54 protein-coding genes, 1 pseudogene and 1 riboswitch (2 of these 56 only partly in view) are annotated in these 55,579 nt (G+C 69.7%); of the genes and pseudogenes, 34 read left to right on the top strand and 21 right to left on the bottom strand.

Features of this window, described 5'->3' with window-relative positions; genetic code table 11:
* The 3 genes in view from FV242_RS05375 to FV242_RS05365 are tightly spaced (each overlapping or abutting the next) and all read left to right on the top strand, a layout consistent with a single transcriptional unit that may run on beyond the window.
* A protein-coding gene (locus FV242_RS05375; protein ID WP_147938179.1) for a M81 family metallopeptidase crosses the window boundary here: on the top strand, positions 1–1,411 show its 3' portion. 59 nt of this gene lie to the left of the window's left edge; the window shows 1,411 of its 1,470 coding nt (coding positions 60–1,470); the start codon falls outside the window, past its left edge; its stop codon occupies positions 1,409–1,411.
* Positions 1,408–2,550 (top strand): M20/M25/M40 family metallo-hydrolase, encoded by a 1,143-nt coding sequence (locus FV242_RS05370; protein ID WP_147938178.1) that lies wholly within the window; start codon positions 1,408–1,410, stop codon positions 2,548–2,550. The genes FV242_RS05375 and FV242_RS05370 overlap by 4 nt, the downstream gene beginning before the upstream one ends.
* Positions 2,547–3,464 carry an NmrA family NAD(P)-binding protein gene (locus FV242_RS05365; RefSeq protein WP_246692606.1) on the top strand — a complete coding sequence of 306 codons (918 nt, stop codon included), beginning with the start codon at positions 2,547–2,549 and terminating at the stop codon, positions 3,462–3,464. Before FV242_RS05370 ends, FV242_RS05365 begins: the two co-directional genes overlap by 4 nt.
* Positions 3,465–3,481: 17 nt before the next feature.
* Here FV242_RS05365 and FV242_RS34345 read toward each other — a convergent pair whose 3' ends face one another.
* Both FV242_RS34345 and FV242_RS05360 read right to left on the bottom strand, forming a co-directional pair.
* Complete coding sequence (locus tag FV242_RS34345) at positions 3,482–3,658, bottom strand: hypothetical protein (protein WP_187193755.1); 177 nt, start codon at positions 3,656–3,658, stop codon at positions 3,482–3,484.
* A gap of 64 nt (positions 3,659–3,722) precedes the next feature.
* On the bottom strand, positions 3,723–5,117 hold the full coding sequence (locus FV242_RS05360) for an amidase family protein (RefSeq protein WP_147938210.1): 1,395 nt from the start codon (positions 5,115–5,117) through the stop codon (positions 3,723–3,725).
* A 319-nt stretch (positions 5,118–5,436) separates the two neighbouring features.
* Between FV242_RS05360 and FV242_RS34340 the strand changes: the two genes are divergently transcribed.
* Positions 5,437–5,598, top strand: a complete 162-nt coding sequence (locus FV242_RS34340; protein WP_187193651.1) for a hypothetical protein — start codon at positions 5,437–5,439, stop codon at positions 5,596–5,598.
* A 66-nt stretch (positions 5,599–5,664) separates the two neighbouring features.
* On the opposite strand, the gene FV242_RS05355 is transcribed toward FV242_RS34340, so the two are convergent.
* On the bottom strand, positions 5,665–6,570 hold the full coding sequence (locus FV242_RS05355; protein ID WP_147938209.1) for a metallophosphoesterase: 906 nt from the start codon (positions 6,568–6,570) through the stop codon (positions 5,665–5,667).
* A gap of 68 nt (positions 6,571–6,638) precedes the next feature.
* Positions 6,639–7,130: pseudogene (locus FV242_RS05350) on the bottom strand (VIT1/CCC1 transporter family protein); the annotation flags it as partial.
* A 287-nt stretch (positions 7,131–7,417) separates the two neighbouring features.
* On the opposite strand from FV242_RS05350, the gene FV242_RS05345 reads away from it, so the two are divergent.
* The 3 genes from FV242_RS05345 to lpxK are packed head-to-tail and all read left to right on the top strand — an operon-like array spanning position 7,418 to position 10,502.
* Entirely contained in the window at positions 7,418–8,203 is a 786-nt protein-coding gene (locus FV242_RS05345; protein ID WP_147938177.1) for a lysophospholipid acyltransferase family protein, read from the top strand.
* Positions 8,200–9,531 (top strand): 3-deoxy-D-manno-octulosonic acid transferase, encoded by a 1,332-nt coding sequence (locus FV242_RS05340; protein ID WP_147938176.1) that lies wholly within the window; start codon positions 8,200–8,202, stop codon positions 9,529–9,531. The genes FV242_RS05345 and FV242_RS05340 overlap by 4 nt, the downstream gene beginning before the upstream one ends.
* Positions 9,531–10,502 (top strand): tetraacyldisaccharide 4'-kinase, encoded by a 972-nt coding sequence (lpxK, locus tag FV242_RS05335; protein WP_147938175.1) that lies wholly within the window; start codon positions 9,531–9,533, stop codon positions 10,500–10,502. Before FV242_RS05340 ends, lpxK begins: the two co-directional genes overlap by 1 nt.
* A gap of 2 nt (positions 10,503–10,504) precedes the next feature.
* On the opposite strand, the gene FV242_RS05330 is transcribed toward lpxK, so the two are convergent.
* Both FV242_RS05330 and FV242_RS05325 read right to left on the bottom strand, forming a co-directional pair.
* The gene (locus FV242_RS05330; protein WP_147938174.1) at positions 10,505–10,723 is read right to left on the bottom strand and encodes a DUF2093 domain-containing protein; all 219 of its coding nucleotides are present in this window, start codon (positions 10,721–10,723) and stop codon (positions 10,505–10,507) included.
* A 129-nt stretch (positions 10,724–10,852) separates the two neighbouring features.
* Complete coding sequence (locus FV242_RS05325) at positions 10,853–11,839, bottom strand: bifunctional riboflavin kinase/FAD synthetase (protein WP_147938173.1); 987 nt, start codon at positions 11,837–11,839, stop codon at positions 10,853–10,855.
* A 296-nt stretch (positions 11,840–12,135) separates the two neighbouring features.
* Here FV242_RS05325 and FV242_RS05320 point away from each other — a divergent pair, with 296 nt between their 5' ends.
* The 6 genes from FV242_RS05320 to FV242_RS05295 all read left to right on the top strand — a co-directional run bounded on the left by FV242_RS05320 (position 12,136) and on the right by FV242_RS05295 (position 16,215).
* The gene (locus FV242_RS05320) at positions 12,136–12,519 is read left to right on the top strand and encodes a response regulator (protein WP_007560016.1); all 384 of its coding nucleotides are present in this window, start codon (positions 12,136–12,138) and stop codon (positions 12,517–12,519) included.
* Between the two features lie 110 nt (positions 12,520–12,629).
* Positions 12,630–13,163: a protein phosphatase CheZ gene (locus FV242_RS05315; protein WP_147907305.1), complete on the top strand. Its 534-nt coding sequence runs from the start codon at positions 12,630–12,632 to the stop codon at positions 13,161–13,163.
* Positions 13,164–13,284: 121 nt separating this feature from the next.
* The gene (locus FV242_RS05310; protein WP_147938172.1) at positions 13,285–14,070 is read left to right on the top strand and encodes a creatininase family protein; all 786 of its coding nucleotides are present in this window, start codon (positions 13,285–13,287) and stop codon (positions 14,068–14,070) included.
* 71 nt (positions 14,071–14,141) lie between these two features.
* Entirely contained in the window at positions 14,142–14,858 is a 717-nt protein-coding gene (locus FV242_RS05305; RefSeq protein ID WP_147938171.1) for a thioredoxin family protein, read from the top strand.
* Between the two features lie 107 nt (positions 14,859–14,965).
* A complete protein-coding gene (locus tag FV242_RS05300; protein ID WP_147907342.1) occupies positions 14,966–15,523 on the top strand; it encodes an RNA polymerase sigma factor in 558 nt (185 codons plus the stop codon).
* Positions 15,523–16,215 carry an NrsF family protein gene (locus FV242_RS05295; RefSeq protein ID WP_147938170.1) on the top strand — a complete coding sequence of 231 codons (693 nt, stop codon included), beginning with the start codon at positions 15,523–15,525 and terminating at the stop codon, positions 16,213–16,215. The genes FV242_RS05300 and FV242_RS05295 overlap by 1 nt, the downstream gene beginning before the upstream one ends.
* Before the next feature lie 3 nt (positions 16,216–16,218).
* On the opposite strand, the gene FV242_RS05290 is transcribed toward FV242_RS05295, so the two are convergent.
* Positions 16,219–16,710, bottom strand: coding sequence for a YcgN family cysteine cluster protein (locus FV242_RS05290; protein WP_147907301.1), 492 nt, complete (start codon positions 16,708–16,710; stop codon positions 16,219–16,221).
* Positions 16,711–16,937: 227 nt separating this feature from the next.
* Between FV242_RS05290 and FV242_RS05285 the strand changes: the two genes are divergently transcribed.
* From FV242_RS05285 to FV242_RS05275, 3 genes are read left to right on the top strand one after another with little or no spacing between them, the layout of a single operon-like run.
* Positions 16,938–19,241, top strand: a complete 2,304-nt coding sequence (locus FV242_RS05285; RefSeq protein ID WP_147907300.1) for a transglycosylase domain-containing protein — start codon at positions 16,938–16,940, stop codon at positions 19,239–19,241.
* A gap of 4 nt (positions 19,242–19,245) precedes the next feature.
* Complete coding sequence (locus FV242_RS05280) at positions 19,246–19,950, top strand: DUF1214 domain-containing protein (protein ID WP_147907299.1); 705 nt, start codon at positions 19,246–19,248, stop codon at positions 19,948–19,950.
* On the top strand, positions 19,938–20,564 hold the full coding sequence (locus FV242_RS05275; RefSeq protein ID WP_147938169.1) for a hypothetical protein: 627 nt from the start codon (positions 19,938–19,940) through the stop codon (positions 20,562–20,564). Before FV242_RS05280 ends, FV242_RS05275 begins: the two co-directional genes overlap by 13 nt.
* Before the next feature lie 12 nt (positions 20,565–20,576).
* On the opposite strand, the gene FV242_RS05270 is transcribed toward FV242_RS05275, so the two are convergent.
* Together FV242_RS05270 and FV242_RS05265 are read right to left on the bottom strand one after the other, a co-directional pair.
* Entirely contained in the window at positions 20,577–21,422 is an 846-nt protein-coding gene (locus FV242_RS05270; RefSeq protein ID WP_246692605.1) for a hypothetical protein, read from the bottom strand.
* A 55-nt stretch (positions 21,423–21,477) separates the two neighbouring features.
* Entirely contained in the window at positions 21,478–21,690 is a 213-nt protein-coding gene (locus FV242_RS05265) for a hypothetical protein (protein WP_147907297.1), read from the bottom strand.
* A gap of 424 nt (positions 21,691–22,114) precedes the next feature.
* Here FV242_RS05265 and FV242_RS05260 point away from each other — a divergent pair, with 424 nt between their 5' ends.
* Together FV242_RS05260 and gshB are read left to right on the top strand one after the other, a co-directional pair.
* Positions 22,115–22,408, top strand: coding sequence for a hypothetical protein (locus FV242_RS05260; protein ID WP_147907296.1), 294 nt, complete (start codon positions 22,115–22,117; stop codon positions 22,406–22,408).
* Positions 22,409–22,454: 46 nt separating this feature from the next.
* A complete protein-coding gene (gshB, locus tag FV242_RS05255; protein WP_147938168.1) occupies positions 22,455–23,411 on the top strand; it encodes a glutathione synthase in 957 nt (318 codons plus the stop codon).
* Positions 23,412–23,436: 25 nt separating this feature from the next.
* Here gshB and FV242_RS05250 read toward each other — a convergent pair whose 3' ends face one another.
* Complete coding sequence (locus FV242_RS05250; protein ID WP_147907294.1) at positions 23,437–24,972, bottom strand: sodium:proton antiporter; 1,536 nt, start codon at positions 24,970–24,972, stop codon at positions 23,437–23,439.
* Positions 24,973–25,017: 45 nt separating this feature from the next.
* A complete protein-coding gene (locus FV242_RS05245; protein WP_147938207.1) occupies positions 25,018–26,469 on the bottom strand; it encodes a carbohydrate porin in 1,452 nt (483 codons plus the stop codon).
* A gap of 121 nt (positions 26,470–26,590) precedes the next feature.
* Here FV242_RS05245 and FV242_RS05240 point away from each other — a divergent pair, with 121 nt between their 5' ends.
* Complete coding sequence (locus FV242_RS05240; protein WP_147938167.1) at positions 26,591–28,186, top strand: gamma-glutamyltransferase family protein; 1,596 nt, start codon at positions 26,591–26,593, stop codon at positions 28,184–28,186.
* A gap of 231 nt (positions 28,187–28,417) precedes the next feature.
* On the opposite strand, the gene FV242_RS05235 is transcribed toward FV242_RS05240, so the two are convergent.
* The 3 genes from FV242_RS05235 to FV242_RS05225 form a co-directional block, all read right to left on the bottom strand.
* Positions 28,418–29,275 (bottom strand): class I SAM-dependent methyltransferase, encoded by an 858-nt coding sequence (locus FV242_RS05235; protein ID WP_147938166.1) that lies wholly within the window; start codon positions 29,273–29,275, stop codon positions 28,418–28,420.
* Between the two features lie 12 nt (positions 29,276–29,287).
* Positions 29,288–29,797: an OsmC family protein gene (locus FV242_RS05230; protein ID WP_147938165.1), complete on the bottom strand. Its 510-nt coding sequence runs from the start codon at positions 29,795–29,797 to the stop codon at positions 29,288–29,290.
* A gap of 79 nt (positions 29,798–29,876) precedes the next feature.
* Entirely contained in the window at positions 29,877–31,010 is a 1,134-nt protein-coding gene (locus FV242_RS05225) for an aminotransferase class I/II-fold pyridoxal phosphate-dependent enzyme (RefSeq protein WP_147938164.1), read from the bottom strand.
* A 241-nt stretch (positions 31,011–31,251) separates the two neighbouring features.
* On the opposite strand from FV242_RS05225, the gene FV242_RS05220 reads away from it, so the two are divergent.
* The 3 genes from FV242_RS05220 to FV242_RS05210 all read left to right on the top strand — a co-directional run bounded on the left by FV242_RS05220 (position 31,252) and on the right by FV242_RS05210 (position 33,760).
* Positions 31,252–32,520, top strand: coding sequence for an adenosylmethionine--8-amino-7-oxononanoate transaminase (locus FV242_RS05220; protein WP_147938163.1), 1,269 nt, complete (start codon positions 31,252–31,254; stop codon positions 32,518–32,520).
* 132 nt (positions 32,521–32,652) lie between these two features.
* Positions 32,653–33,042, top strand: coding sequence for a response regulator (locus FV242_RS05215; protein ID WP_147853788.1), 390 nt, complete (start codon positions 32,653–32,655; stop codon positions 33,040–33,042).
* An 85-nt stretch (positions 33,043–33,127) separates the two neighbouring features.
* A complete protein-coding gene (locus FV242_RS05210; protein ID WP_147938162.1) occupies positions 33,128–33,760 on the top strand; it encodes a MarR family winged helix-turn-helix transcriptional regulator in 633 nt (210 codons plus the stop codon).
* 12 nt (positions 33,761–33,772) lie between these two features.
* On the opposite strand, the gene zigA is transcribed toward FV242_RS05210, so the two are convergent.
* Positions 33,773–34,990: a zinc metallochaperone GTPase ZigA gene (gene zigA, locus FV242_RS05205; protein WP_147938161.1), complete on the bottom strand. Its 1,218-nt coding sequence runs from the start codon at positions 34,988–34,990 to the stop codon at positions 33,773–33,775.
* A 184-nt stretch (positions 34,991–35,174) separates the two neighbouring features.
* Here zigA and FV242_RS05200 point away from each other — a divergent pair, with 184 nt between their 5' ends.
* Complete coding sequence (locus FV242_RS05200; RefSeq protein ID WP_187278333.1) at positions 35,175–37,316, top strand: TonB-dependent receptor; 2,142 nt, start codon at positions 35,175–35,177, stop codon at positions 37,314–37,316.
* A 282-nt stretch (positions 37,317–37,598) separates the two neighbouring features.
* Positions 37,599–38,702 (top strand): oxidoreductase, encoded by a 1,104-nt coding sequence (locus FV242_RS05195; protein WP_147938160.1) that lies wholly within the window; start codon positions 37,599–37,601, stop codon positions 38,700–38,702.
* A gap of 166 nt (positions 38,703–38,868) precedes the next feature.
* Here FV242_RS05195 and FV242_RS05190 read toward each other — a convergent pair whose 3' ends face one another.
* Together FV242_RS05190 and FV242_RS05185 are read right to left on the bottom strand one after the other, a co-directional pair.
* A complete protein-coding gene (locus FV242_RS05190) occupies positions 38,869–40,218 on the bottom strand; it encodes a PepSY domain-containing protein (RefSeq protein ID WP_306440288.1) in 1,350 nt (449 codons plus the stop codon).
* Positions 40,219–40,325: 107 nt separating this feature from the next.
* Positions 40,326–42,455: a TonB-dependent siderophore receptor gene (locus tag FV242_RS05185; protein ID WP_246692604.1), complete on the bottom strand. Its 2,130-nt coding sequence runs from the start codon at positions 42,453–42,455 to the stop codon at positions 40,326–40,328.
* A 345-nt stretch (positions 42,456–42,800) separates the two neighbouring features.
* A riboswitch (cobalamin riboswitch) is annotated at positions 42,801–42,997 on the bottom strand.
* Between the two features lie 399 nt (positions 42,998–43,396).
* Between FV242_RS05185 and FV242_RS05180 the strand changes: the two genes are divergently transcribed.
* From FV242_RS05180 to FV242_RS05160, 5 genes are all read left to right on the top strand, one after another.
* Positions 43,397–43,756, top strand: a complete 360-nt coding sequence (locus FV242_RS05180) for a HigA family addiction module antitoxin (protein ID WP_147938158.1) — start codon at positions 43,397–43,399, stop codon at positions 43,754–43,756.
* 542 nt (positions 43,757–44,298) lie between these two features.
* Positions 44,299–44,793, top strand: coding sequence for a HigA family addiction module antitoxin (locus tag FV242_RS05175; RefSeq protein ID WP_246692603.1), 495 nt, complete (start codon positions 44,299–44,301; stop codon positions 44,791–44,793).
* A gap of 487 nt (positions 44,794–45,280) precedes the next feature.
* The gene (locus FV242_RS05170; protein WP_187278332.1) at positions 45,281–45,709 is read left to right on the top strand and encodes an NUDIX hydrolase; all 429 of its coding nucleotides are present in this window, start codon (positions 45,281–45,283) and stop codon (positions 45,707–45,709) included.
* A 96-nt stretch (positions 45,710–45,805) separates the two neighbouring features.
* Positions 45,806–46,741, top strand: a complete 936-nt coding sequence (locus FV242_RS05165; RefSeq protein ID WP_246692602.1) for a PLP-dependent cysteine synthase family protein — start codon at positions 45,806–45,808, stop codon at positions 46,739–46,741.
* Between the two features lie 147 nt (positions 46,742–46,888).
* On the top strand, positions 46,889–48,334 hold the full coding sequence (locus tag FV242_RS05160) for an RluA family pseudouridine synthase (protein ID WP_147938157.1): 1,446 nt from the start codon (positions 46,889–46,891) through the stop codon (positions 48,332–48,334).
* On the opposite strand, the gene FV242_RS05155 is transcribed toward FV242_RS05160, so the two are convergent.
* Entirely contained in the window at positions 48,301–49,014 is a 714-nt protein-coding gene (locus FV242_RS05155; protein WP_147938203.1) for an alpha/beta fold hydrolase, read from the bottom strand. The genes FV242_RS05160 and FV242_RS05155 overlap by 34 nt on opposite strands.
* 218 nt (positions 49,015–49,232) lie before the next feature.
* On the opposite strand from FV242_RS05155, the gene FV242_RS05150 reads away from it, so the two are divergent.
* The 4 genes from FV242_RS05150 to FV242_RS05135 all read left to right on the top strand — a co-directional run bounded on the left by FV242_RS05150 (position 49,233) and on the right by FV242_RS05135 (position 51,637).
* On the top strand, positions 49,233–49,679 hold the full coding sequence (locus FV242_RS05150) for a hypothetical protein (protein WP_147910095.1): 447 nt from the start codon (positions 49,233–49,235) through the stop codon (positions 49,677–49,679).
* A gap of 31 nt (positions 49,680–49,710) precedes the next feature.
* Entirely contained in the window at positions 49,711–50,367 is a 657-nt protein-coding gene (locus tag FV242_RS05145; protein WP_147938156.1) for an HAD-IA family hydrolase, read from the top strand.
* Between the two features lie 49 nt (positions 50,368–50,416).
* Positions 50,417–51,205: an ATP12 family chaperone protein gene (locus tag FV242_RS05140; protein WP_147938155.1), complete on the top strand. Its 789-nt coding sequence runs from the start codon at positions 50,417–50,419 to the stop codon at positions 51,203–51,205.
* Between the two features lie 132 nt (positions 51,206–51,337).
* Complete coding sequence (locus FV242_RS05135; RefSeq protein ID WP_147910092.1) at positions 51,338–51,637, top strand: hypothetical protein; 300 nt, start codon at positions 51,338–51,340, stop codon at positions 51,635–51,637.
* Positions 51,638–51,918: 281 nt separating this feature from the next.
* Here the strand turns inward: FV242_RS05135 and FV242_RS05130 are convergent, their stop codons facing one another.
* Positions 51,919–52,413 (bottom strand): glutathione peroxidase, encoded by a 495-nt coding sequence (locus FV242_RS05130; RefSeq protein WP_147910091.1) that lies wholly within the window; start codon positions 52,411–52,413, stop codon positions 51,919–51,921.
* Between the two features lie 40 nt (positions 52,414–52,453).
* The gene (locus FV242_RS05125; RefSeq protein WP_147910090.1) at positions 52,454–53,014 is read right to left on the bottom strand and encodes a hypothetical protein; all 561 of its coding nucleotides are present in this window, start codon (positions 53,012–53,014) and stop codon (positions 52,454–52,456) included.
* Between the two features lie 133 nt (positions 53,015–53,147).
* On the opposite strand from FV242_RS05125, the gene FV242_RS05120 reads away from it, so the two are divergent.
* Positions 53,148–54,533: an aminotransferase gene (locus FV242_RS05120; RefSeq protein WP_147938202.1), complete on the top strand. Its 1,386-nt coding sequence runs from the start codon at positions 53,148–53,150 to the stop codon at positions 54,531–54,533.
* A 210-nt stretch (positions 54,534–54,743) separates the two neighbouring features.
* On the opposite strand, the gene FV242_RS05115 is transcribed toward FV242_RS05120, so the two are convergent.
* A protein-coding gene (locus tag FV242_RS05115) for an HlyC/CorC family transporter (protein ID WP_147910089.1) crosses the window boundary here: on the bottom strand, positions 54,744–55,579 show its 3' portion. 487 nt of this gene lie beyond the right edge of the window; the window shows 836 of its 1,323 coding nt (coding positions 488–1,323); its start codon lies beyond the right edge, outside the window; its stop codon occupies positions 54,744–54,746.

Below are 55,579 nucleotides of genomic sequence, written 5' to 3'. Positions count from 1 at the left end.
TGGCCGGGCGGCCTTTTTGGCCGATTATGCCCGCCGCGACGGCAGCAAAAACCCGCCCCGCCTCAGCAATATCGGCCTCAAGGCCTGGCGCGAGCTGGCCGAGGCGGACGGGCACGAGGTGGTCGAGAGCGTCTCGACCTTCGCGCAGCCGGGGGGGATCACCCTGCGCGCCGTTTACGAGGAGCTGCGCGACGCGCTGCTGGACGATCTCCGGACCGCGATGCCGGTGGATGCCGTTCTCTTGTTCATGCACGGCGCCATGGTCGCCGAGGGCTATGACGATTGCGAGGGCGACACCCTGGAGCGGGTCCGCGCCATCGTCGGGCCCGACGTCACGATCGGCCTCGAGCTGGACCTGCACTGCCACCTGACCGAGACGATGCGGCGGAGCGCCGACATCATCGTGATCTACAAGGAATACCCCCACACCGACATCGTGGACCGCGCCCGCGACCTCTACCCGCTGGTGATGCGCACGGTGGCGAAGAACATCCGCCCGGTGATGGCGTATGCCGATTGCCGGATGGTCAACATGTGGCGCACCACCCGCGAGCCGGTCGCGGGCTTCGTGCGCCGGATGGAGGCCCTGGAGGGCCGGGACGGCATCCTGTCGGTCTCCTTCGGGCACGGCTTCCCATGGGGCGACGTGCCGGATGTCGGCGCCAAGATGCTGGTCGTCGCCGACGGCGATGCCGCCAAGGCGCAGGCGCTCGCGAACGAACTCGCCGGCGCAGTCTGGGCGATGCGCGAGGCGGCGGCGAGCCGCTGCGATACGATCGATGCCGCCATCGACGCCGCGCTCGCCTCCGGCGATCCGCGCCCGATGGTGCTGGCCGACTTCGCGGATAATGCCGGCGCCGGAGCGCCCTCGGACAACACCGCGATCCTGGCGCGGCTGGCCGAGCGCGGTATCAAAGATGTGGCACTCGGGCTGATCTGGGATCCGGGCGCGGTCGGGATCTGCCACGAGGCCGGGCTCGGCGCGTCCTTCGTGCTGCGCATCGGCGGCAAGTGCGGCGTGACCTCGGGCGATCCCGTGGACCTGCGCATCACCGTGCGCGGCCTCTCCGAGGATCACAGCCAGGGCGGCCTCAGCGGCGGCCGGGCCCACCTCGGCCCCGCCGCCTGGGTCGAGGCCGACGGGATCCACGTGGTCCTGACCAATATCCGCCAGCAGGCCTTCGCGCCCGACGCCTTCACGGGGCTGGGGCTGACCCTCGACGACAAGCGGATCGTGGTGGTGAAATCGATGCAGCATTTCTATGCCGCCTTCGCACCGATCGCGAGCGAGGTCCGCTATGTCGCGGCCCGTGGCGCGGTCCCGCCCGATTACGGTGCGATTCCCTACACCAAGCGCTCGGACCGCTACTGGCCCAAGGTTGCCGATCCCTTCGCCGAGGGCGCCCGATGACCCCGGACCTGTCTTTCGATGCCAACGCGATCCTGGCGACGCTGCGTCCTTGGGTGGAATGCGAGAGCCCGACCCACGACGCGGCCGCGGTCAACCGCATGATGGGCCTGGCCGCGCGCGACCTCGCGGTCGCCGGGGCCGCGGTCGAGACCATTCCTGGATCGATGGGCTTGAGCGATTGCGTCCGCGCCCGGTTCCCGCACAGGCATCCTGACCGGCCCGGCATCCTGGTGCTCGGGCATCTCGACACCGTGCATCCCGTCGGCACCCTCGGGAGCCTGCCCTGGCGGATCGAGGGCAACCGTGCCTATGGGCCGGGCATCCTCGACATGAAGGGCGGCAACGTGATCGCGCTCGCGGCGATCCGGGCCCTGGCGGCGTCCCGGATCGAGACGCCGTTGCCGGTGACGTTCCTGTTCACCGGCGACGAGGAGGTCGGCAGCCCCTCGACCCGGGACCTGATCGAGGCCGAGGCTGCCCGCCACGCAATCGTGCTGGTGCCCGAGCCCGGCCAAGCCGACAACGGCGTCGTCACCGGGCGCTACGCCATCGCGCGCTTCGACCTCGAAGCGTTCGGCCGCCCGAGCCATGCTGGCGCGTCCCCGCTTGAGGGCCGCTCGGCGATCCGCGCCATGGCGCGGATGATCCTGGCGATCGACGCCATGTCGGACGCCGACTGTACCTTCTCCACTGGGATCGTCTCGGGCGGGCAATGGGTCAATTGCGTCCCGACCCTGTGCCGCGGCCAAGCGCTGAGCATGGCCAAGCGCCAGGTGGACCTCGACCGGGGGGTCGAGCGGATGCTGGCGCTGACGGGCGAGCAGGACGGCGTCCACTTCTCGGTCACCCGGGGCGTCACCCGGCCGGTCTGGGAGCCGGATGCCGGCTGCATGGCCCTCTACGAGCAGGCGCGTACCTTGAGCGAATCTCTCGGCCAGACCCTGCCCCACCGCAGCGCCGGAGGCGGCTCCGACGGCAACTTCACGGGCGCCAACGGCATCCCGACTCTCGACGGTCTCGGGCCGCTCGGCCAGGGCTACCACACCCTCGACGAGCATGTGCTGATCGAGACGCTGCCCCGGCGGGCGCGCCTGTTCGCGGCTCTGCTGGCCAATCTCGGCGCCGTGGGACAGCCGTGAGCGCGGACCCCGTGACGGTCGTCGTCGCCGGCGCGACCGGCGACCTCGGACTGCGGATCGTGCGGGCCCTTCGGCGCGAGGGTGCGCCTGTGACCGCCATCGTCCGGCCCGGGACCGATCTCGCCCGGACGGCACCGCTCACGGCCCTCGGCGCGCGCATCGTGGAGGCCGGCCCCGGACGCCCGGGCAGCTGGCAGGCAGCCTGCGTTGGCGCCGGCTGCGTGGTTTCGGCGCTCAATGGTCTGAGCGGCACGGTGATCGACGCGCAGACCGCCCTGCTCGAGGGCGCGGTCCGGGCCGGCGTCCCGCGCTTCATCCCGTCCGACTTCGCGATCGATTATGCGAAAACCGCGCCCGGCGGAAACCGCAACCTCGACCTCCGCCGAGCCTTTCAGGCCCGGCTCGACGCCGCGCCGATCCAGGCCACCTCGGTGCTCAGCGGCGCATTCATGGAACTGCTCGACGGGCAGGCCCCGCTGATCCTCCATCGTCCGCACCGGGTGCTCTGCTGGGGCAGCGCCGACCAGATCCTCGATTTCACCACGAAGGACGACACCGCCGCCTTCACGGCCCGGGCAGCCCTGGACCCCGAGGCGCCGCGCTGGCTGCGCGTCGCCGGCGACAGCCTCAGCGCCCGCACGTTGGCCGAGACGGCGGGCGATGTTTTCGGCACCCGCTACCGGCCCCTGCGCGCCGGTGGGCTCGGGACCTTGAGCTTGATGATCCGGGTCGCCCGCACCCTGGCGCCGGGGCGGGGCACGGTGTTCCCGCCCTGGCAGGGCATGCAGTACCTGCGCGACATGTTCGAGGGGCGGGCGCGGCTCACGCCGCTCGACAACGCCCGCTACCCGGACCTGCGCTGGACCACGGTCCAGGCCTTTTTGACGGAGGCCGCGCGGCGACGGGGCCGGTAGCCGACGCCGCGTCGCGGTCAGGCGCGGCCCCAGCCCAGGGTGGCCACCGCCACGGCGCCGATCATCCCCCCGATCGTGCCGCCCCCGAAGAAGCCCGCCATGGCCAGCAGCGGACCCGAGGGCGCCGCCAGCGCGAAGACCAGGGAGCTTCCGACGCAGCCTGCGGTGGCGATCACGGACATCGGGAACCTCATGCAACTATCGGTTGTATAACCGGGGCTGTTTCCATCAGGTTCCCGCCTGCGGGGAGGCGCTGGGTCAGACTGGGTCGACGGGCATCTCCGGAACGCCGGCAGCCTCGATGGCCGCACCTGCCGCGAGGCAGAGATCCTCCCGGTAGCGCGCGGCGACGAGCTGGACGCCGACGGGCGTGCGCCCGACCAGCCCGGTTGTGACGGTGAGCGCCGGAACTCCGATCGGCGCCAGGCCGACCTGCAGGAGGTTCGCCTCGAAGGCGCGTGCGATCCCGACCTCGCCGGTCCGGTCGAGCCCGTCCGGGAACGGCAGCTCGGCGGAGACCGGCACCAGCAACACGGAATGCTCGGCGAGGAACAACGACCAGTCGCGCACGAGCGTCGCGCGACGCGTCAGTGCCTTGGCGATGGCGTCGGGGGCCATCGCTTCCGCGCGCGTACGGAAGTGTTCCAGCAGGTCGATGGCTGCCGGGTCGCCTTCGCGCTCGGCCGCCGCCCGGGCCGCCTCGTAGCCGTCGCCGAGCCAGAGCTGAAGCTGCAAGGCGCTCGCCTCACGGATCGGCGGCATGTCGGCGATCTCGGTCACCGCCCACCCGGCCTCGGCTAGGCGCCGGGCGGCCTCGCGCAGCGCGGCCTCGACCTCGGGCACCACCGCGAGGCCGCCGGGCCGCACGCAGAGCGCAGCCCGGCGCGGCACCGCGGGACCCTCCAGCGGCGCCGGCACCCACCAAGGATCGCGCGGGTCCGGGGCCGCCATCGCGTGGAAAGCGAGGCGCACATCCGCGATGCTGCGGGCCAGCGGACCCGACACCGCCATCAATTGCGGCCCGATCCCGCGCTCCGGCGACGAGGCGTTCCAGGCTGGGATCCGCCCCAGGCTCGGACGGAGCCCGTGAACGCCGCAGGCATAGGCTGGGTAGCGGACGGAGCCGGCGATGTCGGTCCCGTGGGCGACGGCCCCGATCCCGGCCGCCACGGCTGCGCCTGCGCCGCCGGACGAGCCCCCCGGCGTCAAGCCGGGATCGCGGGGATTCCTGGTCTCGCCGTGCAACTGATTGGTGGTGAACCAGCGCAGCGAGAAGGCGGGCGTGTTGGTGCGTCCGAGCAGCACCGCTCCGGCACGCCGGAAATTCGCCACGACGGGGTTGTCGTCGGTAGCCATGAGATCGCGCTGGAGGCGCAGGCCGTTCGTGGTCGCGAAGCCCCGCTGGTCGACATTGACCTTGATCGTCACCGGCACGCCCGCGAGCAGCCCGAGCGTATCGCCTCGAGCGCGGGCGGCGTCGACCGCATCGGCCTGCGACAGCACCTCGTCGGGGCGATGCTCGACCACGGCGTTGATCCGCCCATTGACCGCGTCGAGGCGATCGAGGGCGGCCTGTGCGACCTCCCGGGCCGAGACCTGGCCGCTGCGAATCAGAGCCGACAGGTCGGTCGCGGTCAGACGCCAGAGCTGCATGTGATGTCCCTTTGCCGAGCCCCGCAGGGCGAGATTCGCTTCGGACACGCGCCGAGTCGAGGCGCGACACCGTCCGTCACGGCCTTATTCATTATGCAAGCGCGCGGCCGTTTTTTTAAGCATTGGCCGATCGCGAGTATCGGCAACGGCTTGCCGCATCGCAGCAGAGGAACCTAAGCATTTCGCGGTAGCCGACCCTTGCCAAGCATGGACTGATTGATAACCTCGCCAGCGTTCGCCCGTTCAACCGGCCAAATCTGCGGGAAGGATCAATCTCCTCCGACGAAGACAGACAACCTCCAGAGCAAGGCAGGCTTCCATGGCAGAGATGATTCGCGTCAAGCCGACTCACGACGGCACCTATACGGTCTATCGCGGGACTCTCGCGTTGATCAGCGGGCTGACCCGCCTACAGGCGGAGCGCTATGAGGCCAGTATCAGCCAACAGCGACGGTCCGAGCTCGCCGCTGCGAGCCATTGATGGCCTGGGCCGAGGCCGGCCGCCAGACGGACAGGCCGGTCTCGGTTTCGACGACGCCCCGGGCGTTCAGGTCAAGCTGATCGGTCCGAGGTCGCAGACAGCACCAGCTGCGTCCAGGCCGCGCCGCCGCGCGCTGACCGCGAAACCTTCGCCCGAGCGTGCGATCTCGTACATCAGATAGGACGCCCGCCGCGCCGCGAGCCCGCCATGCCCATCCGGGCGCGCGGACGCCGATGGCGCGCCGATTACCGGTACGGAACGGCCGTCCGGCCCCGGTACAAGGGCGCAGGTGGTGGTGTGGTTGTGGCCGTGGAGGATCAGGTCGGCGCCCGCCCGCGCGATCATCGCCGTGAAGGCGGCGGCGTCCTTCAACTCCCGCCCCGACGACGCGCCCCCCGGTTGGGGCGGGTGGTGGATCATCACCACCCGGAACGGTTTGCCCGGTTCGGTCGCCAGCGCGCGCAATAAAGCTTCGGCCGCGGCGAGTTGCGGCGGTCCGAGGCGGCCGGTGGCCACGAACGGCTTCGTGGGGATCGCGCTCGAGAGGCCGATCAGGGCCACGGGGCCGCGCCGCCTCAGGTAGGGAAAGCGTCCCGACGAGCCTGAATCGTCCCCGGTGTAGCCATGGCAGGCCGCCAGCAACCCCTCCAGGGAGCCACGCACGTAGGCGTCGTGATTCCCCGGCACGAAGCTCACGGTCTCGGGGGGCCCCAGGGCCTCCAGGAAGGTGCGCGCCGTCTCCCACTCGCTCGGCAGGCCGATGTTGCACAGGTCGCCGGTGCAGGCGACATGCGCGGCACCCTGCTGCTTCAGGTCGGCCACCAGGGTTTCGAGCACGGTCATGTCGTGGCTGCGCGAGCGACCACGCCGCCAGTTGGCGTAGCCGGTAGCGCGCTTGCCGATGAGCTGGTGCAGGCGCACGCGGCCCAGTGGGCCGACATGGGGGTCACTGAGATGGGCCAGGCGGAAGATCAAGGCCGACGATCAACGCTGAAGGAGGGCACGGAACGCGCCCGGCATCGCGGTCGCGGGCTCCCGCGTCAAGCGCTGCCGATCAGCATCCCGGCGGCCAGCACCAGCGCGCCGCCCAGCATCACCTGGAGTGCCGCGCGCCAGAACGGCGTCGCCATGAAGCGCGTCCGGATCGCCGCGATGGCGACCAGCTCGACGATCACGACCACGACGGCGAGGCTCGTGGCGAGCAGGAACGGGTTCGGCCAGCCGGGCGGCAGCCGGTCCGGGATCGCGTAGGGCAGCGTATGGCCGAGGCCCCCCAGCGTCGTCATGACCCCGCAGACCAGGCCGCGCATCCACGGGTCGCCCCGTCCGGTGACGCTGCCGTCGTCCGACAGCGCCTCCGTGAAGCCCATGCTGATGCCCGCCCCCACGGAGGCCGCCAGCCCGACCAGGAAGGTCGCGCCGTTATGGCCGGTGGCGAAGGCGGCGGCGAAGATCGGCGCGAGGGTCGAGACCGAACCGTCGATCAGGCCGGCGAGCCCAGGCTGGACGTAGCGCAGCGCGAAATTCCGCCGCGCTTCGGCGGCGTCGATCACGGATTCGAAGGCGGCAGCCATGCTCGGAACTCCTGTTTGGATTTGTTCTAATCTACTGTTTAGAATTGATATAAACAAGCGCGCGGACGGATTTTCGCTGCGATGGCCGCGCTTTCGCCTGGGCCGCTCCGGTGCCGGGCGTGCGATCGCGCCTGTCCGATGGCCGATCGAGTTGCGTTGGCCGAGGCGCGGGGACTAGACCATGGCCGGACTAATCCGCGCTCGCCCCAATCGGGCTGCGCCGCTCCGGCCGCCAAAAGCGTTTCATGAGTCCCGGCAAGCGCATCCTACGCCATCCCGTCGTTCAGCGCGCCCTCGGGCGCCTCGCGGCCGGCTATCTGCGGCTCGTGCAGGCGACGAATCGCTTCGAGGTGCAGGCCGGCGCGGCGGCAAACGGGAGCTCCGACGAATGGATCGGCGCACATGTGCCGCTCATCGCCGGCATGTGGCACGGGCAGCATATCATGATGCCGTTCATGCGACGGCCGAGCGATCGGGTCGCGACGATCATCTCCAAGAATCCGGACGGCAACATCAACACCATCGCGCTGGAGCATCTCGGCGTGCGCGTGATCCGGGCGTCCGGCGCTCGCGGCCGGGACCGGGCGACCGACCTGCGCGCCAAGGGCGGTGCGGAAGGGTTGCGGGCGATGCTGCGGGCCCTGAAGGCCGGCGAGTCGGTGGCGTTCAGCGCCGACGTACCGAAAGTGTCCAGGCGTTGCGATGCCGGGATCCTGACCCTCGCGCGGTTCTCCGGACGCCCGATCGTCCCGGCTGCCGTGGTCACGAGCCGGCATCTGCGCTTCGGATCCTGGGACAGGGCCTGTCTCGGGCTGCCCTTCGGCCGGGGCGCGGTGGTGCTCGGCGAGCCGATCTACGTCGCCCGCGACTGCGCCGGCGAGGAGTTCGAATCGCTCCGGCGCCACCTCGAAGCCGAGATGGACCGCGTGCACGCCCGGGCCTACGCGCTGGTCGGGCGTGCCGACCGGGCGGCGCTCTATCGCAACGGGTCTCCGGCCGCGGCGGCCGCCCCGGTGGGAGACCCCGCGTGAAGCTGCCGTCCGTGACCCTGCCGCTGCTGGCCTACCGGGCCGGCCTGCGCGTCGGTGAGCCGGCGCTGGCCGGGCTCCTCGCGTGGCGCGCGCAGCACGGCAAGGAGGATCCGCTGCGGCTGCCCGAGCGGCGCGGGCTGCCCGGCCGGGCTCGCCCAGTCGGACCGCTCGCCTGGATGCACGGCGCCAGCGTCGGCGAAGTCCTGTCGCTGATCGGGCTTGTCGAGGGCATGATCGCCCGCGGCTTCTCGGTGCTGGTGACCACGGGGACGCGTTCGGCCGCCGAATTGATCGGTGCCCGCCTGCCTCCGGGTGCCGTGCACCAATACGTGCCGCTCGATGCGCCGCGCTGGGTCGCGCGGTTCCTGGACCATTGGCAGCCCGATCTCGCCATCGTGGCCGAATCCGAGATCTGGCCGAACACGATCTTGGAATTGGACGCCCGCGAGATCCCGCTCATCCTGGTCAACGGCCGGATGTCGGAGCGCTCGTTCAAGGGTTGGGAGCGGTGCCCGCGCACCGCCAAGGCGCTGCTCTCCCGGATCGCAATCTGCCTGACGCAGACCCAGGAGGACGGCACGCGCTACGCCAAGCTCGGCGCACCCCGGGTCAGCGTCGCCGGCAACCTGAAATTCGACTCCCAGGTGCCGCCGGTCGATCGCCAGCAACTGGCTTATCTCGACGGCATGGTCGCCGACCGACCGGTCTGGGTCGCTGCGAGCACCCATGAGGGCGAGGACAGCATCGTCGCCTACGCCCATGCCGTGCTGAAGTCGCGATTTCCGAGACTCCTGACGATCCTCGCACCCCGGCATCCGAGCCGCGGCACGGATGCGGCCGAAGCCGCGGCCACCTACGGCCTGCGTAGCGCCCGGCGCTCCAGCGGCGGACGTCCGCATCCGTCCGTCGAAGTGTACGTCGCCGACACGATCGGTGAGATGGGCTTGTTCTACCGCCTCGCCCCGCTGGCGTTCCTCGGCGGCTCCCTGGTTCCGCATGGCGGCCAGAACCCCATCGAGCCGGTTCGCCTCGATACGGCGATCCTGCACGGCGCACACACCGCCAATTTCGATGTGGTCTATCGCGCCCTCGACCGTGCCGGCGCCGCCCTGCCGGTGCGGGACGGGGTCGAGTTGGCCGTCCTGGTCGGCGAACTCTTGGGGGATCCGGCGCGTCTGGCCGGCATGGTGCAGGCCGGCCCCCGGGCGTTGGAGCCGTTCGAGGGTGCGGTCGGCCGAACGCTGGCGGTGCTGGAGCCGTTCGTGGCGCAGATGAAGCTTCAGCGGCTCGACCGCGGCGACCTCGCGCGCCCGCTCATGCGTGCCTGATGAGGCCACCGCGCTTCTGGACGGCGGGAGCCGACCATCCAGCCGCGCGCGCCCTCGCGCCGCTCGGCGCGGCCTATGGAGCGCTGAGCGCCCGGCGCATGAACCGCCCCGGCATCCAGGCGGGCTGCCCGGTCCTGTGCCTCGGGAATTTCACGCTCGGCGGAGCCGGCAAGACGCCTGCCGCGATCGCGGTCGCGACCCTGCTCATCGAACTCGGCCTCAGGCCGGCCTTCCTGTCCCGGGGCTATGGCGGGCGCCTGGCTGGGCCCGTCCGGGTCGATCCGACCAGCCACGGGGCCGCGGATGTCGGCGACGAACCGCTGCTCCTGGCCCGTCATGCGCCGACGGTCGTGTCCCGGGACCGCCCCGCCGGAGCATCGCTGTGCCTGTCGCTCGGTGCCGATGTGATCGTGATGGATGACGGGTTGCAGAATCCGACCCTCGCCAAGGACCTCGCCTGGGCGGTGATCGATGGGGGTGCCGGCATCGGCAACGGCCGGCCGTTCCCGGCGGGGCCCCTGCGCGCACCGCTCGAAGGACAATGGTCCCATGTCGCCGGTCTGATCCTGGTCGGAGACGGGGCTCCCGGCGTCGCGATGGCGCTGGCCGCGGAGCGGCGGGGGCTGCCGGTCCACCGGGCGCGGCTGGTTCCGGATCCGGTCGGCCTGACCGGCCGGCGTTGTCTCGCCTTCGCGGGAATCGGTCGGCCTGAGAAATTCTTCGCGACGCTGCGCGGGACCGGGGCCGTCATCGCGGCTGCTCGGCCGTTTCCGGATCATCATCCCTACCGCGAGGCGGAACTCGCCGCCCTGGCGGCCGAGGCGGACTGTCTCGGTGCGGAACTCGTGACCACCGAGAAGGACGCGGTCCGCCTGCCCGGCGCGTTCGTGGCGCGGGTCCACGTCCAGCCCGTGCGCCTCGTGCCGGACGATCCCGAGGCCCTGCGCGAGCAGATCCGCCGGGCCCTGTGACGCTACGGGCGCCCGGTTTCCTTGAGCCGCGACAGGATCGCCTCGGGTGATACGTAGGCCTCTTGCCGGGCGGCGCTCCAGTAGCGCAATTCGTCCAGCGGGATCGGGTCGCCTGTGACCGCGCAGCGCACGAAGCTGCCCGGCTTGACCACCCGCATCGTGCCGTCCCCATACTGGACGACCGCCTCGCCGTTATGTCCGCGCTCGTAGCGACCCAGCACATCCGCCTCCTGATCGATCCTGCCGCCCTAGATATCGGATCCGCGACAGGGGTCTAGCGGTCTGATCCGCATCACATTTTCCCGAACGCCGGCAAGCATCGCCCGGAATGGTGCACGCTGGCCGCGGATTCAGGTCAGCATCGACGGGGCGGTATCGGTGGCCAGCAGGGCCCGCGCCGCGTCGGAATCGACGTGCATGCGCGCGATCAACGCGTCGGCGCTGTCGAAGCGCTCCTCGCCGCGGATGTAGCCGACGCATTCGATGGCGATCTCCCGTCCGTAGAGGTCCCCGGCGAAATCGAACACGTAGACTTCCAGAAGCGGTGCGCCGTCGTCGAAGGTCGGACGGCGCCCGTAGCTCGCCACGCCGTCGCGGATCTCGCCGGGGCCGAGGCGGACGCGCACCGCGTAGATGCCGTGGGCCAGCCCGCAATCCGGAAGCATCACGTTGGCGGTCGGGAAGCCGAGCTGGCGCCCACGCTTGTCGCCGTGACGGACCTGGCCGAGCACGAACCAGCGGTAGCCGAGCAGCGCGTTGGCCCGGGCGACGTCGCCGGCGGCCAGGGCAGCCCGGATCGCGCTGGACGAGACCGGCTCGGTCTCGCCCGCCAGGGCGACGGGCTCGACGATCCGGCAGCCCAGGCCGGCCTCGCCACAGAGTTCGGCCAGGATCGCCGGCGTGCCCTCGCGGTTGCGTCCGAAATGGAAATCGTGCCCGACCACCACGCCGGACAGCCCCAGAGACCCTCTCAGGAAGTCGAACACGAAGGCGCGGGCGCCCGTGGCGGCAAGCGCCCCGTCGAAGCGGCGCACGACCAACCCGTCGAGGCCGAGATGCGCGAACACGATCTCCTTGGCCGCCAGCGCGGTGAGGCGGAACATCGGCGCATCGGGCGCGAAATAGGCGCGCGGATGCGGCTCGAAGGTCAGCACCGCGGACGGCCGGCCCACCTCGCGCGCCGCCGCCCGGACGTTCTCGACCAGCACGCGGTGGCCACGATGGACGCCGTCGAAATTGCCGATCGCCGCGACCGCTCCGGCGAGGGCCGGTGGGATCGGCGTATCGATGCCGCAAATCGTGAAAGGCCGCATGGCCGGTTTGTCGCCTGAGGCCATCGATTCGGGGTCGGAGACTCGGAAGGGTCGGATGAGAAAGAGGCGCCTGCGCGGTTCGCGTCAGGCCCGACAGCGCCGGACCCTGCCGAAAGCCGTCCGGAGGGTCAAGCGACCTCCCCGCCCTGTAACGACGCAGGGGCGGTCTGCGAAAGACACACCCGCAGATTAACGGCTTCGCAATGCGGCGGCCCTATTTTAAATGCTGTGCAGCGCGGCTATTTTGCGGCGTTAGTGAAGCGTTCATCTTTCCGGGAGCCGCCGCGGCTTCCCGCCGGGCAATACGGAGCAGTTGGTCTATGGCTCTCGATCTGAGCATGCCGATCCTCGTTGTCGACGATTACCAGACGATGGTCCGAATCATTCGTAATCTATTGAAGCAGCTTGGCTTCGAAGAGGTCGATGACGCATCGGATGGTACGGCGGCACTGGCTCGCCTCAAGGACCGCAAGTACGGCCTGGTCATCTCCGACTGGAACATGGAGCCAATGACCGGCTACGAGCTGCTCCGGCACGTGCGGGCCGACGAAAATCTTCGGACGACGCCGTTCATCATGGTGACCGCCGAATCGAAGACTGAGAACGTCATCGCCGCCAAGAAGGCTGGCGTGAACAATTATATCGTCAAGCCGTTCAATGCGGCGACGCTCAAGTCCAAGATCGAGGCGGTCTGCGGGAACTGATGATTTCCGTGGCACGTCCAACGCGCCCTCCGGCAAAGCCGCCGGCACGCCGGAAGGCGCCCAAAAGCGATGCCGCCGGCATCGCTGCTCGCCGATCCCAGGAGGAGAGCATGTCGTCAGCCGCCGCGCGACAGCCCGATATGCGGTTCCGTGAACCGCACGCCGTGATCTCCGAGTTAATCGAGATCGCGGATTACATCGCCCATTTGCGCGAAGAGATCGGTGCGCTCCGGGCGAACGAGATGAGCCGCGACCGGATTCCCATGGCGCATGAGGAACTCGGCAGCGTCGTGGTCGCGACCGCCGGGGCCACCAACACGATCATGGAGGCCGCGGAGGCGATGCTCGGCCTCCCGGACGGGCCTGGCTACCGGGATGCCGTCGAAGAGCGAATCAACACGATCTTCGAAGCCTGCGCCTTCCAGGACATCACCGGCCAGCGCATCGCCAAGGTCGTGGAGGCCCTGCGGCTGTTCGAACAGCGGCTCGCCCGCTTTGTCGGCGCCGTGAAGGCCCGGGATGCATCCTCCACCGACCCGGCCGAAACGGCTCGCCGCGCCCGCGCGGAGGACCTCCTTCTCAACGGCCCCCAGGCCGTCGAGGAAACTCCGTCCCAGAACGACATCGACGCCCTGTTCGCCTGACCGGCTCCGGCTCCGGCCCCGGTCGGTCCGGCGCCCATCGACGCGAGTCGGTTGGGCGGGTTAGATCGCCCTCGGCAACCTGATGCCGAGGGCGGTGTCGAAGGAAAGTTCCGGCCAAGGCATGGCGGCGCAAAACTGGTCTGAGCTGACGACGGACGACCTCAACCGGCGCGACATGCGGCGGGTGATCGCGGTGCTGCCGGTGGCCGCCATCGAGCAGCATGGGCCGCACCTCCCGCTCGGCACCGACGCGATCATCGCCGACGGCTACCTCGACCGTGTGCGCACGCGTGTGCCGCACGACCTCGACGTGCTGCTGCTGCCGGTGCAGGTCATCGGCAAGTCCGATGAACACGACGCGTTTCCCGGCACGCTCTCGCTCGATACCGGGACGGCCCTGGCGGCCTGGACCGGGATCGGCACCGCCATCCATCGCGCCGGCTGCCGCAAGCTGGTGATCGTCACGAGCCACGGCGGCAACAGCGCCCTCATTGATCTCGTGACCAGTGATCTGCGCGCGCGATTCGCCATGGTCGCGGTCACGACGTCCTGGGCCCGGTTCGGCTATCCCGACGGCCTGTTTCCCGCTGACGAGATCGCCCACGGCATCCATGCCGGTGGCATCGAGACCGCACTGATGTTGGCGCTGCGGCCGGATCTGGTGCGGACTGACCGGATCGCGGATTTTCCACCTCGCAGCCGCGCGATGATCCGGGATTTCACCCATCTCCGCGCCGGCCGGCCAGCCGCCTTCGCCTGGAAGGCAGGCGACCTGCACCCGTCCGGAGCCATGGGGGATGCCCGGCTCGGCAGTGCCGAGGCCGGTCACGTTGCCCTCGATCACGGCGCCGCCGCTTTCGTGGAACTACTGCGGGACGTGGCGCGGTTCGAGCTGGATCCGGCGTAACCGGCGCGGACGTGCCGCCGAAAGGTCCGTTACGCGCCGTGCAGCATATGCCGGCGCCGAGAGGCCCGGCCATGAAAGTCGTCGCGTTGATCTCCGTCGCCCTGTTGCTCGCCGCCGGACGTCCGGCCGCGGCGCTCGAGCGGCCCGTCGTCGTCGAACTCTTCACCTCGCAGAGCTGCTCCTCCTGCCCGCCCGCCGAAGCGCTGATCGGGCGGCTCGCGCATGAAGGTGCGGACGTGCTGCCGCTGGCCTTCCACATCACCTACTGGAACCACCTCGACTGGCGCGATCCCTACTCCCTGCCCGTCGCCACCGAGCGGCAGGCTGATTACGCAGCCCGGTTGGGCAGTTCGAACTACACCCCGCAGGCCGTCATCGACGGACGCACGGCCGTTGTCGGCTCCGACGAGGCCGGCCTGCGGGCCGCCGTGGCACAGGCCCGGCGTGCCGGGATGGCGGTCGGAGTTACGCTGTCCCGCGACGGTGCCGGCCTCGCCGCCCGGGTCGGAGCCGGAAGCGGAACAGGCCGGGTCCTGCTAATTGGCTTCGATCCGAGCCATACCAGCCGGGTCTTGCGCGGCGAGAATGCCGGCCGCACGCTCGAACAGGCGAACGTCGTCCGCTCGATCCGGGATCTCGGAGCGTGGTCCGGCGCCGCCATGATGTTCGAGGCCGCTGCACCTGCGGGTGAGACGGCGGCCCTTTTGCTGCAGGCGACCGACGGCCGTATCCTGGGCGCGGCCCGCCTGGGCGAACGCGTCGCCAGCGCCGCGGAGATGCCGCAATGATGCTGGCGATGCCCGGCGTCGCGGGATGCGGATGGGCCCTGGCGCCCGCCTCCAACCCCGCGCTAGACTCCGGCCGTGCCGGGGAATGGATCGGCGGCGGAGCCCGGATGGCGCTCGAAGGTGAATTGGCCGCTCTGATGGCGGCGGCGCAGGGTGGCGACGCGGCCGCATATCGCGCCTTGCTCAAGGCGTGCCTGCCGGTGGTCTCGTCGATCGCCCGTGCGCAGGGCGTGCGCGGCGAGGCCGTGGACGACGTCGTCCAGGACACGCTGATGACCGTGCATCGGGCTCGGGCCAGCTACGATCCCGCGCGGCCGTTCCTGCCGTGGCTGCGCGCCATCACCCAGCGCCGGGCGATCGATCGCCTGCGCCGGACCGGGCGCCGGCCCCGCGAGGTTCACGATCCGATCGCCTACGAGGCGGAGGCCGATCCCGGTCCCGCGCCGGGCCAGGGTCTGGAGGCGCGCGACCGCGCCGCCGCCCTTGCGCGTGCGGTCGCCTCGCTGCCGGACGGGCAACGGCAGGCCGTGGAACATCTCGGCCTGCGGGAGCTGTCGTTGGATGAGACCGCGGCCCTGACCGGGCGCAGCAAGGGCGCGCTCAAGGTCAACCTTCACCGGGCGCTCAAGGCCCTGCGCGCCAACCTGATGCAGGAGCGGCGCTGATGGCCGACTTGGCCGGCCATGACCCGGGTCCGCAGGCCTTCAGCCGCCACGATCGTCTGGTCGAGGATCTCGCTTTCGGCCTGGAGCCGGTGCGGCCGCTGCCCTCCCCGGCCCTGCGTGCAGCCCTGTGGCTGGGTGCGGCGCTGATCGTCGGGCTGGTCCTGGCGAGCCGGATCGATAGCACCGGCTTCATGCAGCGGATGCAGGTGCCGGATCTCGTCTGCGCCGCACTCGGGGCGGTGCTGACGGCGGTCGGCGCCGCCTTCGCGGCCTTCGCCACGAGCGTGCCGGGCCGCTCCCGGGCTTGGGCGTTGATGCCGCTCCCGGCCCTGGCCCTCTGGATCGGGGCGAGCGGTTTCGGCTGCCTGCGTGATTGGATCGCCCCCGGCGCCGACCGGCCGAATCCCCAGGAGGTCGCCGGCTGCTTCAGTTTCCTCGTCTGCGTCTCGGTCCCGCTGTCCGTGCTGATCGTCGTGATGCTGCGCCGCGCCTGCCCGCTGCGGCCGAACCTGACGGCAGCGCTCGGCGGACTCGCGGCCGCAGCGGCGGCGGCGGCATTGCTGATGCCGTTCCATCCGCACGACGCCACCGCGTCGGATCTGCTGATCCACGCCGTCGCCGTGCTCGGTGTGATCGGGCTCAATGGCCTCGCGGGCGGCCGGCTGCTCGGCAGCCGGGTCAACTCGAGCTGAGCGTCAGCGCTCGTCCGGATCCGCCCCCGGCCAAGCCACGATCCGGTCCGGCAACTCGTCGTCGGAGAACTCCTCCTCGTTGCCGGCGAGCCGGCCGCGGATGGAGATGCCGGCCTCGTGCACGCTCGAGGCCCGGCCTGAGACAAGGGGATGCCACGGATAGAGTGGTTCGCCGTCGCGCACGAGCCGATAGCCGCAGGTCGGCGGCAGCCACGGGATCGTCCGCACCGCCTCCGGGGTGAGGCGGACGCAGTCGGGCACGCGCTTCTGCCGGCGGGCATAATCGCGGCAGCGGCAGGTCAGGCCGTCGAGCAGGGTGCAGCCGATATCGGTATGATGGACCTCGCCGGTCTCGTCATCCTCGAGCTTGATCAGGCAGCACCGACCGCACCCGTCGCACAGGCTCTCCCACTCGGACGGCGTCATGGCTTCGAGGGTCTTGGTCCGCCAGAACGGCTCGGCGACCCCGTGGCGCAGCGCCTCGGGCTTGGACATCGGTCAATCTCGCGATCGGGAAGTGTCTGTCTCTGCCCGAGCTGGTGCCGCGGGGCAAGGCGCTGCACCTGCGGCGAATCACGGGACCGCGCAGAGCCTCGCCGACCGTTCCGGATCCTGCTAAGGATGGATACGCCGCGCGGTGTCTCGGCCGCGCGGTGCCATGCCCGCGGCGCGGGCGCTCGATCCTCCGCCGCGAAGGCGCTCGACAAGCCGGGTCCGACAACGTGCGCCTGCCGACGCTCACCGAGATCAAGATCCGCATCGAGCGCGCCGCGCTGGCGTTCGATGCCTGGGTCAATGCCGGCCTCTACGACAGCGGTCGCTCGACCGGCGCGGCCTACGAACGCTTCCAGCGGGTCATGGGCCGGTTCGCCGTCCACGGCTGGAAGCGGATCGCCCTCGACCTGACCAGCGAGGCCGTCACCCTGGGGGCCGGTGGCGCGGTTCTGCTGCTCGCCTTCGCGCAGCCCGCGTTCCAGCTGACCAGCGAGAACTGGCTGAAGCAGCAGGACCTCGCCGTCACGTTCCTGGACCGGTACGGCACCGAGGTCGGCCGGCGCGGCATCAAGCACGACGACTCGCTCAAGCTCGACGAGTTTCCCGACATCATGATCAAGGCGCTGGTCTCCACCGAGGACCGGCGCTTCTACGAGCACTGGGGCATCGACCCGATCGGCACCCTGCGAGCCCTGGTCAACAACTCGCGCGGCGGCGGCGGCACGCAGGGCGGCTCCTCGATCACGCAGCAGCTGGCCAAGAACCTGTTTCTGACCAACGAGCGGTCGCTGGAGCGCAAGATCAACGAGGCATTCCTGGCCCTGTGGCTGGAGAGCCACCTGACCAAGAACGAGATCCTGAAGCTCTACCTCGACCGGGCCTACATGGGCGGCGGGACGTTCGGCGCCGTGGCGGCGGCGGATTACTATTTCGGCAAGCCGTTGAAAGACATCAGCCTGGCCGAGGCGGCCATGCTGGCGGGATTGTTCAAGGCGCCGACGAAATACGCCCCGCACGTCAACCTGCCCGCCGCCCGCGCCCGCGCCGCGGACGTGCTCCACAACATGGTGGAAGCCGGCTTCGTCACGGAAGGGCAGATCCAGACCGCCCTCCGCAACCCGGCGACCCCGGTGACTCGCACCCGCGACATCACCGCCGATTATTACCTCGATTGGGCATTCGGCGAGATCAAGGCCATGGCCGATGCGGGCAAGCTCCGCAACGACCGCGTCCTGACGGTCAAGACACCCCTCGACCTCGCGATCCAGAAGCGGGCCGACGAGGCTGTGGCCGACATCCTGCGCAAGTCCGGCGACGCCTTCGACGTCGACGAGGCCGCCATGGTCATCCTTGATCCCGACGGGGCACTGCGCGCCATGGTTGGCGGCGCCGATTACGGCGAGAGCCAGTTCAATCGCGCCACCGACGCGCTGCGCCAGCCCGGCTCGTCGTTCAAGCCCTACGTCTACTCCGCTGCCCTCCTATCGGGGCTGTTCAAGCCAGAGACCACGGTGGTCGACAGCCCGGTCTGCATCGGCAACTGGTGCCCACAGAATTACGGCCGGTCCTATGCCGGCCGGGTGCCGATGTGGCTCGCCGTGGCGAAATCGATCAACACGATCCCGATCAAGATCTCGATCTCGCTCGGCAAGGCCATGGGTATCAGCCATGAGGCGCGCGCCGCGAAGGCCGGCCGCGCGAAGATCACCGATTTGGCCCACAAGATGGGCATCACCTCGAACCTGATCGACACGGTCTCGATGCCGATCGGCTCCGACGAGGTGACGGTGATCGACCAGGCCGCCGGCTACGCGGTGTTCGCCAACGGCGGCTACAAGGCCAAGCCCTACGCCGCCATGGAGGTCAAGAACTCGTCCGGCGAGGTGATCTACCGCCACGCCGACGAGGCGCCCGATCGGGTGCTCCCGCCCCAGGTCGTCGCCGACATGAACTTCATGCTCAACAAGGTGGTCGAGGAGGGGACCGGCAAGCGCGCTCAGCTCGAGGGCGTGAAGGTCGCCGGTAAGTCCGGCACCACGAACGCCTACCGGGATGCGTGGTTCGTCGGCTACACCGGCAATTACGTCGGCGCGGTCTGGTTCGGGAACGACGACCACACCTCGACCAACAAGCTGACCGGCGGTTCGCTCCCCGCCCAGCTCTGGCACGACGTGATGGAGCCGGCCCACCAGGGCATCGAGATCAAGGGTTTGCCCGGCCTGAAGGAAAGCCCGCGGGCCGCCCAGCAGCAGGCGTCCGGCGGTCCGACCGCACCGATCGATCCGAATGCCAGTGCCTACGGCAAGCTCTCGCGTCGCTCCTTCGAGGTGATCGGCGGCTTGAACGGCCTGTTCCGCACCGTCGAGCGCCCGCCCGCGGGCGACGCGCGGCCGGATGCCGCTGGTGGCGTCGACAAGGCGACCCAGAAGACCGACCGGAAGCCCGGCGACCGGGCCGCGGCACCCCCGGCCCAGCCGCGCGAGGTCGCCGAGGGCGCACGGTCCGTCGGCGGCCGCATCGAGCTGCGGTGACCCAATGAGGTTCGCAATCCCCGCTAGCCCCGGCCGCAGCGCTGCGGCTGGAGAACCCCGTCCCGCGCCGAAGGTCCGGTCCCTCGGCGGCGCCGGCCGGTTCCTCGCCCGTGTCTGGCGCAAGAGCTCGGTCGCCGGCCTCGCGGTCTACGCCCTGGCGCTCGGCGGGGTGCTCGGCCTCGCCAGCGCCGATTGGGCGACGCGGGGCGGCTATCCGTTCGGCGGCGTGCCGGTCGGCGCCTGGACGGCCTGGCCCCGGGCGGGGGCCGGGAATGCCGATCCCTATACCCGTGCCGTCAACGCCCGCCGGGGGGAGATCCCCCTGGCTGTGGGTGAGGGCCTGCTGCTGACCGCGGCGGCCGACGACCAGGGCCAGGCGCTCGACGCGACCTGCGCCTATCGCATCGGCGGCGGGACGCCGCCGGCCAGGGCCTGGACCCTCACGGTCGCGGGTCGCGGTGCGCGCGATCCCGGGCGTCCGGCCATGCGCGAGGGTTTCACCTCCACGGAGGTCCTGCGCTCGGCCGACGGGCGGTTCTCGGTGATCCTCGCCCCCGACGTCCAGCCCGGGAACTGGTTGCCGAGCCCCCGGGACAGCGGGCCTGTGCGCCTGGCCCTGCGCCTTTACGACACGCCGGTCGCCGCCAGCGTCGGATCCCTCGACCGAGCCTCGGTGCCGGCCATCACCCGCCTGGGATGCGCCTCGTGAGTCCGCGCTTCGTCTTCGCCACGCTGATCGGCTTGGTGCTCGCCGGGATCGTGCACATCGCGGCGGTGCTGGCGATCCCGCGTCTGTCCGAGACGGACGCCGTCTCGCGCGCCCGGACCAGCGAGAACCTCGACCACCCGCAGCCGATCTACACGGTCGCCACCGGCGACGACCCCTCTCCGCCCGAGGCGTGGCTGCCGATCCCGGATCCGGCCGTGGCGGTGGGCGTCTGCGCTTACGATCTCGCCGACGGGCCGATGCGCGTCTCTGCGCGGACCGGGCCGCTGTCGTTGTCGCTCGCCGCGCATGCCCGGCGGGGGGCCTTCTACGCGGTGACCGATCAGGCCGCCGTGCGCGGCGCCCTCGATCTCGTGATCCTCACCCGGGCACAGTACGACGAGGCTCTGGCCGACGACGACGAGAATGACCCGAGCCGTGACGTGCGCATCGTCGCGCCGGACACGCGGGGCGTCGTGGTCGTGCGGGTGATCGCCGGCCTGCCGAGCCAGCGACCCGGCGCTAACGCCGCCGTCCAAGCCGTCTCGTGCACCACCGACATGCCTGCGGATGAGTCCGGCGGCAAGGATGCCGGCGGTAAGCCCGCTGGGCGGTAACGCCGGGTCAACTCAATATTTGACGACCAGTGGCGGCGCCTCGGCGACCGGCACGATGGCGGCTTCGAGGCCGCATCGGGCCGCGGCGTCCGCTGGCAGCAGCGGGTCGAGCAGGTTGCGGCGCGCGGCGAGCATGGCCAGCGAGCGCTCGGCCGCGACCGACTCCTTGGCCGGAGCCTGGGCGAAGAGATGCTCCAGGGCATAGCGGTAGCGCGCCAGCCGCAGGCCGGCCTCGATCCGCACCCAGGCGATCAGGCAGCGGTTCTCGGCGACATGCTGGGCTGCGAGGCGGATATCCGCGTCGTCGAGGGTTTTGGCAAAGGGCAAGCTGCGCAGCCGCGCGGCATCCGCGTCGATCACCCGCGCGGCGAGCGCCGTGAAGATCGGGATCAGGCGGGCATCGGCCGTGGCGTCGTCGGCGAGCTGGCGGTAGCGGGAGACCGGGGAGCGCGACGGCTCTGCGGTCAGCGTGTCGTAATAGGCGCCGACCTCGTCGAACCGCCAAGTCGGCGTCGCGTGCGCGCTGGCCAGTCCGAAGAGGGCATCCTGGAATGCCGTGAGGGTGCTGGCCGGCTGGACGAAGCGCCAGGCGCGGTCGCGCAGCGCCTGCTCGTCGTCGGTCAGGCCGGAATCGAGGATCAGCCGGCCGCGATCCCGCGACGAGAAGCTGCCGGTGGTGTCGATCAGTCCATTCCAAACGCCGGTGCGGGGGCGGCCGAAATCGCCGCTCTGCGTGCAGGCGGCGAGCAGCGCCAGCGCGGTGCCGGCGGCCAGGACGATGGTGGCCCTGTGCGCGCGGCTCGCGCGCCTGTGTCCAACGGGTGCGACGCTCGGCCGATGGCGGTCCGGAACAGGCATGATCAAACCGTCGGAAACGTCGCCTGGCCGGGCCGGTCGGCGGCTATCGCTGCGTTCAGGAGGCAAGGCGCTCGTAACGGACGCCCAGGAAGAACAGGATCTCGCCGCGCTGCTCGTCGGTGCGCGGCAATTGGCGGGTCCGGCGCGCGTCGGGCCCGGGGAACGGCAGCAGGACCGCGGGCGGATCCCGCCGAGCGTCGCGTGCCGCATCGTTGGCGGGCATCGGCAGGCGGGTCTGGCCAGTCACCTGCGGCTTGAATGGGGTCATGGTCTCCGGCTCCTGTCGGCGGCTCGAGCGGCAGTGCCCGGGCCCTGCAGAGGGGGTCGGCAAGGGCTACAGAACCCATTCACCATGACGTGGTTAACGGAGTCTTGCCGGATCCCGGCCCGGATCGGGGCGGCATTTTGGCTGGTCTGGCGCGCGAATTGCGATGCGGGTTTCGCCCATGGCGGGCGTTTCCTCCCTTTGACTGGGGCCCTGTCCGTTCTTGGACGGGGCCCTTTTTCTTGGCCGACGATGCGGCCCGGGCGCCACACAGCGGCGAAGCGTGGGCGCGGCGTTGCGCGCGGGGAACCCATGCAGAGCCGTGCCGCTTGCCTACCGCCCAGCGCGACCGATATGCCGGGCGCAAGCGGACGAGCTGACCGCCGCACCGATTTTCCGCGCGACCGAGATTTGAGGACACCGCTGAATGCGACTCGTTCCGGAACGATTCCTGCGCTCCAACCGCCGCTGCGGCCTGGCGACGGGTGCGCTCGTGCTGTTCGCGCTCGCCACCGGCCCGGCCTACGCCCAGCGTGAGGACCAGGGCCTGCAACTCGGCTGCGCCAACGACTATTTCCGTCTCTGCGCCGGCGTCGATCCGAACAGCCAGGACGCCGACCGGTGCATGACGCGCAACCGCAAGCGCCTGTCGCCCGAGTGCCGCTCGGCGATCGGCGACTACGACAAGCGCACCGGCAGCAAGTCGCTGTCGGACGATTGAGCATTTCACCGGTCCAGATACGCGCCGCAGGCGAAGGGCATTTTCGATGGGCCTGACTGTCGCCGTCCAGATGGACCCGATCCAGAACATCCGGATCGCCGGGGACACGACCTTCGCTCTGCTGCTCGAGGCGCAGCGGCGGGGTCATGACCTGATCTACTACACGCCCGACCGGCTCTCGATGCAGGGCCGGCGGGTCACGGCTCGGGTCGAGCGTCTGACGGTCCAGGACGTCGAGGGCGCGCATTTCACGCTCACGCCGCCGGAGCGGATCGACCTCGCCGAGGCGGACGTGGTGCTGATGCGCCAGGATCCGCCGTTCGACATGGCCTACATCACGGCCACCCACATGCTGCAGCGGATCCATCCGGAGACGCTGGTGGTCAACGATCCCTTCGAGGTGCGCAATGCGCCCGAGAAGCTGTTCGTGCTTGATTTTCCCGAGCTGATGCCCCCGACCCTGATCAGCCGCGACAAGGCCGAGATCGAGGCCTTCCGGTTGGAGCACGGCACCGTCGCGATGAAGCCGTTGCACGGGCACGGTGGCGCTGCCGTCTTCAAGGTCACCGAGACGGACCCGAACTTCGGCTCGATGTTCGACCTGTTCGCCACCACCTTCCGGGAGGCTTGGGTGATCCAGCGCTACCTCGACCGGGTGACCGAGGGCGACAAGCGCATCATCCTGGTGGACGGCGTGGCGATGGGCGCGGTCAACCGGGTGCCGGCGGCCAACGACATCCGGTCGAACATGGTGCGCGGCGGGGCCGCCTCGGCTTCGGAGCTGACCGAGCGCGAGCGCGAGATCTGCGCGACGATCGGTCCGGAGCTAGCCCGGCGCGGCCTGATCCTTGTCGGAATCGACGTGATCGACGGACATCTCACCGAGATCAACGTCACCTCCCCCACCGGCATCCGGGCCATCCAGCGGCTCGGCGGCCCGGACCTCTCGGTGGCAGTCTGGGACGCGATCGAATCCCGGGTCGCAGCGCGCAAGGGTGTCTGAAGGGGTGCCGTAGGAAGGCTGTGACTCAGGTCTCCGCCTTCGGCGTGGCGTTGAGTTCGGCCCAGTCGAACTCCTCCTCCAGCAGGAAATAGGCGTCGTCTCCGATGCGGCCCTGCCGCCGCAGCGAGAGAACCGCATTGCGCGCGGCCGCCACCGACCGGCGGCGGGCGGCATCCGAGGGGAGACTCTCGGGAGCAAGGCCCTCCTCGTGGGCCTCGGCCTCTTCGAGGGCCGAGCGGAACTCGGCGCGCAGGGAATCGATCGCCGGCTCGTCACCGGATTCGGCCAAGCTCTCGAGGGCCGCCTTGTAGGCGGCGGCGCGCGCCCAGCCCACTTCCCGGCCAACCGGATCGTCGTCCTCCAGCTTCAGGTGCGCGAGCAGCGGACGCAGGGTCAGGCCCTGAACGATCAGCGTGCCCAAAACCGTGAAAAAGGCGGTGAACACCACGAGGTCCCGGTGCGGGAACTCCATCGGCAGCGCCAGGGCGGCCGCGACCGTGACGATGCCGCGCATCCCGGCCCAGGACAGAGCGAGCCCCGGCCCGAACTTCGCGCGGGCACCGGCCTGACGCAGGCCGAGGCCCTTGAGGCCGGTCGTGGGCAGGACCCAGGCCAGACGGGTCACCACGACGGTGGCGAAGATCGCGGCGGCGAGGAACATCGCCTGCCAGGAATCTGCACCGGTCAGGCGGTCCTGGATCGGATCGATCTGAATGCCGATCAGGATGAAGGCCAGGACGTTGAGGACGAATACCGCCGTGTCCCAGACCGCGTAGGAGATCACCCGGGTGCGCGGGGCCGTGATGCCGGGCGCCCGGCGGGCGACCGTGACCGCGAAGGTGACGATGGTCAGCACCCCCGACATCTCCAGACGCTCCGCGGCGAGCCAGATCCCGAACGCCGCGACGAACTGCATCACGATGGTGCTCGCCGGGTCGGTCACGCGCTTCGTCAGTGCGACGAAGGCCAGGCCCAGGCAGGGTCCGGCGGCCAAACTGGCCACCACGCCGAGCATGAAGGCCGGGGCGACCTCGGCCGGATGAAAGCCGTCCGCCATCGCAGCCGTCACCGCCAGGCGGTAGATGATTAGCGATGCGGCGTCGTTCAGAAGGCTCTCGCCGCGCAGGATCGTGGCGAGCCGGTGTGGCATCGGCGCGTGCTTCAGCACCGCCAGGGCCGCCACGGCGTCGGGCGGCGCGACCACGGCGCCAAGCACGATGCAGGCCGCGATCGGCATGTCGGGCACGATGAGATGGGCCACGAGCGCGACGGCGAGCGTCGTGACCGCCACCGCGCCCACCGCCAACCCGAACACCGCGCGCCAGTTCTCGCGCATGTCCCGCAGGGACGCGTCGAAGCCGGCATCGAGCAGGACGGGGGCGAGGAACAGGGCGAGCGCCAGTTCGGGATCGAGCCGCAGGTTCGGTACCCCGGGCACGAAGGCCAGCGCGACGCCGCCAAGCGCCAGGAACGCCGGGTAAGGCGCACCCAGCCGACGCGCCAGCGCGGCCAAAAGGACGGCGCCGAACAGGACGCCGACAACCCACTCGAAGATTACCATAGCCCTGAAAGAGGGCAGGTCCGCGCCCGTTCCAGGCCGGACGGCTCAGTACTGCACGCTGGCGCGCACCCCGAGCACCACCGCGTTGCGCAAGCGGCGTCCATCCGGGCCGGCTATGCCGGCACCCGGATGGAAGACGTATTGGAGGTCGGGCTGCACCGTGAAGCCCGGAACCACCACGGCTTGGTAGGTCGCCTCCAGCACCGTCTCGGCCCGTCGCCGCGGCGTCGGGACGCCGGTGTAGAGGATCGTGTCCCGGTCGGCCCGGTGGGCGTCGTCGCTGATCCGGGCATGAGCGAGGCTGACCCCGACGGTGTCGTCGTCGCGGCCGTCGAACAGGCCCTTGTAGGCGAGGCCGGCATCGACGTAGGCGTCGATCAGGCTTGAGCGGGTCGGCGAGTAGGCGGTGCGCACGAAGAAGCCGAGGCCCTCGTCGTCCTTGCCGGATTCCCGGTACAGGGTCTGGTCGTAGATGCCGTAGAATCCGGCATTGCCGCGCAGGGGGCGGCCGATGCCGGTGGCGTTCGGGTCGGCCAGCGGCACCCCGGTGATGTCAAAGCGCAGGCTGTCGAACCGGCCGAAATGCTGCCAGCCGCCGAACGTGATGTCGCCGGGCAGGCCTTTGGCTCCCGGCTCGATATTGAACGCGTAGGTCGCCTCGGCGACGATCAGGGCCGGGTCGTTGGTCCGGAAGTTCGTGCCGGTACGGTTCAGTCGCTGCGCCTCCGGATCCGGGCCTGGCCGGTTCGCCCCCGCGGGATCGCCATCGTAGAGCCCGACCTGAAGGGAGAAACCATTGCCCGGCGCGTACTTCGCGCGGATCGCGGGCGCCGAGAGCGGATAAGCCGGACCGCCGCTCGGCAGGTCGAGCCCGGTGATGGCCGGCCAGCCGAAGGTGGAGTTCACGAACAAAGTCGCGGTCTGGCTGACGAAGAACTCGGTGTCGGCCGCCTGCTGGCCGATCCGGAGGCCGAGCTGCCCGTCCATCAGGCTCTGATCGAACCACAGCACGTACAGCCGGCTCGACGGCAGCGCCTCGATCACGCTCGTGGTGAGCAGGTCGCCGACATAGTAGCGCGACAAGCCGGTGCCGTGGATGAAGTAGGCGTTGGCGTGGATCGTCGCGCCCTCCCAGCCGGCCAGCCGGTCGAGATCGAGGTTGAGCCGCAGGTTCAGGCGATCCTCGACGATCGCCCCCTGACGAAGACCGCCGGTCGGGTTGCCCAATAGGTCGGCGATGTAGGTGACACTGTACTCGATGCCACGCGCTTTCAGCACCGGGCGCAGCCCCAGGGGATCGCCAAGCGCGCCCAGCGACGGCTCGATCGACCGGACATAGCCGCCGGACGCCTGGCTGGTGCTCTCCGGCTGCGAGACCGAGATCCGCGGATCGGCGCCCGCACCCTCGTAGACGGTCCGCACCCGCTGCTGCGCCGCGGCCGGCAGGGTGGCCAAGGTGAGGCCGAGGGCCAACGGAGGCAAAATCTTGAACGACATCGGCCGCTTCTGCGCGATGGGCATCGGCGTTCCTAGCATGGGACGGGCGTGGCGAACCGTGGTCCCTTGCAGCGGCCGCAGACTTGCCTAACGCTGCGGCTGGAACACCACAGGATCTTCGATGCTCGAGACCCCCGTCTTCTCCGACAGCGCTGTTGCGGCCCCTCACCATCTCGCGGCCTCGGCCGGCCGGACCGTGCTGGCACAGGGCGGCAACGCCATCGAGGCGATGGTGGCGATGGCGGCCTCGATCGCCGTGGTCTACCCGCACATGAACAGCATCGGCGGCGATGGATTCTGGCTGGTTCGCGAGCGCGGCGGCCGGGTGCGCGGCATCGAGGCATGCGGGCCTGCCGGGCGCCTCGCGACGATCCAGCGCTACCGTGAAAAGGGCTACGATACGATCCCGTCGCGCGGCCCCGACGCCATGGTGACGGTGGCCGGCGCGGTCGGCGGCTGGGACCTCGCTCTGGCGCTGTCCAAGGCGCTCGGCGGCCGCCTGCCCCTGGACGTGTTGCTCGCCGACGCGATCACCCAGGCCCGCGACGGTGTCCCGGTCTCACCTAGCGAGGAGCGCTACAAGCCGCAACCGGGCGACACCTTGCATGAGGCCCCGGACTTCGCCGCGACCTTTCTTAACGACGGCAAGCCCTACCGGGCGGGCGAGATCCGCAAGCTCTCGGCCCTCGGGGCGACCCTCGAGCAGCTCGCACATGCCGGGCTGGACGACTTTTATCGAGGCGATGTCGCCCACGAGATCGGCGCCGACCTGGAACGCCTCGACGCGCCGGTGACCCGGGCCGACCTCAAGGCCTACCAGGCGGTCGAGCGCAGGCCCTTGGCGATGCGTCGGCGCGACGCCACGCTGTTCAACTTCCCGCCCCCGACCCAGGGGCTCGCGGCCTTGATCATCCTCGGCCTGTTCGACCGCCTGAATGTCGCCACCCCGGAGAGCACGGCGCATTATCACGGGCTGATCGAGGCGACGAAGCGCGCCTTCGCGATCCGCGACCGGGTGGTGACCGATTTCGGCCGCCTGCGGCACGACATGGAGGAGTTCCTGGTGCCGGCTTTCCTCGCCACGGAAGCCGCGCGTATCGACATGAAGCGCGCCGCAACGGTTCCCTTGCGCGATTCCCCCGGCGACACCGTCTGGATGGGGGCGATCGACCGCGACGGGCTGGCGGTCTCGTACATCCAGTCGGTCTACTGGGAATACGGTTCCGGGGTGGTTCTGCCGCGCACCGGCATCGACTGGCTCAACCGGGGCGTCTCGTTCTCCCTCGACCCGGACGCCGTGAACCCGCTGGAGCCCGGGCGGCGCCCGTTCCACACCCTGATCCCGGCGCTGGCCTGTTTCGATGACGGCCGGGTCATGGCCTACGGAGCGATGGGCGGCGACGGCCAACCGCAATTTCAGGCGCAGATCTTCTGCCGCTACGCCGATTACGGGTTTTCCGTCGCCGATGCGGTCGATGCCCCCCGGCTGCTCTACGGCCGGACCTGGGGCGCGCCCTCGCTCAGCGTGAAGGTGGAGGATCGGTTCGATCCGGCGATCCTGTCGGCTCTGGAGCGCATGGGCCACCAGATCGAGCCGGTCGGCGTACCCTACAGCGACACGCTGGGCCATGCCGGCATGCTCGTCCGCCGGGCCCGCGATGGGCGGATCGAGGCGATGCACGACCCGCGTTCCGACGGCGGGGCGTTGGGGTTCTGAATCGAAACCGATTCTGCGGCAGCGAACTGCGACCCGGGATCCAGCACGCGGTGACGCGAAGCGGCCGAGGGTTAGCGCGTCGTTTCGCGATTGGACCGCTCCGCGGCTCTGGCTCCCGGATCACCGTCCGCTGACATTCCGGGCGGCCCGGAAAAGGGGCGCGCTTCATCCGGGGACGGTGCAGGCCGCCGCAGGCACTCCGACAGGAAGCCCGTGTGATCGTGCAGGTCGTCAGCTTGCCTGGACCAGCCAGCAGGAGGCGCGCAGACTGACGATACCGCCCTCCGCGTGCGGGTGCAGGGCCGCGGTGACGGCGGCCTCGGCCCGGGCACGCAGATCTGGCTCGGCCTCGCGGAGGAGACGCGCGGTCGGCCCGAGATTGAGCGCGACATGGGCGGCGGCCTCCGCCGCCTCTGTTTCGCTGGCGCCGCGGCCGAGCACCACGTCCCGGTCGATCGCGTCACAGGTCACGGTCCCGAAACCTGCGCCGCGCAGCAGCGCGACCAGCCGCTCATGGTCGGCGAAGCGGAACGGACCGGGCGTATCCGGTTGCGGCGGCGGCGGGATCTCGGGCAGGAGCGGCAGCACCGCATCGCGCGGCACCGTCACCCAAAGGTTCTCCGGCAGCGCCCGCCAGCACAGGAAGGTCAGCCGTCCCTCGGGCTGGAGCATCCGGCGGATGTTGGCGAAGGCGTGGGCCGACTCCGGAAAGAACATCACGCCGAACCGTGACAAGGCCTGCTGATAGGTTCCGAGAGCGGCGTTCTCCACGTCCGCCTCGACGAACCGGATCGGCGCGGCACCGGGTGGTTCCGCCTCGGCCCGGTCCTGGGCGACCGCGAGCAGCGGCGCCGAGATGTCCGCGCCGGTCACGCTCCCTTGCGGACCGACCCGGCGGGCGGCCTCCAGCGTCGTGGTGCCCGAGCCGCAGCCGATATCGAGCACGGATTGCCCCGGCTGGAGCGTCAGGCGCGCGAACAGCGCCTCGGTGAGCGGTGCGAACACCGCGTCGAGCACCGCCTGATTGCGGGCCCAGCGGGTGCCGACCTCGCCGTTCCAGTATTCCGTCTGGGTGATGTCGCCGGCCATCGTCGTGTTCCCTCAGGCCGACGTGACGGCGACCGACAACGCGGGTTTGTGGTTCAGGGTCTGGAACACGACGCAGTAGCGCTCGGTCAGCTTGAGCAGGTCTGCGAGTTTGTCCTCCGAGGCGTCGGTATCCAGAATGAAGAACAGCCGAATGCTACGGAAGCCCACAGGCGCATCCTTATCGACGCCGAGCGTTCCGCGAAAATCGAGGTCGCCCTCCGCATGAACGGTGCCGGAGCGCAGCGGAATCGCGAGCGCCGTCGCCACTGCCTTGAGGGTCACGCCCGCGCACGCGACCAGCGCTTCGAGCAGCATGTCCCCGGAGCACAGTTCGAGGCCGGAGCCGCCGGTCGCCGGGTGGAGCCCGGCTTCCGCGATGGCGCGGCCGGTCTCGACCTTGCAGGCGATCTTGGTGTCGTCGAGGGTACCCCGCGCCTTCAGGGTGATCACCGCCGAATCCGGCGCCGTGCGGTACTGGTCCTTGATCGGAGCCTGGAGGGCTCGCAGAGCGGTGGCGTCCATGGCGTCGTCCTCAGGGTTGATCTGTGCCGGCCGGCTCCTCTTGTGCGGGAGCGTCGGCGACGAGGTATAGGGTCGGCGCTCAGGGACGGGAAGCGCGGCCGGTCAGCGCCGCTACCGCGTCGGCCAGGGCGTCGACCTGCGCATCCGTGTGGGCCGCCGAGAACGCGACCCGCAGCCGCGCGGTCCCGGCCGGTACGGTCGGGGGGCGGATGGCCACGACCAGGAAGCCGGCAGCCTCCAGGGCCGTAGAGATTTCGAGCGCCGCCTGCGCGTCGCCGACCAGGACCGGCACCACGGCGCTCTCGGCTTCGGGCAAGCCGAGGCGGGCGGTGAAGCGTTGGGCCAGCGCCAGCGGCCGGGCGCGCCGGGCCGGTTCCTCCTCCAGGATCGCCAGCGCTTCCAGGGCTGCAGCGGCCGAGGCCGGGGGTAGGCCGGTGGTGTAGACGAAGCTCCGGGCGCGGCTCGTCATCAGGTCGATCACCGGCCGCGAGGCGCAGAGATAGCCGCCGTAAGAGCCGAGCGCCTTCGACAGCGTGCCCATTTCCATTGGTGCCCGCGGCCCGTCCTCGACCACCCCGATCCCGTGGGCGTCGTCGACCAGCGTCCAGGCGTCGAAGGCTTCCGCGACACCCAGCAGATCGCCGAGCGGCGCCCGGTCGCCATCCATGCTGAACACCCGCTCGGTCAAGACGAGGGCGCGGGCGTGGTGCGGGCGGTGCGCCGCGAGCTTGTCCGCGAGGTCGGCCGGATCGTTGTGTCGAAAGGTCAGCACTGCGGCGCCCGACAGCCGCGCCCCCGCCCACATGCAGGCATGGGAGAGTTCATCAAGCACCACGACGTCGCCGCGCCCAGCCAGCGCCGGGGTGATGCCGAGATTGGCGAGATAGCCGCTGCCGAACACCAGGGCGGCTTCGGCGCCCTTGTGGCGGGCGAGTCCCTCTTCCAGGGCGCCCAGATAGGGGTGGTCGCCGGTGACGAGGCGCGAGCCGCCCGCCCCGGCCCCATAGCGGCCGGCCGCCTCTTGCGCGGCGGCGATCACCCGCGGGTGATGCGACAGTCCGAGATAGTCGTTGCATGAGAACGAGACGAGCGCCCTGCCCCGGCGCGACGCCGCGGCTCCGGTGCCGCGCTCGGTTGGCGTGAGCCGCCGCCGCAGGCTGCCGGCTTCCAGCGCGTCGAGTTTGGTGCGGGCGAAGGCGTCGAGGCTGTCCATCAGGTGCGTGATGGGGCCGCGGGGGCGGTGGATGTCAAGGTAGCGACCGGCGCGGAGCTGCGGAAGTTGCGCGTGGGGTACTCGGAGCGCCCCGGCGTGGCGTCCCTCGTCAGCACAGAACAAATACTGCTCGCGATTCGCCTGTCTTACCGCCGCCGGCGGACATAGCGGCTTCAGTCCGTTCACACGCCGGATCGCGCGTCTGCTTGACCACTCCGGCCTTGCCGCCCATCCCTCCGCCATGACGTCCGATCGACCGTTGAAACAGACTCTCTGGCGCCCCTACACGCAGATGGGCGTGGCCGCTCCGCCCCTGGAGGCGGTGGCGACGCATGGCAGCCGCATCGTGCTGGCCGATGGCCGCGAGCTGGTGGATGGGATCGCGTCCTGGTGGACGGCCGTGCACGGCTACAACCATCCCCACATCGCCTGGTCCGTGGCCGACCAGCTGGCGCGGATGCCGCACGTGATGTTCGGCGGCCTGACCCATGCCCCGGCGGAGCGGCTGGCGTCACGGCTCTCCGCGCTGTTGCCAGGGGATCTCGACCACGTGTTCCTGAGCGATTCGGGCTCGGTCGCCGTCGAGGTCGCGTTGAAGATGTCCGCCCAAATGTGGCTCAATCGCGGGGTGAGCGGCCGGACGAAAGTGCTGGCCTTCCGGGGCGGCTATCACGGCGACACGATGGGCGCGATGTCGGTCTGCGACCCCGAGGAGGGCATGCATCGCCGCTTCGGCGCCTACCTGCCCAGCCAGGTGTTCTGTGACCTGCCGCGGAGCCTGGTCGAGACGGAGGCGCTGGATGCGGCTCTGGCCGCCCACCGCGAGACGCTGGTAGCCGTGATCGTCGAACCCCTCGTCCAGGGTGCGGGTGGGATGGTCCTGCACCCGCCGGAGGTGCTGGCGACCGTCGCCCGCCTCGCTCGCCGGCACGGCCTGCCGTTGATCGCCGACGAGATCTTCACCGGATTCGGGCGCACCGGCAGCCTGTTCGCCTTCGAGCAGGCCGGGATCGTGCCGGACATCCTGTGCCTGTCGAAGGCGCTCACCGGCGGCACCATGGCGCTGGCGGCCACGGTCGCCCGGACGGAGGTGTTCGAGGCGTTCTGGTCCGAGGATCCGGCGGCAGCGTTGATGCACGGCCCGACCTTCATGGCCAATCCGCTGGCCTGCGCGGCGGCCAATGCCAGCCTCGACCTGTTCGCGACCGAGCCGCGCCTCGAACAGGCCGGTGCCATCGCCCGCCGGCTCGCGGATGGGCTGTCCGGCCTGAAGGGACTGCCCGGCGTGGCGGATGTCCGGGTCCTGGGTGCCCTCGGGGCGGTACAGTTCACCGCGCCGCCCGACCTCGCCGCCCTCAAGGCGGGCTTCCTCGACCGGGACGTCTGGGTGCGGCCGTTCGGCGACATTGTCTATCTCACCCCGGCCTTGACCATTCCGGACGCCGATCTCGACCGACTGATCGAAGCGGTCGTCGACGTCGTATCCGAGCAGGCCGCTGCGCTCGCCTGAGCGCATCCGCGACACGATCCCGCGAGCCGTCGCCACGCCGCCCTGCAACCTGGAACCGTTTCTGCCGTTGGCTCACCGCTGACAACGCGTGCGGCGGCCCTCGCGGTCGGACGCTGCCGGAGGGAGTACACAGTGGCGAGCGAGCAGACGGTTTCGGGCGGCGATCGGCCGGTGATCCTCCTCGTCGAGGACGAGGCGCTGACGATCATGGACCTCGGGGACGTGCTGGAGGATGGCGGTTACGACACGGTGCAATGTGCCTCCGCCGAGCGGGCGCTCAGCATCCTGCAGGCGCGGCCTGACATCTGTGGCCTGGTGACGGACGTCCAGCTCTCGGGAAAGACCGACGGCTTCGACCTGGCGAGCGCGGTGGCCGAGGCCCGCCCGCAACTGCCGATTCTCATCGTGTCCGGGCGGGCCGCGCCCGATCCGGCCCGGATGCCCGCCCATGCCGACTTCATCGCCCGTCCGTGCACGGGCGAGGACATCCTTGACCGGCTGAAGCGCTTGATGCCCTGTTGAGTGCAGGGCGTTTTCGGCCCCCGTCATCGCACCGTCACCCGCGCGCGCCACAGGAAACCGGGCGGCCTTGGGACGGGAGTGGACGGTGCAGGTTCAGGATGGTCCGGCGGCCGCCGGCATAGATGCGGGCGCTCCGGTGGGCGACAAGCAGAAACGTGAGCGCGAGACCAAGGACGCGGGTGCGTCCGAAGGTTCGTCCAAGAAGATGCGGCCACCTGGCGTGCGCAGCGTCGGCTGGGCCCTGGTGCAGGCTGCGCGCCTGCACCGCGCCCGTACCGGTGACCGGCTGGCCAAGCTCGGCCTGTTCGCCGGACAGGAGCAGGTGGTCCAGGCGCTCGCCGCCGCCGGCACCATGACGATGGGCGACCTCGCCGCCCTCCTGCGGGTCCGCCCGCCGACCGCGTCCAAGACGGTTACCCGGCTCGCGGCTCTGGGGATCGTGGAGCGCCGGGCCGAATCGGGAGATGGCCGCGTCGTGCGGGTGCAGCTCACCGAGGCCGGCCTGGCGAAGGCCGAGGCCATCGAGCGGATCCAGGAGGATGTCGAGGCCGAGCTGCTCGACCATCTCGACAAGACCGACCGGCGCCGCCTCCGCAAGCTCCTCCGCAAGGCCGCCCGCGGCCTCGCCGAGGCGGCCGGCGCCTCCGGCCAGCTCACCGATGTCGACGCGGAGATCGATGCAGAGGCCGAAGACGAGGTCGAGGCGATCCCGGTCTGACGGGCTGCCGGCTCAGGCCGCCTGGCGCCAGGCCGGGAACGGGTCCGGCAAGTCGCGATAGGCTTTGGGGTCGAACGTCTCCGCGTCGTCGGTCGCCACGAGGCACGCATCCAGGGCTTCGGTGAGTGCGTCCCAGTCCATCCCGGTGCCGATGAAGACCAATTCCTGGCGCCGGTCGCCCCAGACCTCGCTCCAGACCGCGTCGAGGCGCTCCCGGAACTCGGGCGCTTCCGGCCAGCGTCGGCGCGGCACTGCCGACCACCAGAAGCCCATGGCCGAGACCCGCGCCACGGCGCCGGCCAGCGAGAAATTCCCGACCCAGTCCGGCCGCGTCGCCAGCCAGAAATGGCCCTTGGCCCGGATCAGCCCCGGCCAGGTTTCGTTGACAAAAGCGTTGAAGCGCTGCGGATCGAACGGCCGCCGCGCTCGGTAGACGAAGGACGTGATCCCGTATTCCTCGGTTTCTGGCACGTGCTCGTGCGCGCCGTACAGCGCCTTGAACCAGAGCGGATGCTGTTGCGCCTTCTCCTCCTCGAACAGCCCGGTATCGAGGATCGCGTCGAGGGGTGCGCGCCCGTAATCGATTTCAAGGATGCGCGCATCCGCGTTCAGCCCGCGCACCACCGAGCGGACCAGGGCCAGGTGCGCGTCCGAGACGTCGTGCGCCTTGTTGATCACCACCACGTCGGCGAATTCGATCTGCTCCACCAGCAGGTCCACGAGCGTGCGGGTATCCTCCGCCCCCGCCGTTTCGCCGCGCTCGCGCAGGAACGCGGCCGAGCCGTAATCCTTCAGCAGGTTCACGGCATCGACCACCGTCACCATCGTGTCGAGGCGGGCGACGTCCGAGAGCGCGCGCCCGGCCTCGTCCCGGAACGCGAAGGTCGAAGCGATCGGCAGCGGCTCGGCAATCCCGGTGCCTTCGATCAGCAGGTAGTCGAATCGTCCCGCCTCGGACAGGCGCCGGACTTCGTCCAGCAGGTCGTCGCGCAGGGTGCAGCAGATGCAGCCGTTGGTCATCTCGACCAGGGTCTCGTCGGTTCGAGTCAGGCCGGCGCCACCGGCCCGCACGAGGTTGGCGTCGATGTTCACCTCGCTCATGTCGTTGACGATGACGGCGACCCGCCGGCCGTCGCGATTGTTGAGCACGTAATTGAGCAGCGTCGTTTTGCCGGCTCCCAGAAAGCCGGAGAGAACGGTGACGGGAAGGCGTCGATGGAGTTTGGTCATGCCATGATACCAACGTTATAACATTGCATTGTCAACCTTCGGCACACCGTCCCGTCGAAGCCCGCCATTCCGGGTGTTGTAACGATGTAACGTTTCCGAACGATCACGAGAAGCCGGACGATCGGCCCTTGCATCGATCCGCTCCGAAGCCTGAATGAAACGATATAACACTGTGTGAGTTTCGATGACCTCGACGCGACGCCTTGCTTTCCTGGCCGGCACGATTCTGTCGGCGCCCGTCTACGCCGTCCTGTTCGCCGTGCCGGCGCAGGCGCAGAAGGCCGTGGCCCTCGACGAGATCAGCGTCACCAGCCCGAGCCCGATCCAGACCGGCCAGCCTGCGGCCGGACCCGCGGCGCCGCTCCAGACCGGCATTCTCCCGGTGGCCACCAACACGTTCTCGCCGGTCACCGTGGTCACCCAGGACCAGATCGCCCGCGACCAGCCCCGGACCCTGGGGGACGCCCTGTTCGACCGGCCGGGTATCTCGTCCACCACCTACGCGCCGGGCGCAGCCTCGCGGCCGATCATCCGCGGCCTCGACAATGCCCGCGTGCGCATCCAGGAGAACGGTATCGTCAACGGCGGCGTCTCGGATCTCGGCGAGGACCACGCGGTCCCGGTGAACCCTCTGGTCTCCGACCGGATCGAGGTGATCCGCGGACCCGCGACCCTGCGCTACGGCTCCGGTGCCATCGGCGGCGTGGTCTCGGCCGACAACAACCGGGTGCCGACCTTCATCCCGGCGAACGGCGTGCAGGGTCAGGTCACCACGGGCTTCTCCAGCGTCGACAACGGCCGGCTCGGCGCCGCCACCGTGGATGCGGGCGGCGACGGGATTGCGGTTCACGCCGACGGCTTCAGGACCGCCAACGACAGCTACGCGATCCCGGGCGGGATCCAGCGCAACTCCTACAACGAGTCGCAGGGCGGCGCGGTCGGCATCTCGGCGATCGGCGACCGCGGCTTCGTCGGCATCTCGTTCAGCCACTACGACGCGATCTACGCGATCCCGGGCGGCGTCGCCGAGCAGAACCGCACCCGCCTGACCCCGAACCAGGACCGGGTCCTGTCGCGGGGCGAGTACCGGCCGCTCGACGGCCCGTTCGAAGTGATCCGCTACTGGGCGGGATACTCGGTCTACCGCCACAACGAGGTCGGCATCGGCGAGGATGGGATCGAGGGTGTCCAGGCGATCTTCAAGAACCGCGAGGCCGAGGGGCGGCTGGAACTCCAGCACGTCCCGGTCGAGACTCCGTTCGGCGTGCTGACCGGGGCGCTCGGCTTCCAGTCGGACCGGCGGGTGATCAACACCCAGCTCGAATCGTTCCTGCCCAAGACCGAATCCCGGGCCAACGCGGTCTACCTGTTCGAGGAGCTGGAGCTGCGCCCCGGCACGCGGCTGCAGGCGGCCGGCCGCTACGAGGTGGACCGATTGTCGAGCATCGCGGCGCAGTTCCCCGCGGACTACGCCCCGGTCGACGGGCAGGATCCGTTCCAGTACGCCCGGACCCGGCGCTTCGCCCCGAAGAGCGCCAGCATCGGCGCCCTGCAGGACCTGCCCCTCGGCTTCGTGGCGAGCCTCAACGGCTCCTATGTCGAGCGCGGACCCACCGGCTACGAGCTGTTCTCGCAGGGGCCGCACGACGCCACCGCGACCTTCGAGATCGGCAACCCGGACCTCAAGAAGGAACGCGCCCGAACCGTGGAGGCCAGCATCCGCCGGGCCGAGGGCCCGCTGCGCCTCGACGCCACCGGCTACTACACGCGCTACACGGGCTTCATCTACCGCAACTTCACCGGGCTCGCCTGCGACGACGACTTCGCATCCTGCGGCACCGGCACCGAGAATCGGCAGATCGTCTACCAGCAGCAGAACGCCACCTTCTACGGTGCCGAGATCATCGGCCAGTACGACATCCTGCCCGTCGGCAACGGCTTCGCCGGCATCGAGGCCCAATTCGACTTCGTGCGCGCGCAGTTCGACAACGGTACCAACGTGCCGCGCATCCCGCCCTACCGGCTCGGCGGCGGCGTCTACCTGCGGGCCGATGGCTGGTTCGCCCGGGTGAACCTGCTCCATGCCTTCGACCACCAGGCGACCGCCCTGTTCGAGACCCCCACCCCCGGCTACGACGATCTGCGCGCCGAGCTGAGCTACACCAAGGCGGTCGATCCGGCGGTCTACGGGGCGAGCGCGATCACCCTCGGGGTCCAGGGTCGGAACCTGCTCGACGCCGACATCCGCAACTCGACCTCGTTCAAGAAGGACGAGATCCTGCTGCCGGGGCGGAACGTGCGATTGTTCCTGACCGCGCGGTTCTGAGGGCGGGCTGAGACGCCGGCCGCACCGGATATGGTTTCACGCGATGGCCTGCGAGCGCCTCCGTCTGCGCGAGTGCAGCGACGCAACCCAGTAAGGCGCCATCCTCGGACGTGCCGCGCCGCCCTGGGTCGCTTCGTTGCGCGCGTGATGACGGTGAAGGAAGCTCACGGTGGCCTCCGTCTGGACAGCATCGGAGGTTTCGCGCTCCGGAGGTGGTGAACCGGTGTCGGCCGCGGGGCTATAAGCGCGTGGCCCCGATGATTCCGACCGGACGACACCTGCATGGCGAGCGTGACTGCACCGATCCGAGTCGGCCTGATCGGCTACGGCTATGCCGGCAAAACCTTCCACGCGCCGCTGATCCGTGCGGTTCCGGCGCTCGACCTCCGATTGGTCGCTTCGCGGGATAAGGCCAAGGTCCAGGCCGACCTTCCCGGTATGCGCGTCATCGCCGATCCCGGTGCGGTCGCCGCCTCGGACAGCGTCGATCTCGTGGTCATCGCATCCCCCAACGACACGCACGCGCCCCTGGCTCGGATCGCCCTGGCGGCCGGCAAGCACGTCGTCATCGACAAGCCCTTCACCCTCGACCTCGCCGAGGCGCGCAGCCTGGTCGCGCTGGCGCGCCGCCATGGCCGGAGGCTGTCGGTGTTCCACAACCGGCGCTGGGACAGCGACTTCCTCAGCGTCCGAACCGCCATCGCGGACGGGGTCATCGGCAAGGTCCGGCATTTCGAATCGCATTTCGACCGGTTCCGCCCCGGCGTCCGTGACCGGTGGCGGGAGGGGGCCGGACCGGGAAGCGGGATCTGGTACGATCTCGGCCCGCACCTCGTCGACCAGGCGCTCCAGCTCTTCGGTCTGCCGGACCGGGTGACCGCGAACCTGGCTCGGCTGCGCAAAGGTGCGCTGTCCGACGATTGGGCCCACGTGGTGCTGGACTATCCGGACGTGCGCGTGGTCCTGCACGCCAGCATGGTGGTCGCCGGTGGATCGCCCCGTTTCGTCGTCCACGGCGAGGGCGGCAGCCTCGTCAAGCAACACCTCGACGGACAGGAGCAGCAGCTTCTCGCCGGCATGGCTCCGGGCGCCCCGGGTTGGGGCCAGGATTCGGACGGGATCGCGGTCCATGACGGGCGCGGCAGCGTGAGGCGCCTGCCCGCATTGGCCGGGGACCAGCGCCGGTTCTACCAAGACGTGGCTCACGGGATCTCCCGGGGCGCCGTCGACCATACGCCGGCGCTGGAGGCCCTCCAGGTGATGGCCTGCATCGACGCGGCTTTGACCTCGGCGCGGACCGGGACGACGGTGGCGCTGCCGCTCGTGCCGGAGGAGCGATCCGCATCCCAGTTCGCGGAGGATGACCTGGCATCGCCACACGTCTGAGGTCGAAGGGCGCAGGCGAACGCAAGTCGCGGCGGTTCACCTGGACGCGGTTCTTCGAGGCGGCAGAGCGTTAGGCAGCCGTCCACCGAGCAACCGCCCCGTCATCCGGGCTCCGCTCCGCGGCCCTGGACTGCCGGGGCGGTTGCCAAGAGCTGCCCCATTCCGCTCAGCGAGCCCGCGTCGAAACAGTCCGGCCGAGGCGCCGCCAGCCCGCGACGATCCCGGTGACCGCGATCCCGGCGGCGAGCAGGTTCAGGAGCCACTGCGCCGCGTTGCGCAGGGCGGCCCGTCCGCTCAGAAACGGGAAGTCGAGGCGGTGGGGCGCATCGAACAGCCAACGGTTGATGCGACCCGAGCGGTCGAGGCGCTGCAGGATGGTGCCGTCGCGCGGGTCGATATGGAGCCAGGTTGCGTCCGGATCGTCGAAGCGCAGGCGCAGAACCGGCAGGGGACGCGGGTCCACCCCATGCGGATACCAGTAGGCATCGTACGCCCCGAGCAGGCCCGCTGCCCGTAGATGTCCCATGGGGATCGCGTCCGCGGCGGCGGCGGCCAGGGCCGCCGCGTCCGGACCGGGGCCGCCGTCCGGTGCGACAGCGCGGGGGCCGTCCACCGCCTCGGCGACCACCCACCAGCGACCGCCGACCGTGGTGAAGCGCAGCGACCGGGTGTCCGGGCCGGCGAGATCGCGCAGCCGCCCGACATCGAGCCCGAGCGGTCCCGGCGTTCCAGCGTAGGCGCTGCGCAGCGCGGTCGGCGGCGCGCTCGATGCGAACCAGCGGTTCGGGTTCATGGAGATCCAGCCGCTCAGGATGAACGCCCCGAGCCCCAGCCCGCCCGCTAGGCCGAACAGGTGGTGCCAGCGCGCCAGCCCGCGATAGGGCGTGACGGCGCCGTGCGCATAGCGGCGGCGCAGGCGCAGGCGCCAGATCCCGACGACCAAGCCGCTGACCGCCCCGAGGGCGGCGAATCCGGAGAGCCAGAGCAGCACTGTCCGCCACAGCTCCGCCCGGGCGCGCAGCGGCGTCAGGTAGATCCAGTGCGGCACCGAACCGAGCCAGTTCCAGGCCCGCTCGAACCGGGTCGTGTCGAGGGCGATCCCCCCGTTTACCGCGGAGACGTAGAGCTCGGTCCCCTCCGGGTCATCGAAGACGACCTTGTGGAACGGCCGGAGCGGGTCGTAGCGAGCGGTCACAGTCCACTGGTCCCGCTCGACCGGATCGACGCGGGCATCCGGCCGATCCCCGGCGGCGAGCCGCAAGGCCGCCTCCGCACCAACCGGGCCGAGCCGCGCGCCGGTACGGCCCGATACGGTCGCCCGCCCCCCGTCGCGGCCTGTGATCCGGTAGACCGGCTCGGCACCGCGCATCTCCAGCGCGAACGCCGCCGGCACGCCCGCAAGGTCGCCGGCGGCGAGCGCCGCGTCCGGCGGGACCGCGACGGTCTCCCAGACGATCGGGGCGAGGCGCGCGAGGCGCTCGGCCGCTGTGAGTGCCGGGAACGGCACGTAGAGCATCACCAGTCCGGAGCCGATCCACAGGGCGAAGATCAGGGCCGTGGCGATCCCGGCTCAGCGGTGGAACAGCAGCAGCCAGCGACGCGCGGCTTTGCCGACCCGCTGCCTCACCAAGTCACCGTGTAGGCGACTTCCATCGAGCGCGGCCGGCCGAGCAGCCAGTTGGTGCCGACCCCGTTCACGGCATTGCCGCTGATCGCGTAAACCTTGTCGAACAGGTTGTAGACCCGCAGGCTCAGGCGCGAATCCGCCGTCACCTGATGGTCGAGCACGAGGTTGACGAGGTTGTAGGCCGGGCGCCGGGCCGTGTTGGAGAAGTCGCTGTAGACCTGGCCGACGTTCTGGAGCCCCACGCGTGCCGTCCAGGCGCGGGCAAAGTCCCAGGTCAGCCACAGGTTGGCGACCCGCTCGGGCACGTCGATCGGCTGGTTGCCGGCATACGAGACGGTCGCGCCGTTCACGCTCTGATTGAACGTATCGTATTGCGCGTGCAGGAGCGCGAGGTTGCCGTCCAGCCGCCAGCCCGGGGCGAGGTGCCAGCCAAGCGCCAGCTCGAAGCCCTGCGAGGATTGCTGGCCGACCTGGGTCGACACGGTCGGCTGACCCGGCACGGTCGAGATCAGGTTGTCCTTGACGATCCGGTATCCGGCAACCGTCCATTCCAGTGCGCCGTCGAATGCGAGGCCCTTGGCGCCGATTTCGACCTGCGTGCCGGTGGCGAGCTGGAACCCTGAGAGCGACTGCGTCAGGGTGATGAGGCTGTTCACCGGGTCGGTCGCGAAGCTGTACTGGGCGTAGAGCGCGTTGTCCGGCGTCGGGTTGTAGACCAGCCCGAACCGGTAGCCGAGCGCCTGATAGGTTTTCTCGAACTGTGATCCGCTCTGCAAATCCTCGCGACGGAGCGTCGGCACGTCCAGGCGCACGCCGGTGAGGAACGAGAGCTTGTCCGACAGGATCACCCGGTCCTCGGCGAAGACCGAGGCCTGGCTGGTCTGTGTCGCGTAGGCCGGCTGCGCCCGCCCGTTCTGCGGGAAGTATCCTGGATCGTAGCCTATCAGCGGCACGCTGGTGGTCTGGTCGAAGGTGAAATTGTTCGTGTGGCGGAAGTCGATGTGGTTCACGTCGAACCCGACCGCGAACGCGTTCGGCAGGCCGAACAGGTTGCCCTTGACGCTCGCGTCCAGGCGATTCCCGACCTGTTCCTGGCTGTGGTAGATCTCGGTGTAGCTGCCCCGGTCGACCAGCCCGGTGCCGCGGTTGTAGGTGTATTGCTCGGTATCGAGCCAATGCCGCCGGCTGGTGAGCCGATAGGCCGTATTGCGCACGATGATGTCGTCCGAGGGCGTCCACTCGGTCTTGAACTGGGTCCAGTTATCCGACCAGGTAATCTTCGCGTCGCGGACGTTGTAGTTGTTGAACCGGATCAGGTCCGGGATCCTACCCTCGACCAGGGGCGTGCCCCAGTAGCGCGCCGGCTCCTGGTAGCCGAGGTCGTGGCTCACCGTGACGGCGAGGTCCGGGCTCGGCTGGAACAGCAGGGCGGCCGAGACGGCGAGGTTGCGGAAATCGCCCTCCGGCCGGATCCAGCCATCCGCGCGGTTGCCGCTGACGTTGAGGCGGTACGCGAAGGTGTCGCCGAATTCCTCGCGCCCGAGCGCCCCGCCCGAATCCAGCGCCAGCCGCGCGACGCCGTCGGTGCCGATCACCGCGCGCGCGGTGTTGATCGGCGCGAAGACCGGCTTCTTCGGCACCACGTTGATCACGCCGCCAATGGCGCCGTCGCCGTAGAGCACCGAGGACGGGCCGCGCAGCACCTCGATACGCTCGACGTTCCAGGTGTCGAACGGGAACGTGACCGTGTTGGCCCCGACATAGAAGCGTGTGCCGTCGTAGAGCTGCTGGATCGAGTTCGGGCCCGCGAAACCGCGCGACGTGAAGGCGCCGTTGCCGTTGCCCGGCGCCGCGATCGTGGTGATGCCGGTGGCGTCCTGGGTCACGGCTTCGGCGATCGTGTCCTGGCCGCGCAGCCGTGCGGTCTCGCCCGACACGATATCGACGCTCGCCGGCGTCTCCAGCGGCGTCAGCCCGAGCCGGCTCGCGGTCCGGTCGGGCGTGCGCAGGTTCAGCCCGGTCGGCGCAGCGCGGGTCAGGCTGACGCCGCCCTCCCCCTCGACGGAGAGCTGATCGAGGGTCACGGTTTCCTGGGCTGCGGCCGGGCTTGCCAGGAGCGTGAGCATGGCACCGCAGAGCGGTCTACGCCGGCTGCGACGAGGAAGTTTGGATCGCGACATGGTGAGGATAGGTCCGAGCGCGGCGGCCGCCGGTTCAGATGCCCTAATAGCAATGTAATAACATTACAATTGCGGATGCGTGTCTGATCCGGTCCGGTCCACGCGCGGCGGCCCGGGTGAAGGATCAGGCCGCGTGCAAACGCGGCCGGGATCGGCACGACAAGGGAAAGCATCGGGAACCGGGACGCGGGCGCGCTTGCTGTGGCACGTCACCGCGAACGAGGCCTCGCCGACCGCGCTCGCGCACGGCCGTCTCGACACCCGCCAGGACACCCCGCCTGACGCGTTTCGCGTGTGACCACGGCTGACGGCAGGTCTCCTGGCTCGCGGGTCGCCGCCCTCGCACCGTCTTCCCGGGCTTGAGACCCAGTGACGTGGTGGTGAAGGACTCGCCGCTCACAGTTGCGGGGACAGCCGCGGTTTCAGGGCAGGCCCCTCACCGCGTTCCCTTTTGATCCCCGAGGGGAACCGTCGCCGACTAGCGTGGCTGTATGCCGGTGGAACGTCAAGCGTGTGGATATCCGGCCCCCTGCGTGGGCGGCCTGCGATCAGGCGCACGATCGCCTCGCGCGATGCTTAACGGATCACGGGCCCCCGACGGTATGGCGCAAAATTTTGTATTTCCACCGTACTAGTATTTTTGGACATGACTTGCTGTTCTAACGAATTATAAATTTATTTTCCAAATATCAGCGTTGTTATTCTGGAACTAAGCAAATTGACATCCGCTTTTTACCTTTATAAAAATACCGGAACTTTTTTTGATCTGTCGCGTAAAATTTTCGAGCCGAAATCGGAGGTGGTTCAAGACGGCGCATCGGCTAAAATAGTGGTTTTCGCTCTGTCGCTTATTCGCCAAATTTGCAAAACCTGGTAGGAGAATCATTATGAATTCACCTTATGTATTAGAGAATCCCTGTCATCCTGGCGGGTTCGTTCGCCGCAATATCCTTGAGCCGCGTAACCTAACCGTCATGGCTGCGGCCAGCCTGCTCAACGTGACGCGCCAAACGCTGTCCGACTTCTTGAACGAGAAGATCGCTCTTACGGCCGAACTGGCTCTGCGGGTCGAGAAGGTGTTCGGGGCCCGCATGGAGATGCTGATGGAGATGCAGACCCACTACGATATCTCGCGCGCGCGGAAACTCGAACAGAAGGTCGAGAGGGAACTCGCGGGCCGGACCGGCGTCCAGACCCCGACCGAAAGGCCTCAGGTAATCGTCAAGCGCGTTCACGCGTTTGGGTGAGCTCAATTCGTGGCGACCGGTTGTCCGGGATGCCGGGCCGTTACCGGATCTCCCCTGCGCGACGCGGGGTGAACGCGCATTGGTCGGGCCTCCACGCCTTGTCGTCGCTTCTTGGCCGGGACGCACCGCTTTGCGACGCATGATGGACGGCTCCGGAAAACACCTCGGCACGTTTCCGCGCGGGACCGGGTGACGATCGCAGGGGGACCAGTCCCCATGCCTTGATATCGTTCGTCGTCACGGGCCAAGGCGATCGGCATTCTCCAGATCGGACGGTACCGCGCACGCGACCCTGATCGTGTTTCATCGGAGACATTTGCTCAGGCTGTATCGCGATCAAAACATTATGCATATTTCTGAAGTTTTGCAGATTAATACAGTCAAATTCTCGATTTATTCGAAATAAATTTGTAAATCTGGATGAGATTGACATGCTGCAATCCGGTTGATATCGGCGATTTGATCGGATCTGCAAGACAATAAAATATATAACCGGCAAAATAAAGTAAGACTGTGGGTGGCTGAGGTAGTCGGCGATTCTGATGTTGCTGATGGAGCGCTGCTTGCGCCCATGTGCCCGTGAGGTCTGCCGCAGTTCCGATCAGTCGATCAAAACGCTCATCCGAAAACGATTGTGTCAATCGACGAAGGAGTCCCAGGTGAACGCTGTCCATCAACCGGCAAATCCGTGTCATCCCGGTCTGTTTGTTCGCCGCAAGGTCTTCGAGCCGCGCAACCTGACCATCATGGAGGCTGCCGGTCTTCTGGGCGTCACGCGTCACGCGCTCACCGACTTTCTCACCGAGAAGACCCCTTTGACTGCCGACCTGGCTTTCCAGATCGAGCAGGCGTTCGGGTACAGCATGGAAATGATGATGGAGATGCAGAAGCAGTTCGACATCGCCGCCGTGCGCAGGCGCGAGCGGAATGTTCGAAACGAGTCAATGTCCAAGGCCTGGTCCCAGGTCGCCGCGACACGGCTCCAGGTTGCGCAGACACGGGCTCATACGTCCGAACGGAAGCACGCCTTCGCGTAACGTTCGCACCTATCGGATCTCGGCTCGAGCGATCGCCGCCGAAGTCGGAGGCGGGTTCGGCATACGTGAGCGCGTTAAATCAAGGCTTTAGAACTGCTCCCGATGGCAACGTGTTCGGGAGCAGATCTAGGGATCATGGAGACCGAAGCTGTCGCAGCCGAGGGCGGGACTGTATGCTCGCCCTGCAAAGCCTCAACTTGTTCGACAGAATAGTCCGAGCAGCCGATAGGCCCGGGTAGGCCCGGAGGGGGTCCAAGGGCTCGCGACGCCCGCTGCGTCGGCGTTCGATGAAGCAGCGGTGAAATAGAACACCCGCTCGACGAAGCTTTCGGCACGTTGGACCCATCTGGTAGAGTGTACGGCCGACAACGAGGCGTTGCGCGCCGCCGCCGGGAGCCACGGACCCTGCACCCCGGGCCGTTGTCGGTTTACGAGCCGCAGCATACCAGGCCGCATGAATGTTTAGCGCCCCCCACCAGAGATTCGCATGAAGGCGCTGGGCTTGCCCTGGCGCGGGCGCCAGCTGCTCGTCGCCGAGGTCTATACCGACGACGGGCGCCTCAAGGGCGTGCGGCAGCTCGGGGGCAGCGTCGAATTCGTTGAGCCGGCCGAGGCGGCGCTCGTTCGGGAATTCCGGGACGAGCTTGGTCTCACGGTGCGGATCCTCGGCGTCCCGTTCGTGACGGAGAACCTCTACACCCACGAGGGCAGCTCGGGCCACGAGGTGCTGTTTCTGTTCCCGGTTGGCCTGCCGCCGGGCCCGCTCGATACGCGGGAATGCGTCGTCTTCCACGAGGATTGCGGCACGCCGTGCGTCGCCCGCTGGTACGATCTGGACGTCCTCGATCGCGACGGCGGTCCCGCGTTGTACCCGGTCGGACTGAAGGCGCGGCTATTGGCCGAGCGGCGATCGTAGGCGCGCGTACCTGTGCCGAAGGGCGCTTTCCCTGCCGGGCGCACGGTGCGGCTGCTAAACGACGGCGGTGGAATCACCCACGCCGAGCCCGCGTCCGTGCCCTACCCCATCGCCGCGTCCGCCCTCGATCTGATCGGCGGCACGCCGTTGATCGCCCTCGGTCGCGTCCATCCCGGGCCGGGCCGCATCCTGGCCAAGGCCGAATTCATGCAGCCCGGCGGGAGTGTGAAGGATCGTGCCGCCCGCGCCATCCTGCTCGCCGCGCGGGCGGACGGCCGTTTGGCACCGGCGGCCCCGGTGGTGGAGATGTCGAGCGGCAATATGGGGGCCGGCCTCGCCGTGGCCTGCGCGGCGCTCGGTCATCCGCTGCTCGTCACCCTGTCGGCGGGGAACAGCCCGCAGCGGGCACGGATGCTGGAGGCGCTCGGCGCGGAGGTCGTGCTGGTGCCGCAGGTCGATGGGGTGCCGGGGCAGGTGACCGGGGCCGATGTCGCGGCTGCCGTCGAGTCGGCGCAACGCCTGGCGGGTAAACGCGGCGGCTTCTATGTCGATCAGTTCCATGCCCCGGAGGGCGTCGCGATCCACCGGGATACGACCGGGCCGGAGATCTGGGCGCAATCCGAGGGGCGGGTCGATACCTGGGTCGCCTCGGTCGGGACGGGCGCGACGTTTTTGGGTGTCGCCGCAGCGCTCCGGGCGCGCGATCCGCGCGTCGTCTGTGTGGCTGTGGAGCCCGACGGCTGCCGGCCGCTGGCGGGCGAGCTTGTCACCAAGCCGCGTCATGTCCTGCAGGGGACGGGGTACGGCAGCGTGCCGCCGCATTGGGATCCCGGGCTCATGGATCTGGCCGTCGCGGTGACCGACGACGAGGTCGTGCGATGGCGCCGGTTGCTGGCGACGCGGGAGGGTCTGCATGTCGGCTACTCGGCCGCCGCCAATGTCTGCGTCGCCGCCGCCCTGCTCATTTCCGGTCGCCTGCCGGCAGACGCGGTCGCCGTGACGGTGCTGTGCGACAGCGGCCTCAAATACTGATGGTTGTGGCGTCGGCCATCGCCGCCTTTGCCGCTGCGCCCCCGCGATGCTAGAGCCGGGTGACCCCATCGGTCCGGGTCCTCCGCGACGCCGCGGCCGATGCGCCCGGACGTTCCGTCCGAAGCGGAGACGGGTGCTGGCGGAATCATGACGACACGACCACCTCCCCGCGGCGGCCCGAAGGGACGCAGGCCCCCGTCCGGTAAGTTTCAGCCGTATGGCGATCGCGCCCGCACAGGCCCGCGCACCAGCGCCCGCGACGCGGCCGAGCGCGCGGCCCGCAACCGCGGCGACGATGCCGGCGCGCGCGATCCCTGGACCGCACCGGGCACGCCCCACGCTGTGGCGGCTGCGGCTGCGGCTGCGGCTGCGGCCGCCGCCGCTGCCGCCGCGAAACCGAGGCCGCGGCCTGCCCGGGTCGAGCGCGACGATGCCGCGCCCCCGCGCAAGGCCCCGCCCCGGCCGAGCGCCAGGCCGGCCGCGAAGGCGTATGCCAAACCCGTCGAGACGCGGCCGGCTGCCCAGCCTTCGCCCCCCGCCCCGCCGGCCGGCCCGACAAGGCGCGAGCAGCGCGCTGCCGCCTCCGCGACCCTCGCCTCCGGGGTGCAGACCCTGACGGTCGAGGCGGACGAGGCCGGCATGCGCATCGACCGCTTCCTCACCGCGCGCTTTCCACTCCTGCCCTTCACACGGGTGCAGAGCATCGTCCGTAAGGGCGAGCTACGGGTCGACGGCAAGCGCGCCAAGCCGAATGACCGGCTGGAGCCGGGCATGAGCGTGCGCGTACCGCCGCTGCGCCTCGACCAGCCGACCGAGCGCCCGCGCAGCGCCGCGCGGGAGCAGGACGATGCCGAGTTCCTGCGCTCGCTGATCCTCTACGAGGATGCCGACATGATGGTGCTCAACAAGCCGTTCGGCCTTGCGGTCCAGGGCGGGTCGGGCACCGTCCGCCACGTCGACGGGCTGCTCGCCGCGCTGACCGGCCCGGACGGCCAGAAGCCGCGCCTCGTCCACCGTCTCGACAAGGACACGGCCGGCTGCTTGATCATCGCCAAGACCCGGTTGGCGGCCGCGACGCTGGCGAAGAGCTTCCGCTCGCGGGCGGCGCGCAAGATCTACTGGGCGCTCACCGCGGGTGTGCCGCGGGTGCGGCAGGGGCGGGTCTCGACCTACCTGGCCAAGGACGAGCCCACCGACGCCGATGCGCGGATGCGGGTGGCCAAGCATGGCGACGAGGGCGCCAGCCACGCGCTGACCTATTACGCGATGGTCGATCAGGCCGCCCAGAAGCTGTCGTGGCTGTCGTTCAAGCCCGTCACCGGGCGGACCCATCAGCTGCGTGCTCACGCGGCCCATATCGGCCACCCCATCGTCGGCGATCCGAAATACTTTTCCGTGGAGAACTGGGAGCTTCCGGGCGGGATCCAGAACCGGCTCCACCTGCTCGCCCGGCGGATCGTGATCCCGCATCCGCGCACCGGCCGGCCCGTGGATGTCAGCGCGCCGCTGCCGCAGCACATGGCCCAGAGCTGGAACCTGCTGGGCTTCGACGCCTCCCGCTACGATCCGATCGTCGAGGCGCCGGAGAGCTGATCGCGCAGCCACGGTACGATGGCCTCTGCCAGCGCCTCGGGGGCCTCCATCGGAAGCATGTGGCCGGAGCCGTCGATCACTATCAGGGCGGCGCCGGGGATGCCGTCTCGCAGCTCCCGCGCCTCGTCGAGGCTGCGCAGGCCGTCCTGGGCTGCTGCCACCACAAGGGTCGGGCAGGCGATCGCGCCGAGCCTGTCCCGGTCGCTCGCCCGCGTCTGTCCGGCCTGGCGCAGGAACACGTCGCCCCAGAGCCGGTCGCCCATGCGGCAGATGCGGGCGATCAGGGCGTCGTCACCGGCCCGGTCCGGATGCACCGATCCACGGATTGCGGACCGGCTGAGCCCGGTGAAACTATGGCGGCGCACGTGCCCGACGGCCGCATCCTTCCGGCGCGCCTGGGCGGGTGTGTCCGCCCGCGCCGAGGTGGCGATCAATACGAGCGCTCCGAACCGCTCCGGTGTGATGCGGGCCATCTCGCGCGCCACGTAGCCGCCCATCGAGAAGCCGATGAGGGCGAAACGGTCCGGCGCCTCCTCGACGACCCGCCGCGCCATCGCCGCGATGCTGTCGTCCCGGCCCAGATCGCCGTGCAGGATCGGCCCGAACGGCGCGAGGCTCGGGGCCATGTCGGCCCACAGGTCCGGATCGGTCATGAAGCCGGGAAGCAGAACGAGGGGCATGGCGCGGTCGTGATCCTCGGTGGCCCGGCGCATCGTCGGTGTCCGAGCGGCGCCCCTCTTTCGAGATGCGGCGCGCGCCTCCCCGGTGAAGCGCGGACCGCAGCCTGAAAGTCTCCCGACCGGCACGCCTTGGCAATTGGCCGCCTCGCCTCATATGCTGATCCGCGACCCGCCGTTCCGCCGCGGGGCCGATTTCCCGCGGTTCGAGACCCTGACGCATGAAGCTCGCGACGCTGGCCTGCCTCGCTGTCCTCTGCCTGGTCGGGCCGGCCGCCTACGCCGCGCCGGGCGATCCGCCCAAGCCGGCCGTCCCGGCGAGCCCAGCCCCAGCGGCCAGCGTGCCGAAGTCGGCGCAGCCCGCGCCGGTGGGCGAGGCCCCACAGCCGGCGCCTCCGGCCGCTCCTCCATTGTCCCCTTCGATGTCCCCTTCGGCCGCCCCATCCGCAACCACGCCGCAGGCCGCCCAGCGCCCGGCCTCGAGCGCCCGGGCCGAGCGCCGCCGGCGGTCCTATGCGGCCTGCAACCGCGCCTCCCACCAGCGCGGCCTACGCGGCGGCAAGCGCCGACGGTTCCTGATCCGCTGCCGGCTCGGCTACGAGCGCACGCACGGCCAGCCGGCGCAGCAGAATCCCGGCCAACCGGTACAGCCGGGCCGGAAGCCGTGACCGGTCGTCTCGTGCCGGACGTGACACGGCGATGAAGCTCATCGTGTTCGACGTCGACGGCACCTTGGTCGACAGCCAGCACCTGATCGTCGCCGCCCAGGGGCTCGCCTTCGCGGAGAACGGCCTGCCTGCCCCGGGACGGCGCGAGGCGCTCTCGGTGGTCGGGCTGTCGCTGCCGCAGGCGTTCCGGCGCCTCGTCGGTGAGGACGGGCCGATCGCGGACCTCTCCGAGAGCTACAAGCAGGCCTATAACCGCCTTCGGGTCGACCCCGCCTACGAGGAGCCGCTGTTTCCCGGGATGGGCGATCTGCTGGCGCGGCTTCATGCCCGCGACGACGTGCTGATCGGCCTCGCAACCGGCAAGTCCCGGCGCGGGGTCGATCGCCTGATCGCCCATCACGGTTGGGCCGATTGGTTCGCCACCACGCAGAGCGCGGACGACGCCCCCTCCAAGCCCGACCCGACCATGCTGCAGCAGGCGATGGCGGAGGCCGGCTGCACCCCGGACGCCACCATCATGGTCGGCGATACGACCTTCGACATCGGCATGGGCGTCGCGGCCGGTGCCGTGGCGATCGGGGTCGGCTGGGGCTACCACCCGGCCGGCGCCCTTTACGGGGCCGGGGCGGTCACGGTCGTGTCGAGCGCGGGCGCGCTGGAGGGGTTGTTCTCCAGGGGTGAGACCTAGCCTTGCAACGAGGCTCGCAGACGCACCGGAAAGATCCTATCTGGCATCCATGAGCGATGTGACGAACGAGTGGCTCGGCGAACCGGGCGATGGGGAACGTCCCGACCCGGTGCGTGCGGCCCGCGGCCATGCCAAGCCCGCCCTCCCCCGCCGGTTCTACAAGGAGGCCGGCTTCGCGGAAGGGCCGGACGGGTTCCGGTTGACCCTCGACGGCCGTCCGGCCAACACGCCCGCCCGCAATCCGCTGAGCCTGCCCACGCGGGCGCTGGCTGAGAAGGTCGCGGCCGAATGGGCGGCGCAGGACACGGTGATCGATCCGGCCAAGATGCCGCTGACTCGGATCGCCAATACCAGCATCGACGGTGTCGCCCTGCGGCACGCGGCCGTGGTGGAGGATCTCTGCGCCTATGCGGGCACCGACCTGATCGCGTATCGCGCCGGAGATCCGGAGCGTCTGGTTTCGGCTCAGGCCGCCGCGTGGGACCCTGTGCTCGACTGGGCTCGGGACACCTTCGGCGCCCGCGTGATCCTCAGCGAGGGCGTGATGCATGTCGAGCAGCCGCCCGACACGGTCCGGTCGCTATCTGAGGCGGTCGCCGCGGTGGAGAGCCCGTTCCGGCTGGCCGGCCTGCACACGCTTACCACGCTGACCGGCTCGCTGCTGATCGCGCTCGCGGTCCTGCGCGGCCGCCTCAGCCCGGCCGAGGCCTGGGATGCTGCCCACGTGGACGAGACCTATCAAGCCGCCGTCTGGGGCCGGGATGCTGAGGCCGAGGCGCGGCTGGCGATCCGCCGGGCGGAGTTCGAGGCCGCAGCCGAACTGATCGCCAGCGTCTGAGGGAGGGCCCGGGTGGATTGCGCAGATGCGCTTGCGCAACATGCCCGGACTCGCTGCCGCCAGGACGCAGAACCGGCTGACAGGCTGCGAAGAGTGACTTAGAGTCCGGATATTCCAGCCTTCGGACCATCCATGCGCGTCGATCCTTGCCAAGACAGTCGTTTCGAAGGCGAACTGACGGCGCTGCTTTCCGACAAGCAGTCTTCCGACGACGCGTCGGTGCGCGAGGCGCTGTTCGCGGCCCTGTCACGGCTGGAGCGGCAGGCCCTGATCGCCGGCGCCGCGGATACCACTCTGCACAAGATCGCCGAGGCCCGATTCCTGGTCGGCATCCTGCGCGACGCGATGCGCCCGTCGCGGATCGCGCCCCTGCGGAGCCTGCTGCGGCTGGCGGGGGAGACCCGACCACTCGCGGAGGCCGACCCGGCCTGAGGCTGGGTTCAAATCCGGCCGCTGCGCCATCCCGGAGACATGCAAGGCGCCTTGGGATCTTAGAGTGTCCCAGGTGTTCGATACCCCCCTTGTCATCCCGGGGCCGCGAAACGGAGCTCGAAGTTGATAGCCGCCGACGGCTCAAGCCTTTGTAAAACAGGCGGCTTTGGATCTCGGGCTCGCCTGAAGCGACTCGGGATGACAGAGTGAGGGACGCAGATATCGTCGGGATACGGGTTTGAGACGAGACCCCGGAAAAGCGGCAACGGTCTCGAAAATCCTCACCCCGCCGGCTGCGCCAGCGCTGCCCGGACCTTCCCCTCAAGCGAGGCGGGCTTGGCCGACGGCGCGAACCGGGCGACCACCTCGCCGTTCCGCGCGATCAGGAATTTCGTAAAGTTCCACTTGATCGCCCTGGTGCCGAACAGCCCCGAGCGTGCCCGCTTCAGGTGGTCGAACAGCGGGTCGGCGTCAGTCCCGTTCACCGCGACCTTGCCGAGCACCGGGAAGCTGACGTCATAGGTCAGCGCGCAGAAGCTCGCGATCTCGGCCGCGTCTCCCGGCTCCTGGGCGCCGAACTGGTTGCAGGGGAAGCCCAATACCGTCAGACCCTCGGCGCGATGGGCCCGCCACAGGGCCTCCAGCCCGGCATATTGCGGGGTGAAGCCGCAGCGCGACGCGGTGTTGACGATGAGCAGTACCTCGCCGCGATGTTGCGCGAGGGGATAAGGGCTGCCGTCCGCCGCCGGCACGGTGAAATCGTGGATCGTCGTCATGCCCGATCAGTCGGGCAAATGGCCGGATGCCGCAAGGGTGTTACGCGGCCTTCACCTTCTGCACGTCGAAGCTCGGACCTTGCGGGGTCATCCGATCGTGCGAGACGATCCGCTCGTCCGGCCCCACCACCCCGAGGCTGACGTCGCGGTCGGGCAGGACGACCGTGGTGGTCTTGTTGACGTGCACCAGCACGTGGCGCCGGAGGGGCACCGAGGCCGCTGCCCAGCGCTTGAGCTGGCCGTAATAGGGCTCCCGCCGCCAGACGTTCGCTTGGCCGGGATCGACCTGCACGTTCATGTTGCGGGACAGGGGGTCCAGGGTAAGCACCATCTTGGCGCGGTCGGGCTTCCATTCCGGGCCCAGCCAGCTCTCGGTCATCCAGAGGCAGTGGAACGCCCGGCAATGGTCGGGGCGCGTCGCGTGGATCGCGCAGCCCTGGCCGGCCTTGGTATGGCGGCACCACTGGCCCGCGACGCTCTCCACCGCCGGCACGTCGTAAACCTTGCAGCACAGGGTGCAGGCGCCGCAGGCGCGGCCTGGGGCCGGCTGCGCCACGAAGGTTTCGGGCGCGAGGACGGGTGAAGGACCGGAAGTGAGCATGAATCGTGCGTCGCGCGGGTCAAACACGGGGGCATGCATCCGGCAAAGGCCGGGCGCAGGGCCGCGGGACTACCTGCGCGGGCATCGGGTCGGTAGTGTGGCGGATCCCCTGGGCATGAGGACGGTGCAAACGATGCTCTCGAATCTCGCGACCCGCGACGTCGAAACCCTGCTCCACCCCTACACCAACCTGTCGGCTCACCGACATACCGGCCCCCTGGTCCTGGAGCGCGGCGACGGCGTCCACGTCTACGACACGGAGGGCCGGTCCTACATCGAGGGCATGTCGGGGCTGTGGTGCACCGCGCTGGGCTACTCGAATGCGGAACTGGTGGAGGCGGCCCGGGTCCAGATGGGCCGGCTGCCCTTCACCCACCTGTTCTCCGGTCGCAGCCACGATCCGGGGATCGAGTTGGCCGAGACCCTCAAGGAGCTGATGCCGGTCCCGACCTCGAAGATCTTTTTCACATCGTCCGGGTCGGAAGCGAACGACACGCAGGTGAAGCTGACCTGGTACTACAACAACGCGCTGGGCCGGCCGCAGAAGAAGAAGATCATCGCGCGGCAGAAGGGCTATCACGGCGTCACCGTCGCCAGCGCCTCGATGACTGGCCTCACGGCGAACCACGCCGACTGGGACCTGCCGCTGCCCGGTTTCCTGCACGTCGCTTGCCCGCATTTCTACCGGGGCGCCCAGCCGGGCGAGACCGAGGACGCTTACTCGGCCCGCCTCGCCGACGAGTTGGAGCAGACGATCCTGCGCGAGGGCCCCGAGACGGTCGCGGCCTTCATAGCCGAGCCGGTGATGGGCGCCGGCGGGGCGATCGTGCCGCCGCGCGGCTACTTTGCGGCGATCCAGGCGGTGCTGGCGAAATACGAGGTCCGGCTCATCGCCGACGAGGTGATCTGCGGCTTCGGCCGGCTCGGCACATGGTTCGGCAGCGAGGCGCTGGGGATCCGGCCCGATTCGATCTCCTTCGCCAAGGCACTGACCTCCGCATACATGCCGCTCGGCGGCGTCAGCATCGACGAGCCGCTCTACGAGGCGATGATCGGCCAGAGCGAGAAGCTCGGCACCTTCGGGCATGGCACCACCTATTCCGGACATCCCGTCGCGGCCGCGGTGGCGCTGAAGGCGATCGAGATCTACCGGCGCGACCGGGTGATCGAGGGCGCGGCCGAGAAGGCGCCGCACTTCCAGCGCCGGCTCTCTGCGCTGGCCGAGCACGACATCGTCGGCGAGGCCGGCGGCATCGGGCTGATCGGCGGCCTGGAGATCGTCGCCGACAAGGCCAGCAAGCGCCAGTACGAGCCTAAGGCCGGTGTGGCCGCCCGCTGCGTCGCCTTCGCGCAGGCCGAGGGCCTGATCGTGCGAGCGCTCACCGGCGACCGGGTCGCCGTCTGCCCGCCGCTGATCATCAGCCCCGACGAGATCGACGCGCTGTTCGACCGGCTCGGCCGGGCGCTCGACCGCACCCGCGACTGGATCCGCTCCGAGGGGCTGGAGGCGGTAGGCTAAGGGTCTGAACCGAGCCTTATCGAGGTGTTTGGCGCGACCTGTCCCTCTTGTCGTGCGACGCCGGGATCCTCGCAGCGGCGCTTCCGGGACCCGCCGCGTCATCCCGGGGCGCCGCAGGCGGGCCCGGGATGACGCGGCGGCGGCTTGGTCGTTCGTTCGATTCCCCCGCTGTCGGCGGAGGCGTGTTCATCGGATGCCCCCGACGACCCCTCACACCGGGTCGCGCTGAGCCTCCGCCTGCGCGGTGGTCTGGATGCCCGTGGCGGTCAACGGCGTGATCCGCAGGGTGGTGATCCGGTTCTTGGCCTTTCGGATCACTTGGAAGCGGAATCCGTGAAAGTTGAAGGCGGTGCCCTGGTCGGGGATGGTCCGGGCTTCGTGGATGACCAGGCCCGCGATGGTGGTGGCCTCGTCGTCGGGCAGGTTCCAGTCCATCGCCCGGTTGAGGTCGCGAATCGGGACGCCGCCATCGACATTGACCGATCCGTCGCCCTGCGGGCGCACGCCCGAGACGGTGACATCGTGCTCGTCGGCGATCTCTCCGACGATCTCCTCCAGGATGTCCTCCAGGGTCACGAGGCCCATGACCTCGCCGTACTCGTCGACCACCAGGGCGAAGTGGGTCTTCTTGGTCAGGAACGCCTTGAGCTGGGCGCGCAGCGACGTCGTTCCCGGCACGAACCAGGTCTCCAGCGCCAGGGCCTCGACCTTCAGCCCCGAGGCGTCGCCGCCCGCCGCGTCGAGGGCCCGCAGCAGATCCTTGGCGTGGAGCACGCCCACGATGTTTTCGAGCGTGCCGCGCCAGAGGGGCATGCGGGTATAGGGCGAGGCCAGCACCGCCCGGACGATGTCCTCGGAGGGCTGGTCGGCGTCGATCGCCCGCATCTTGGTGCGGTGGACCATCACGTCCGAGACCGACAGGTTCGATAGGTCGAGCAGACCGCCGAGCATGTCGCGCTCGGCCTTGGCGACGCCACCCTCCCGGTGCATCAGCGCCACCTGCCCACGCAGCTCCTCGGAGGCGGTGAGGATCGACTGGTGCTCGC

The sequence above is a fragment of the Methylobacterium sp. WL64 genome, from assembly GCF_008039945.1.
Taxonomy (GTDB): Bacteria; Pseudomonadota; Alphaproteobacteria; order Rhizobiales; family Beijerinckiaceae; genus Methylobacterium.
Note: the sequence above shows the minus strand (reverse complement) of the source record. Positions and strands in the feature narration are given on the sequence as shown.

Bases quoted from the DNA above. Each gene is read 5' to 3' on its own strand.
- FV242_RS05370 (WP_147938178.1), top strand. From the start codon at position 1,408: ATGACCCCGGACCTGTCTTTCGATGCCAACGCGATCCTGGCGACGCTG.
- FV242_RS34345 (WP_187193755.1), bottom strand. From the start codon at position 3,658: ATGAGGTTCCCGATGTCCGTGATCGCCACCGCAGGCTGCGTCGGAAGC.
- FV242_RS05360 (WP_147938210.1), bottom strand. From the start codon at position 5,117: ATGCAGCTCTGGCGTCTGACCGCGACCGACCTGTCGGCTCTGATTCGC.
- FV242_RS34340 (WP_187193651.1), top strand. From the start codon at position 5,437: ATGGCAGAGATGATTCGCGTCAAGCCGACTCACGACGGCACCTATACG.
- FV242_RS05345 (WP_147938177.1), top strand. From the start codon at position 7,418: ATGAGTCCCGGCAAGCGCATCCTACGCCATCCCGTCGTTCAGCGCGCC.
- lpxK (WP_147938175.1), top strand. From the start codon at position 9,531: ATGAGGCCACCGCGCTTCTGGACGGCGGGAGCCGACCATCCAGCCGCG.
- FV242_RS05325 (WP_147938173.1), bottom strand. From the start codon at position 11,839: ATGGCCTCAGGCGACAAACCGGCCATGCGGCCTTTCACGATTTGCGGC.
- FV242_RS05320 (WP_007560016.1), top strand. From the start codon at position 12,136: ATGGCTCTCGATCTGAGCATGCCGATCCTCGTTGTCGACGATTACCAG.
- FV242_RS05315 (WP_147907305.1), top strand. From the start codon at position 12,630: ATGTCGTCAGCCGCCGCGCGACAGCCCGATATGCGGTTCCGTGAACCG.
- FV242_RS05310 (WP_147938172.1), top strand. From the start codon at position 13,285: ATGGCGGCGCAAAACTGGTCTGAGCTGACGACGGACGACCTCAACCGG.
- FV242_RS05305 (WP_147938171.1), top strand. From the start codon at position 14,142: ATGAAAGTCGTCGCGTTGATCTCCGTCGCCCTGTTGCTCGCCGCCGGA.
- FV242_RS05300 (WP_147907342.1), top strand. From the start codon at position 14,966: ATGGCGCTCGAAGGTGAATTGGCCGCTCTGATGGCGGCGGCGCAGGGT.
- FV242_RS05295 (WP_147938170.1), top strand. From the start codon at position 15,523: ATGGCCGACTTGGCCGGCCATGACCCGGGTCCGCAGGCCTTCAGCCGC.
- FV242_RS05290 (WP_147907301.1), bottom strand. From the start codon at position 16,710: ATGTCCAAGCCCGAGGCGCTGCGCCACGGGGTCGCCGAGCCGTTCTGG.
- FV242_RS05280 (WP_147907299.1), top strand. From the start codon at position 19,246: ATGAGGTTCGCAATCCCCGCTAGCCCCGGCCGCAGCGCTGCGGCTGGA.
- FV242_RS05275 (WP_147938169.1), top strand. From the start codon at position 19,938: ATGCGCCTCGTGAGTCCGCGCTTCGTCTTCGCCACGCTGATCGGCTTG.
- FV242_RS05270 (WP_246692605.1), bottom strand. From the start codon at position 21,422: ATGCCTGTTCCGGACCGCCATCGGCCGAGCGTCGCACCCGTTGGACAC.
- FV242_RS05265 (WP_147907297.1), bottom strand. From the start codon at position 21,690: ATGACCCCATTCAAGCCGCAGGTGACTGGCCAGACCCGCCTGCCGATG.
- FV242_RS05260 (WP_147907296.1), top strand. From the start codon at position 22,115: ATGCGACTCGTTCCGGAACGATTCCTGCGCTCCAACCGCCGCTGCGGC.
- gshB (WP_147938168.1), top strand. From the start codon at position 22,455: ATGGGCCTGACTGTCGCCGTCCAGATGGACCCGATCCAGAACATCCGG.
- FV242_RS05250 (WP_147907294.1), bottom strand. From the start codon at position 24,972: ATGGTAATCTTCGAGTGGGTTGTCGGCGTCCTGTTCGGCGCCGTCCTT.
- FV242_RS05245 (WP_147938207.1), bottom strand. From the start codon at position 26,469: ATGTCGTTCAAGATTTTGCCTCCGTTGGCCCTCGGCCTCACCTTGGCC.
- FV242_RS05240 (WP_147938167.1), top strand. From the start codon at position 26,591: ATGCTCGAGACCCCCGTCTTCTCCGACAGCGCTGTTGCGGCCCCTCAC.
- FV242_RS05235 (WP_147938166.1), bottom strand. From the start codon at position 29,275: ATGGCCGGCGACATCACCCAGACGGAATACTGGAACGGCGAGGTCGGC.
- FV242_RS05230 (WP_147938165.1), bottom strand. From the start codon at position 29,797: ATGGACGCCACCGCTCTGCGAGCCCTCCAGGCTCCGATCAAGGACCAG.
- FV242_RS05225 (WP_147938164.1), bottom strand. From the start codon at position 31,010: ATGGACAGCCTCGACGCCTTCGCCCGCACCAAACTCGACGCGCTGGAA.
- FV242_RS05220 (WP_147938163.1), top strand. From the start codon at position 31,252: ATGACGTCCGATCGACCGTTGAAACAGACTCTCTGGCGCCCCTACACG.
- zigA (WP_147938161.1), bottom strand. From the start codon at position 34,990: ATGACCAAACTCCATCGACGCCTTCCCGTCACCGTTCTCTCCGGCTTT.
- FV242_RS05200 (WP_187278333.1), top strand. From the start codon at position 35,175: ATGACCTCGACGCGACGCCTTGCTTTCCTGGCCGGCACGATTCTGTCG.
- FV242_RS05195 (WP_147938160.1), top strand. From the start codon at position 37,599: ATGGCGAGCGTGACTGCACCGATCCGAGTCGGCCTGATCGGCTACGGC.
- FV242_RS05190 (WP_306440288.1), bottom strand. From the start codon at position 40,218: ATGCTCTACGTGCCGTTCCCGGCACTCACAGCGGCCGAGCGCCTCGCG.
- FV242_RS05185 (WP_246692604.1), bottom strand. From the start codon at position 42,455: ATGCTCACGCTCCTGGCAAGCCCGGCCGCAGCCCAGGAAACCGTGACC.
- FV242_RS05180 (WP_147938158.1), top strand. From the start codon at position 43,397: ATGAATTCACCTTATGTATTAGAGAATCCCTGTCATCCTGGCGGGTTC.
- FV242_RS05175 (WP_246692603.1), top strand. From the start codon at position 44,299: ATGTTGCTGATGGAGCGCTGCTTGCGCCCATGTGCCCGTGAGGTCTGC.
- FV242_RS05170 (WP_187278332.1), top strand. From the start codon at position 45,281: ATGAAGGCGCTGGGCTTGCCCTGGCGCGGGCGCCAGCTGCTCGTCGCC.
- FV242_RS05160 (WP_147938157.1), top strand. From the start codon at position 46,889: ATGACGACACGACCACCTCCCCGCGGCGGCCCGAAGGGACGCAGGCCC.
- FV242_RS05155 (WP_147938203.1), bottom strand. From the start codon at position 49,014: ATGCCCCTCGTTCTGCTTCCCGGCTTCATGACCGATCCGGACCTGTGG.
- FV242_RS05150 (WP_147910095.1), top strand. From the start codon at position 49,233: ATGAAGCTCGCGACGCTGGCCTGCCTCGCTGTCCTCTGCCTGGTCGGG.
- FV242_RS05145 (WP_147938156.1), top strand. From the start codon at position 49,711: ATGAAGCTCATCGTGTTCGACGTCGACGGCACCTTGGTCGACAGCCAG.
- FV242_RS05140 (WP_147938155.1), top strand. From the start codon at position 50,417: ATGAGCGATGTGACGAACGAGTGGCTCGGCGAACCGGGCGATGGGGAA.
- FV242_RS05135 (WP_147910092.1), top strand. From the start codon at position 51,338: ATGCGCGTCGATCCTTGCCAAGACAGTCGTTTCGAAGGCGAACTGACG.
- FV242_RS05130 (WP_147910091.1), bottom strand. From the start codon at position 52,413: ATGACGACGATCCACGATTTCACCGTGCCGGCGGCGGACGGCAGCCCT.
- FV242_RS05125 (WP_147910090.1), bottom strand. From the start codon at position 53,014: ATGCTCACTTCCGGTCCTTCACCCGTCCTCGCGCCCGAAACCTTCGTG.
- FV242_RS05120 (WP_147938202.1), top strand. From the start codon at position 53,148: ATGCTCTCGAATCTCGCGACCCGCGACGTCGAAACCCTGCTCCACCCC.